Origin of the sequence: Chromobacterium sp. LK1, assembly GCF_001043555.1 — a bacterium.
GTDB classification, from domain to species: Bacteria; Pseudomonadota; Gammaproteobacteria; order Burkholderiales; family Chromobacteriaceae; genus Chromobacterium; species Chromobacterium aquaticum.
This window is the reverse complement of the sequence record NZ_LDUI01000001.1, coordinates 1-57,072: the sequence shown is the minus strand read 5'-3', so window position 1 is coordinate 57,072 and position 57,072 is coordinate 1. Positions and strand designations below refer to the sequence as shown.

Genomic DNA, 57,072 nt, shown 5'->3' with positions numbered 1-57,072 from the left:
CGCACAGCTCGGTCATGCGGGTCTTCACCGGGCGGCCGTTGTGGAAGCCCAGCTTGTACTTGGTGTCCACGCCGTAAGCCGAGGTGTCCTGAGAAATCACCAGGATTTCCTTGACCCCGGCCTTGGCCAGGCTCTCCGCCTCGCGCAGCACGTCGTGAATCGGCCGGCTTTCCAGATCGCCGCGCATCGACGGAATGATGCAGAAGGTGCAGCGATGGTTGCAGCCCTCGGAAATCTTCAGATACGCGTAATGCTTGGGCGTCAGCCGCACGCCGATATCCGGCACCAGGTCGACGAAGGGATCGTGCGGCTTGGGCAGGTGGGCATGCACCGCGCTCATCACCTCGTCGGTGGCGTGCGGGCCGGTCACGGCCAAGACCGACGGATGCGCGTCGCGCACCACATCGCCCTTGGCCCCCAGACAGCCGGTGACGATCACTTTGCCGTTCTCGTTCAAGGCTTCGCCGATCGCGTCCAGCGATTCGGCCACGGCGGAATCAATGAAGCCGCAGGTGTTGACCACCACCAGGTCGGCGCCGGCGTAGCTGCCGGAAATATCGTAGCCTTCGGCGCGAAGGCGGGTCAGGATCTGCTCCGAGTCGCTGGAGGCTTTGGGACAGCCCAGCGACACGAAGCCGATACTTGGAATCTTGTCTGCCATGATGATGGCCTTGCTGAAGAAAAACGCGAGAGTATACAACGATTTGACAGGCGATGCGCAGCGTTGCGAGGGGTTTGGGCCATGGGCTCGCCGATTCGTTTTCACTGGCTCCCGCGGTGGGCTGGATGCGGATCAGCGCAGCTCCTCTTTCAGACCTCACTTGATAGTAAAATCCGACGCCTCCATATAGGCCTGAGAACCTGTTCAAAGTCCCGCCAGCTAGAGCGAAACCAGGCGAAAACAGCTGAGAAAGCGGAATCTACTCGTGGTGCATGGACATTTCGAAGGTGTACTCACCGTGTCGCGCTCCACTACGCGCGGCAGACTTAGAACAGGCTCTGAGCCGTCAACCCCTCACACAATACCGCTATGAAAACTCTTGTCTCACGCATGGAATCCCTGATCTTCGCCAGCCGCTGGCTGCAAGCGCCCTTATACCTGGGCCTGATCGTCGCCCAGGGCGTCTATGTCTATAAATTCCTGGTGGAGCTGATCCATCTGGTCGCCGACGCCTCCAGCATGACGGAAACCCAGATCATGCTGATCGTGCTGGGCCTGATCGACGTGGTGATGATCGCCAATCTGCTGATCATGGTGGTGGTGGGCGGCTACGAGACCTTCGTCTCCAAGATCGACAGCCTGAATACACACGAGGACAGGCCGGAATGGTTGTCCCATGTCAACGCCGGCGTGCTGAAGACCAAGCTGTCGCTGGCGCTGATCAGCATTTCCTCCATCCATCTGCTGAAAACCTTCATCAGCGCGTCCAATCTGGGCAGCCCCGGCAATCCGCTCACCGAACAGGGCGTGATGTGGCAGGTGGTGATCCATTGCACCTTCCTGCTGTCCGCGCTGGTGATGGCCTGGACCGACAAGCTGATGCAAAGCAAGCACTGAGCGGCGGCCCGGCTCAGCGCATGCGCTCGGCGCAGTAGAAAGCGCCGGGCACCGGGCAGCCGGCCTCTTCCCGCAACATCATGTCCCGCCTTTCCTCCAGCCGCAGCCCATAGTCCGCCAAGCAGGCCTCCACCCAGTCCGGATCGTGCAGATAGCGTCCGCAGGGCTGCAGCCGATGACCATCAGGCAAGGGCTGCAGCGCGCGCTCGATGCTGAACAGCAGCAGGCCGCCCGGCTTGAGCGCGCGCGCCATCCTACCCAGAGCAAGGCGCAGATCGCCAAAATAGCTGAGCGTGTCCAGGCAGCAGATCAGATCACAGGGCGGCGGGGCCGCCATCAGGAATTCGATGATGTCGCCTTGGGTCAAGGCGTCGTACACGCCTTTGTCCGCGGCGCGCGCCAGCATCTCGCCGCTGAGATCCACCCCGAGCAAGCGCTGCGCGTACGGCCGCAACGCCGCGCCGGCCAGGCCGGTGCCGCAGCCCAGGTCTAACACCTCCAGCGCGGATGCCGGCAGCGCCAGCCGCCGCAGGCATTGCGCCAGCCATTGCGGCCCCTGGTAGCGCAAGTCGGCCAGGCTTGCGTCGAAGGTCGCGGCATTGGCATCGAAAGTCTGTTGGATGAAGGCTGGGCTGCACTGCGGCGGAGGCGGCGCGCCACCGCAGGCGGCCAGCAGATGCAAGGCCACCGCATCATCCGGCGCCTGCGCCAGCCAGCCATGCAACAGCGCCAACGCGGCGTCGTGCTGGCCCAGTTCGCAATAGGCCTCGATACGCGCGATCGGTCCATGCGCGGCGGGCTGGGCCACGATGCCCGCAGCATTGTGCCGCCGCGCCTCGGCATGGCGCTCCTGGCGCAGGCACAGTCCGGCCAGCAGAAAATGGGCATCGGCGCAGCCGGCATCCAGCGCCAGCGCCTGCCGGCAGCAATGCTCCGCCGCCGCGAGGTCTCCATCCTGCTCACTGGAGGCGGCAAGATTGGTCCAATACATCAACTGGCCGGCATCCAGCGCCACCGCGGCGGCAAAAGCCTGCCGCGCCCGGCCGGCGCGGCCCTGGCGCGCCAGCGCCATGCCCAGGTTGAAATGCCAGTCCGCATGCCCCGCCTCGGCGGCGATCGCCGCCTGCAGCCAGGTTTCAGCCTCCTCCGGCCGCTGCGTCTGCAATAACAGAAAGGCCAGCAAGGCCTGAGCCAGGGCGCAATCCGGCCAATCCCGCAGGCAGGCACGGTAGCGGCGTTCTGCTTCGGCCCAGTCGCCGTCAAGATGGCAGCGCTGCGCTTGTCGCAGGCTGAGGCTCAGTTCCGTGGCGGACATGGGAAAACAGGAAAGAAAAAAGATGGGATGGCGCCCGCAAAGGGCATCACGGCGTCGCGAACGGCGGCGCCGGGAATCAAACCGAAAAGAATCGGCATGGCGGGCTCCCGGACGGCGCATGGACGCGGAGCAAGCGCCGCGTCCGCTGGCCGCAGGCGTTTACGACTTGTCCTTGTCGTCTTCGCCGCCCGGCTTGTAGCCGGGGAAACCGAAACCACCGAACAACTGCTTGGTCTGTTCCTGCATCCGGTTCTGCATGTCCAGGAACATGCTGGTGCTCTGCTCCATGTAGTTGGCCATCATGTTCTGCACCGCCGGACCTTGGAACTTCATGAACTCGCCCCATAGATTGGAGTTCAACATGGCGTTGTCGCCGTAGATCGCGCGGGTCTGCTCCTGCATTTTCTGTTGCAGTTGGGCAAACAGTTGCAGATTGTTCTCCAGAAACGGTCCCATCATGCCCTGCATGGCCTGGCCGTAGGAGCGGATGAACTGAGTCAGCACTTCATAGCTGAACATCGGCATCCCACCGTTCTCTTCCTCCAGAATGATTTGCAGCAACACGCTGCGGGTGATGTCCTCCTGGCTCTTGGCGTCCACCACCTGGATATCAACATTATCCAGTACCAGTTGCTTCACATCCCCCAAGGTGATGTAGGAACTGGTGGCGGTATCGTACAGCCGGCGGTTCGGGTATTTTTTGATGACCCGCTTCTCAACACTCATGTAACGCTCCCGGTTTATTTTGTTACGGTGCCGTGTGCCCGCAATTTATCATAAATACAACACGCTAGAGTAAATCTTCAGTCAATGCTCCCAATTTTGCTGCATTGCATGATACATTTAGTCGTCATTGTGCAGTGCAAAATTTTTGATTAAGACTATCTCCTTAAGGTCTCACCCCACAGCGGAGGAATACCCCATGTCCATCAGCAATGAGCAACTGAACAAGCTGTCCCTCAACGGCCTGGAAACCGTTTTCCGTTTTTCGCAGATCACTCTGGACAGCGCCGAGCGCCTGGTCAAGCTGAATCTGGAAATCTCCAAGCAAACGCTGGAAGACAACGTCAAAGTCGCCAAGCAACTGAGCGGCGTGACCGACCCGCAGGAAGCCGTCACCCACCTGAACAAGCTGACCACCCAGAGCATAGACGCCGCGCTGGCCAACTCGCGCAATCTGTACGACATCGTGTCCGCCGCGCAGAGCGAGCTGACTAAGCTGGCCGAGGAAAACCTGGGCAGCTTCAACAAGTCGCTGATCGGCGCGATCGAGTCCGCCGCCAAGAACGCCCCGGCCGGCTCCGACGCCGCGCTGAACGCGGTGAAGAGCTCGGTGGCCGCCGCCGCCGCTGCGGTCAACACCTTCAGCAAGGCAGCCCAGCAAGTGGTTGAATTCACCGACAGCAGCGTCAAGGCCGCCACCAGCGCCACCGCCGACGCGGTGAAGACCGCCAGCAAACGCGCGCCCACTGCTTAACAGAGAAGTTTCCGGCTAAAGCACAACCCCGTCCCGCCGACGGGGTTTTTCTTTGCCGCGCGCCAGGATGGCATGTGAGCGGCGACAGGTTTACAATCTCCGCCTTAAGCACGTTTCAGGAAACCAATAGGTTCAGCGCATGAAAATCAGCAGCAATTTTGACGCCGGCAGCATCGAGATCGTCTCCGCCGACAACTACGAAGACATCCAACTGCGCATCCGTCGCGACAATGCGGCCGAGTTCGCCCAGTGGTTTTACTTCCGCGTGCAAGGCGCCGCTTATCAGCACTGCACCTTCAATTTCCTGAACGCCAGCGAAAGCGCTTACCCGGATGGCTGGATCGACTACCAGGCGGTGGCCTCCTACGACCGCATCAACTGGTTCCGCGTGCCCACCCATTACGAGAACGGCGTGATGACGATAGATCACGTGCCGCTGTCCGGCAGCATCTACTACGCCTATTTCGAGCCCTATTCCTACGACCAGCACCTGAATTTGATCGGCCAGGCGCAAGGCTCCGGCCTGTGCCAGGTCAGCGACCTGGGCTTTACCGTGCAGCAGCGCGACATCAATCTGCTGACCATAGGCCACGAGGTGGAATCCGATCTGAAGATCTGGATCATCGCCCGCCAGCACCCCGGCGAAACCATGGCCGAATGGTTCATCGAGGGCCTGCTCAACCGCCTGCTGGATCCGCAGGATCCCACCAGCCGCGCGCTGCTGGACCGTGCCACCTTCTACGTGGTGCCGAACATGAACCCGGACGGCTCGGTGCTGGGCAATCTGCGCACCAACGCCGCCGGCGCCAACCTGAACCGCGAATGGGCGGCCCCCAGCGCGGAAACCAGCCCGGAAGTGCTGGCGGTGCGCAACAAGATGCAGGAAACCGGCGTCGACCTGTTCCTGGACATCCATGGCGACGAGAACATTCCCTATGTGTTCCTGGCCGGCACCGAAGGCGTGCCGTCGTGGAACGAGCGCCTGGAAACCCTGGCCGACCAGTTCCGCCACCATCTGCTGCTGGCCAGCCCGGATTACCAGACCGAGCACGGCTACCCGCGCAACGCGCCGGGCAAGGCCAATATGACCATCGCCACCAACTGGGTGTGCGAGAACTTCGGCTGTCTCGCCTTCACGCTGGAAATGCCGTTCAAGGACAATGCCAATCTGCCGGACGACGACTTCGGCTGGAGCGGCCAGCGCAGCCTGCGCCTGGGCGAGGCGGCCTTGTCGCCCATCTATGCGATTGCACAGAACCTGCGCGCCTGAGAACCATCAGGCCGAAACCAAAAAAGCCACGGAAACCGTGGCTTTTTTCATTCCCGCCGCCGCTCAAACGTGATCGAGCAATTGCAGCGGATGGTCGATGGCGATATCGGCGCCCCACTCCGCCGGCCGGTCGCTATCGGCGATATAGCCCCAATTGGCCAACACCGTCTTCATGCCCACGCTGCGGCCGGCGGCGATATCCCGCTCGGCGTCGCCCACGTACAGGCAATGCTCGGGCGCGATGCCTATCCGCTCGGCGGCGAAACGCATCGGCCGCGGATCCGGCTTGGGCACGCCAACGGTGTCGCCGCTGACCGTCACCGCCGGGCAGGAGATGAAGGGCAGCGATGGCACCAATCTATCGGTGAAACGCATCGGCTTATTGGTGATGATGCCCCACAGCAGCCCCTTGTCCATCAAGCCCTGGATCAGGCCGTTGACGCCATCGAACAACACGGTCTCGTCGGCGAAGCTGTGCTCGTAATGGTCCAGGAAACGCAGGCGGTACTCCTCGAAACGCGGATGCTCGCGGTCGATGCCGAAGCCCAGGCTGACCAGCCCGCGCGCGCCGTGGCTGGCGATGGGCCGCACCGCCGCGTACGGCTGCGGCGGCAGGCCTTCCTCGGCCAGCAAGCGGTTGAGCGCGGCGCCCAGATCGCGCGCGGTGTCGGCCAGAGTGCCGTCCAGATCGAATAGAACTGCCTTGATCATGATTCGCTTCAAAGAGGTGGCACAGCGTCAGGCTGCCGACCACGAGCAGCCCGCCGGCCCGGTTCAACGTATGGTCTTGCCCAGGAACAGCTTGTAGGCCGGGTTCTGGGTTTCCTCGACATAGGGATAACCCAGATTGTCGAGGAAGCGCTGGAACTCCGCGTCGTCGCTGGCCGGCACCTGAATGCCCACCAGCACGCGGCCGTAATCGGCGCCGTGGTTGCGATAATGAAACAGGCTGATGTTCCAGTCCACGCTCATCGCCTCCAGGAAGCGCATCAAGGCGCCCGGCCGATCCGGAAACTCGAAGCGCAGCACCCGCTCGTCCTTGAGCTGCGGCGCGTGGCCGCCCACCAGGTGGCGGATGTGCAGCTTGGCCAATTCGTTGTCGGTCAGATCGATGCTGCCCAGATCATTGGCGTTCAGGCTGGCCAGAATGCTTTCCAGATCCGGCTTGCCGCTGATCTGCACGCCGACGAAAACATGGGCGGTGCCGGGATCGGCGAAGCGGTAATTGAACTCGGTAATGTTGCGGCCGCCTATCACGGTGCAGAAGCGCTTGAAGCTGCCGGGTTTTTCCGGGATGGTCACCGCGATCACGGCTTCCCGCCGCTCGCCCAGCTCGGAACGCTCGGACACGTGGCGCAGACGATCGAAATTCATATTGGCGCCACAGGAAATCGCCACCAGCGTCTGATCGGCGCAACCCTCGCGCTCGATATAAGCCTTGGCGCCGGCCACCGCCAAGGCGCCCGCCGGCTCCACGATGGAGCGGGTGTCTTCGAAAATGTCCTTGATCGCCGCGCAGATGGCGTCGGTGTCCACCAGGATGATCTCATCCAACAGCTCGCGGCAGATGCGGAAAGTCTCCTCGCCCACCAGCTTGACCGCCACGCCATCGGCGAACAAACCCACATCCTTCAACTCCACGCGCTCGCCCTTGGCGATGGATTGGCGCATCGCGTCGGAATCCACCGGCTGCACCCCTATCACCTTGACCTCGGGCTTGAGCCGCTTGATGAAGCTGGCGACGCCGGAGGCCAGGCCGCCGCCGCCGATGGCGACAAAGACCGCGTCCAGATCATCCGGATGCTGACGCAGGATTTCCATGCCTATGGTGCCTTGGCCGGCGATCACATCCGGATCGTCGAACGGCGGGATATAGGTCATGCCGTTTTGAGCGGCCAATTCAGTCGCGTGGTGGAAGGCTTCGTTGAAGGAATCGCCATGCAACACCACCTGGCCGCCGTATTGCTTGACCGCATCTATCTTGATCTGCGGCGTGGTCACCGGCATCACGATGGTGGCGGCACAACCCAGCTTGCTCGCGGACAAGGCCACGCCCTGGGCGTGGTTGCCGGCGCTGGCGGTGATCACGCCGCGCTCGCGCTGTTCCCGGCTGAGCTTGGCCATCTTGTTGTAAGCGCCGCGCAGCTTGAATGAAAACACCGGCTGCAAATCCTCGCGCTTGAGCAGAATCTTGTTGCGGTAGCGGCGCGACAGATTGGGCGCCAGCTCCAGCGGCGTTTCGATGGCGACGTCGTATACCCGCGACGTCAAGATGCGTTCCAGATAGTCTTGCTTCTCTTGCATGGCAAAGCCTTTGTCCCGATCATTATTGTGCTTGAACTGCCAGAGTAGCAGGAACTCCAAGTCTACGGGAAGCCTTGATAACATTGGATTGTTGCATTGCAGTATCGAGAAGCCGCCCGCAGAAAATCCCCACTTTGCGGCAACCGGTCGGCAATCCGCGTGTATAATCAACGGCTACTATTAGGCCCTCAACCCCCAGCGTTGCCCATAGGAACAATGAAAACATTCACCAGCATTCTCACGGCAGCGGCGATTGCGCTGCCGTCCGTCTCCTTCGCCTCCGCCGCCTTCCTGCCGCCCGCGCCCGAGATCGCCGGCAAGGCCTATTACCTGACCGATTTCAACAGCGGACAAGTGCTGGCCGAGCGCGACCCGGACTCCCGCGTGGAGCCGGCTTCGCTGACCAAGCTGATGACCGCCTACCTCACCTTCAAGGCGCTGAAGGAAAAACGGCTGACGCTGGAACAGACGCTGACGGTGTCGCAAAAAGGCTGGAAGACCGAAGGCTCGCGCATGTTCCTGGATCCTAAGGTGCCGGCCAAGGTCGACGACCTGATCAAGGGCATGATCGTGCAATCCGGCAACGACGCCTGCGTGACGCTGGCCGAAGCCATTGCCGGCAGCGAAGAAGTGTTCGCCCAGGTGATGACCCAGCAAGCGCAGAAACTGGGCATGAAGAATACCCAGTTCCGCAACGCCACCGGCCTGCCCAACCCCGAGCACTACACCACCGTGCATGATCTGGGCATCCTGGCCGGCGCGCTGATCCGCGACTTCCCGGAGTTCTACCCGATCTACTCGATCAAGTCCTTCACCTACAACAATATCAAGCAGCCCAACCGCAACCTGCTGCTCTACCGCGACCCCAACGTCGACGGCATGAAGACCGGCTACACCGATAGCGCCGGCTACAATATGATCACCACCAGCCACCGCGACGGCCGTCGCGTGATTTCGGTGGTGGTGGGCACCGCCAGTCCGGAAGCGCGCGCGGTGGAAAGCTCCAAGCTGCTCAACTACGGCTTGCAGTTTTACGATACGCCCAAACTGTATAGCGGAGCCAAGCCGGTATCCGAACTGCCGATCTACAAGGGTGCGACCAAGACCGTGTCCGTCGGCTTCGCCAGCGACGTCTACGCCACCGTGGCCAAGGGCCAGGCCGCCAAGCTCAAGGCCGACCTGACCACCATGCAGCCCTTGATCGCCCCGGTCAAAGCCGGCCAGGTGGTGGGCAAGCTGGTGGTGTCCCTGGACGGCAAGCCGCTGTTCGAGCGCCCGGTTGTGGCCTTGAAGGCGGTGGAAGAAGGCGGTTTCTTCAGCCGGCTGTGGGATAGCATCAAGCTGATGCTGGGCTGGAAATAAACGGCGTCCGCCGTTGATCGCGGCGCCGGGCATCGCCCGGACGCCGCGGCTGTATTATGATGTGGCGTTTTAGTAATAAAGACGACCGTAAAATGTATTGGCGCGGGCGGCCCGGTTTGCAGTACAACTGGCTGCTGCGCCTTTGCCCGTTTCGGGTTCGGCGTCTTTAGAACCTGTTTACGATCTGCTGCGCTTCGGCGATACAGCGTTGAAAACCGCTTCGAAATGCTCAGGTACCGTGTGTACACTCCGCTTTCTCAACTGTTTTCGCCTTGTCTCGCTCTTGCTCGCAAAATCGTAAACACGTTCTTAGCGGATTTGATTGAATATGTCTGAAAAACAGGAACTCATGGAATTCCCCTGTCGCTTCCCCATCAAGGTGATGGGCGAGCGTCACGAGGAATTCGTCGTCACCATCACCGAGGTCGTCCGCGTCAACGCGCCCGACCTGGCCGACCACGACGTGACGCTGCGCGAAAGCTCCAATGGCCGCTTCTACGCGCTGACCGTCACCGTCACCGCCACCTCGCGTCAACAGCTGGATAATATCTACCTGTCGCTGACCGGCCATCCGATGGTGAAAATGGTGCTCTAAGCACCAGGAGATTGCCGTGTCGCGCATCGTCAAACATCTGGGCCGGGTCGACTACGAGCCAACCTGGCGCGCCATGCAGGCGTTCACCGACGCCCGCAACGCCGACACCCCGGATGAACTGTGGGTGGTCGAGCACCCGCCCGTCTACACCCAGGGCCTAGCCGGCAAGCCGGAGCATCTGCTGCACGCCACCGCCATCCCGGTGGTGAAAACCGACCGCGGCGGCCAGATCACCTATCACGGCCCCGGCCAATTGGTGGTATACCTGCTGGTGGACTTCAAGCGCATGGGCATAGGCGTGCGCGAGTTGGTGCGCCGTATCGAACAAGCGGTGATAGACACGCTGGCGGAGCTGGGCATCCACGGCAATGGCGATGTGGACGCCCCCGGCGTTTACGTTGCCGGCGCCAAGATCGCCTCGCTGGGCCTGCGCATCAAGAACCACGCGGTCTACCACGGCCTCAGCTTCAATGTGGACATGGACCTGGCGCCTTTCGATTCCATCAATCCTTGCGGTTACGCCAACCTCAAGGTCACCGACCTGAAACAACTGGGAGTGGAGCTGAGCCTTGCCGCCGCCGCCGACACGCTGCTGCCGCATCTGGAGCGCCTCCTGAACTGCACCGAGGAACTGACATGAAGCCGGAAAACCAGGCTGGGGTCAAACACAAGGGCGCGGCCAAAACCGCGCGCATCCCCATCAAGATCGTCCCGCTGGACGAAAAGCTGAAAAAGCCGGAATGGATCCGCGCCAAGCTGCCCAACGGCCAGCGCTTCCACGAGATCAAACAGATCTTGCGCGAACAGAAGCTGCACACCGTCTGTGAAGAAGCCACCTGCCCGAATATCGGCGAGTGCTTCAGCAAAGGCACCGCCACCTTCATGATCATGGGCGACATCTGCACCCGCCGCTGCCCATTCTGCGACGTGGGCCACGGCCGCCCCAACCCGCTGGACGCGGACGAGCCGCGCCATCTGGCTGAAAGCGTCGCCGCGATGAAGCTGAAATACGTGGTGGTGACCTCGGTGGACCGCGACGATCTGCGCGACGGCGGTGCCCAGCATTTCGCCGACTGCATCAGCTCGGTGCGCGAAATGTCGCCCAACACCCAGATCGAAACCCTGGTGCCGGACTTCCGCGGCCGCCTGGACCTGGCCGTCGACATCCTGAGCCAGACGCCGCCGGATGTGATGAACCACAATCTGGAAACCGTGCCGCGGCTGTACAAGCAGGCGCGTCCGGGCTCGGATTACGCGCACTCGCTGCAACTACTGAAGGACTACAAGGCCAAGAACCCCAATGTCCGCACCAAGTCCGGCCTGATGGTGGGCCTGGGCGAAACCGACGAAGAGATTCTGGAAGTGATGCGTGATCTGCGCGCCCACAATGTGGACATGCTGACCATAGGCCAGTATCTGCAACCTTCCGACGGCCATCTGCCGGTGCTGCGCTATGTACACCCGGACGTGTTCAAGATGTTCGAGACCAAGGCCTATGAAATGGGCTTCGTCCACGCCGCGGTGGGCGCGATGGTCCGCTCCAGCTACCACGCCGACGTGCAGGCACACGAGGCCGGCGTGTAAACGCTTGTCCCGCTAGACCCAGGGAGCCCCAGGGCTCCCTTTTTCATTCCCTGTCTTTGGTACAGGCATGTAGCGGCAGTGGATCGGCTATACCATGGCATGCGCCCACTGGGGCGCCAGCACACGTTTCATCCCGCAAACCGCGCGGACGCAGCCACGCCCGCCTGCTGATGGAGCCGCGCCATGCCCACCCGTCCTCGCCTGCCGGCCCTGCTGCCACTGCTACTGCTGGCCGCCTGCGCCACCCCACCCAATAAGCCCTTCTCCGATTTCGACCAGGCTACCCGCAAGGTTCAACTCAGCACCGGCAATACCCTGGAGCGCATCCAGCACAACGCCCGCCTCAATGCGGTGCTCACTGCGCCCAACGCCCCGCTGAACCCGGACACATTCCGACTTCAAACCGGCAGCGGCGCTAGCTACGACCTGGCACCCGCACTGGGGCAGCTGCAGGCCACGCTGGACACGCTGGCACTGTACGCGCGCACCCTGAACGGCCTAGCCGGCGACCGGGAGGCCGAAGCCCGGGTCGATGCCGCCGCCCAGGATCTGGCCGACAGCATCCAGGATCTCAAGCGGCAAGGCGGCAACGAAGATGCCGCCAAAATACTCGCCACCGCCGCCGACGCGCTGGGCAGACAACTGACAGCCGCGCAACGCCAAGCCGCGCTGCGCAAGGTCATGGCGACAGCCCAGCCCGGGCTCGAACTGCTGGCCGACAACAGCCACCGCGCTCTGAGCATGCTGCCCGCCTATCTGACCGTGATCCGGGACAGCCTGCTGCGCCACGCCAACTTCAGCCGGCCGCCCTACGGCAGCTGGCAGCGCTATCAGTTCGACCTCGCCATCGCCAACAGGCTGCGCGAGCTCGAGCGGATAGAAGCCGCGCTGCAGGCCAGCGACCAGGCGATTCAGGGCTTCCCCGCCGCCAATCGCCAGTTGCTGCAAAACCTGGACGCGCCCGCCTCAAGTCTGCAGGCGCTACGCGCCTTCGCCGCCGAAGCGCGGCGGCTGCGCGATTTTTATCGCGAGCTGCCCGACAAATAATGAGCGAGCACCACTTCGAAATGCTCATGCACCACTGCAGCACATTCCGCTTTCTCGGCCACTTTCACCTTGTTTCGCCCTTGTTCTCAAGACCTTGAACGGGGCTCCAAGCATGGAGAACGAGCATGGACCAACACACAGCAGTCGAACTCGTCGGCGGACTGGCGTCGCGCATCAATAATCTGGCCGTCGCCAGCCTGGGCGCGGACAGCAGGACGCTGTTGGCGCAACAGGATGAACTGGCGAACCAGACCTTGGCGCTGATCGCCCGCGAACTGAACGCCGACACCGCCGACTTCCAAACCGCCATCGCAGCGCTGCAGGCGGCCATCGCCGCCGCCGACCAGGCCGCGCAGCAACTGCAACAGGTGGGCAGAGCCATAGGCCTGACCGCCAAGGCCATCTCCGCGGTCGCCAAGCTGCTGACCTGAGCTCCCTCATTTCGTCCAGCCATGAAAAATGCCGCCCCTGTTACCAGGGGCGGCATTCCAAACTGTTCGCAGCTTTACGTCTAGCCCGTAACGCTTAGAACTTGTGTACGACGTTCAGACCGAAGGCCTTAACCTTGTCGGTGTTCTGGCCGTTGCTGTTCAGGAACGCGCTGTCAGCCTTGATTTCGCCGTACTGAGCGCCAACCACGGTGCGCTTGGACAGGCTGTAGTCAACACCCAGCAGGTACTGCTTGTAGCCGGTGTTGTCTTGGGTAGCGCCGTCAACTTTGTAGTCTTTGCCCTGAGCGTAGGTGAACTTGGGCATGAAGGCGCCGATCTGGTAACCAGCGGTCAGCGCGTATTCTTGCGATTCGTACTTACGGCCATCGTTGATCACGACGTCGGAAGCACCCTTGTTCAGGAAGCTGTACGGGGTAACGGAGTAGTCACCCTTGTCATTGCGGTAGCCCAGCGCCACGAAGATATTGTTGGCGTTGTAGCCAGCTTCGATGCGGTGCTTGTTATTGGCCTTGCTGCCAGCGTCAACGGCAACGGCAATCGGGCTTTCGTGGATGAACTGGTACTTGCCGAAGAAGCCGCTGTTCTCGTAGGACAGGCCCAGGTTGTACATTTCACGGTCGGCGCCGTTGGTGTTGCCAACAGCTTGCTTGTTCTCTTTGGTGCCGTACAGGAAGGCAGCCTTGAAGCCAGAGAATTCCGGGGTGTCGAAACGCACGGCGTTCTTAACATAGCCGTCGTCGCGGGTGAAGGCGTTCAGTTGCAGCGCGTTGCTGCTGCTTTCCCACGGGTTAACCTGAGCCATGTCGGACTCGCCGTAGGTGGACAGGTGGCCCAGACGGAAAGTACCGAAGTTGGAGGACAGACCAACGAAGGATTCGCGGCTAGCGAAAGTGCCGCTGCTGTCGCCGGTGCGGCTTTGGCCGTCAATGCCGAAGCCGGTTTCAACTTGCCAGATGGCCTTCAGACCGTTGCCCAGGTCTTCATTGCCTTTGAAACCCAGGCGCGAGCCCAGATCATCGATATTGGTTTGCTTGGTAGCGTTGTTGCTGTCGACGTATTCAACGCCGCCTTTGATGGTGCCGAATACGGTTACATCGGCGAAAGCGGCTGCCGGCAGGGTGGCAACCATCAGGGCGATCAGACTTTTTTTCATGATTTGGCTATCCTTCTGTTTACTTAGGAAGTGAGCGAATACTAGTTCCTGTGTTTCACATTTGCAACTAGGCTTGCTAACTTGTGGTCATTAAACAACAGGTCGTGTCAAAAAAACAACAGATAACATCAGGCAATCAGACTGTAACGCAGCAGGAAAGTTGCAGCTCACAATTGTTAAAATCCATTAACTGCAAGCATTTGAGCAAAAAAAAAGCCCGCTCGCGGCGGGCAAAGATTGGATAGACTTGACTCGAATTCAGAGAATCGAAAAAGAATCTGGAATCAGTGAATTCTGAACACGATTGTAATCGATCACTTTGTAAATGTCCATTTACAATAGCCTTATATTGTAAATAGAGTGTGAATACATCCCAATATTTAAGAATATCTGCGGCCATAGCCCCGGCGGCACACAATACGGCAACATCGCCACGCCCAAAGCCGGGCACAAAAAAAGCCGCTACCGCGGCTGTTTCGACACACAACCCTCTTCAACACCGCAAAGGCAAACTCAGCAGCACACACAAGCCTCCTTGCGGACGATTGCTCAACACCAAGTTCCCGCCATGATCGCGCGCGATGGCGCGGGCAATCGCCAAGCCCAGGCCGCTGCCGCCGGTATGACGCGCGCGCGACCCTTCCAGCCGCACATAAGGCTCCATCACCCGTTCCAGATCGGCCTCGGCAATGCCCGGCCCATTGTCCTGGATCTTCACCTCGACGCATTCCGCCCGCTGCCGCAGGCTGACCTCGATCGCATCGCCGCCATAACGGCGCGCATTCTCCAGCAGATTGCCCAGACAGCGGCGCAGCGCGCTGACCTTGCCCATCACCGGCGGCGCCGGCTCGCTGTGTAGCTGAATATTGGAGCCCAGGGCCTCCATGTCTTCCACCACGCTCTCCAGCAAGGCGTTGAGATTGAGCTTCACCACGCCCTCGCTGCCGCAGCCGCCGCGCAGATAGGTCAATGAGTCATTGATCAGTTGGTCCATTTCCAACAAGTCGCGCTCGATCGCCTGTTTCTCCGCGGACTCTTCCAAGCCTTCCAGACGCAGGCGAATGCGGGTGATCGGCAAGCGCAGATCATGCGACACTCCCGCCAGCATCTGACTGCGGGTTTTCAGCAGACGCTGCAACTCGGTCTGCATGCGATTGAAGGTCCTGGCCGCCTCCGCCACTTCCTCGGAGCCGGTCTCCGGCAATGGTTTCTGGTTTAGATTGCTGGCCAAGCCTCGAGCCGCGCGCGAGAACAGGTCCAGCGGCCGGATCAATTGCCGTACCGCCCACGCCCCCAGCAACGCGGCGGTCAAGGCCACCAGCAGCATCCAGGCCAGGATGCGGGCCGGCTGATCCGCCAGGGAGATCGGCCGCGAAGCGTTGAAGGTCAAGATCGTGCCGTCACTCAACCTGGCTTGCACCGTGGCCAGATGCGTCTTGAATTCAGCCAGCGGCCCCAGCGCGCTCAATTCTTCGCTGACGATGGAGCCGGCGGCGCCGGCCTCGCGCGTGGGCGAGAAACTTTGCAGGCCGGCCCCGGCATGGTCCATCCAGGTGGCCCGCCCGCCTGCCGACGAGTCTTGCTGCTTGGACAGCACTTGCAGCGGATAGGGCTTGATCAGGTCGCGCCTGATCAATTGCTGAAACGAACGCCCATGCAGGCTCAGAGGCTGGTCCTGCGATTCCCAGAACCGGTCCATGCGCACCAGCAGCGTCGGCTGATTCAACGTGGAAATCACTTGTTCGCGATAATTGCTGGGACACTCGTCCAATAGATTGACGATGTCGGCGATATGCTGAGCGGTGTATTGCACCCGCAAGGAATTACTGAGCCGGTCGCGGTCACTGAGGATGAAGTAGATGCCCAAGGCGTTGGCCAACAGCAACCCGCCAACCAGGGTCAGCAGGATCTGGCCGTAAAGCGTGCGCGGCAACCACTTCATCGCAAGGCTTCCACCTCGCAGGCCAGCATATAGCCGCCGCTGCGTATGGTCTTCAACAAGGCCGGCTCGCGCGCGTCCTCGCCCAGGCGGCGGCGCACCCGGCCTATCATCACATCCACGGTGCGGTCGAAGGGCCCGGCCTCCTTGCCATTCATCGCTTCCATCAACTGATCGCGCGACATCACCGCGTTGGCGTGCTCCGCCAGGGCCTGCAGCAGCTTGAACTCGCCGCCGGACAGCGGCGTGACCACGCCGGCCTCGTCCAACAGGTGCTGGGCGCCCAGATCCAGCGTCCAGCCGGCGAAACGCAGCCGGCGCACGCTGGCGGCATTCGCCGGCTGATCCGATACCCGCCGCAGAATGCTCTTGATCCTGGCCAACAACTCGCGCGGGCTGAACGGCTTGGTCAGATAATCGTCGGCCCCCATTTCCAGACCGATGATGCGATCCAGCTCATCGCCACGCGCGGTCAGCATCAGTATGGGCATGCAAGAGCGCTCGCGCAGATTGCGGCACAGAGTCAGGCCATCCTCGCCCGGCAGCATCAGGTCCAGGATCAACATATTGTAGTTTTGCGCGGCGATCGCCTGTTGCATCGCCTGGCCGTCACCGACGGCATCCACGGCGAAACCTTGCTTGCCCAGATATTCGCACAGCAGTTCGCGCAGGTCCGGATCGTCATCCACCACCAGCAGTCTTGGTAAATCGACAGTCATAACAGCTCATCTCCATTGCGGCTTTATTATTAGGATACCGCGCCCACCCGCGGGAGCCATGGAGAAATCGTGGCGAAATAGCCTGGGTTTACACCGGGTTTACAAAAAACGGCCCGACGCAAGCGCGCCGGGCCGGCAAAAGGCGGCTAGACCGTCTTTCAATCGTTGGGGTTCTGATCCCGCGTCTTGTGCAGCGAGTACAGCACGCCGGCCAGCAACAGGCCCAACGTCGCCGCCAGGGACCAGGCGGTGGGAATCTTGAAGCTAACCCAGCCCACATCGTTGAAGAACACCAGCCCCACCTTGATGCCGATCAGCACAAGTACCAGCGACAAGGCGTACTTGAGGTAATGGAAGCGATGCACCATCGCCGCCAGCGCGAAGTACAGCGCGCGCAGGCCCAGAATCGCGAAGATGTTGGAGGTGTACACCAGGAACGGGTCCTGGGTAATGGCGAAAATAGCCGGAATGCTGTCCACCGCGAACACCAGATCGGCGCTCTCCACCATGATCAAGGCCAGCAGCAGCGGCGTCGCCCACCATCCACGCGCCAGGCCGTGCGCCTCGCCGCGCACCAGGAACTGCTTGCCGTGCAGGTCCGGGGTCAGCCGCAGATGGCCACGCAGCCATTGATACATGCGGTTTTCCTGGATAGGCGCGTGTTCGTCATCGGAAAACAGCATCTTGACCCCGGTGACGATGAGGAACAGGCCGAACAGCACCAGCACCCACTGGAACTCCGCCACCAGCGCCGCGCCCAGGCCTATCATCAGCGCCCGCATCACGATGACGCCGAGAATCCCCCAAAACAGCACGCGGTGCTGGTATAGCCGCGGCACCGCCAGGCTGGAGAAGATCAGGGACATCACGAAGACATTGTCCATGGACAGCGACTTCTCCACCACGTAGCCGGTCAGATACTGCATGCCGGCATCCGCGCCCTGATACCACCAGATCCAGCCGCCGAAGGCCAGGCCGACGCCGATGTAGAAAGCCGACAGCATCAGGCTTTCCTTGACCCCGATCTCTTTTTCTTCCTTGTGCAAAACGCCCAGGTCAAAAGCCAGCAGCGCCAGCACAATGGCCATGAACATCAGCCACACCCACAAAGGATAGCCGGCAAAACCGGCGCTCAACCATTCCATACGCATTCCTTTTGGCAACAGAAAGGCCCCGGGCCGAGCAAACCGCCCCGGGGCCTGAATTCAAACCATCCGCCGCCGCTATCGCGACGGCGAATCAAGACTTAACGACCGTGTTCCAGCGCGCCGATGCGCTCCTCGATGCTGGGATGGCTGGAGAACAGCGCCATCAGGCCACCGCGCCCGCCGGAGATGCCGGAAGCCGCCATATTCTGCGGCAGGTCGCCGGCGGCGACGCCGCCGAGGCGGCGCAAGGCGTTGACCATGGGACGCGCGCCGCCCAGCAAGGTAGCCGCGCCAGCGTCGGCGCGGAATTCGCGCTGACGCGAGAAGTACATCACGATGGCCGAGGCCAGGATGCCGAACACGATCTCACAGACGATGACGGTGACCATATAGCCTATGCCCGGGCCGCTGGACTGTTCGTCATTGCGGCGCAGAAAACTGTCCACCAGATAACCGACCACGCGCGCCAGGAAGAACACGAAGGTGTTGACCACGCCCTGAATCAGCGTCAGCGTCACCATATCGCCGTTCTGGATATGGGCGACTTCGTGCGCCAGCACCGCTTCCACTTCTTCTTCCGTCATCGAGGCCAGCAGGCCGGTGGACACCGCCACCAGCGAATTCGACTTGCTCGGGCCGGTGGCGAAGGCATTCGGCTCACCCTCGTACACCGCCACCTCCGGCATCGGCAGATTGGCGCGGCTGGCCAGCTTCTGCACGGTATACACCAACCAGCGCTCGGTCTCATTGCTCGGAGTTTCGATCACCCGCGCGCCGGTGCTCCACTTGGCCATGGTCTTGGACAACATCAGCGAGATGAAGGCGCCGCCGAAGCCCATCACCGCGGCAAAGCCCAGCAGCGTGCCCAGGTTCAGACCGTTGCCGGTCATGAAGCGGTTCAGCCCCAACAAGCTGGCCACAATGCTCAGCACCACCATCACGGCGATGTTGGTGGCGATTAATAGGATGACTCGTTTCATGGTGTTGGCCCTTGCGTTTAATTCGACGACATTCCGCGGAACGCCCGACACAGTGCATTCTAGACGCTGCATTCCACAGAAAAAATCAAATATAATCAGAAAATACATCAAGTTTTTTCGAACAATCATGTCCGAACAGATCAACTTCAAGCATCTGCATTACTTCTGGGCGGTTGCCCATGCCGGCGGCGTCACCCGGGCTGCTGAACAGCTGGGGGTCAGCACCCAGACCGTCAGCGGCCAGATTTCACGGCTGGAGCAGAGCCTGGAGCGAACCTTGTTCCGACAACAAGGACGCCAGCTGGTTCTGACCGAGGCCGGCCACGTGGCGCTGCGCTACGCCGACCAGATTTTCATGCTGGGGGAGGAACTACAGGAAACGCTGGAAGACGCCCAACTGGATAAAACCATCCGCCTGGCGGCCGGAATCTCGGACGTACTGCCCAAAACCATCGCGCTGCAACTACTGGAACCGGCGCTGAGGCTGGATGCCAAGGTCAGACTGCAATGCGGCGAAGGCGATTTCGACGAACTGCTGGCCGATCTGACCCGTCACCGGCTGGATGTGGTGCTGGCCGATCGGCCGCTGCCCGCCGGCGGCACCCAGGCGTTTCAGTCCTGGCTGCTGATGCGCAGCCCGGTGATGATAGCCGGCGCGGCCGCGCTGTGGCAGCGCTACGCCGCCGGCTTTCCCGACAGCCTCAATCAGGCTCCCATATTGCTGCCCAGCCGCCATCATGTGCTACGCAGCCAGTTGGACCAATGGTTCGAAGAACGCCGCATCAAGCCGGACATCGTCGCCGAGTTCGACGACGGCGCCTTGCTCGACGCCTTCGGCCTCCAGGGCTTCGGCCTGTTCCCCTCCACCGCCCATACCGGCGGCGACGCGCACATGCCGCAGGCGCTGGGCGAGATCGACGGCGTCTGGGAGCATTATTACGCCATTGCCAACCGCCGTCGGCTGCAGCATCCAGGCGTGCAGGCCATGCTGCAGGCCGCCATCGAGGCAGCCCCGCTCTGAGCCGTTCAAACGAGACAAGACCTTATGGCTGAGAAAGCGGCATGTACGAATGCTACATAAGCATTTCGAAGCCGCTTTCAACGCCCTTGCCTAAAATTCCGCCGATACGCAGCAGACATTGAACAGGCTCTAAAAGCAAAAACCCCGGACCAGTCCGGGGTTTGACGACGCGGCGCTGGATTACTCGCCCAGATAAGCGTTGCGCACCCGTTCGTCGTTCAGCAGATCCTTGGCCGGGCCGCTCATGGTGATGCGACCGCTTTCCATCACATAGCCACGTTGCGACACTTCCAGCGCCAGCTTGGCGTTCTGCTCCACCAGCAGCATGGTGACGCCCTCCTTGGCCACCATCTGGATGATCTCGAAGATCTTTTCCACGATGATGGGCGCCAGGCCCATGGACGGTTCATCCAGCAACAACAGCTTGGGCTTGGACAGCATCGCGCGGCCCATCGCCACCATCTGCTGCTCGCCGCCGGACAGGGTGCCGGCCAATTGCTTCTGTCGCTCCTTCAAGCGCGGAAACAGCTCGTACACCCGCTCGGCTTCGCTCAGGATCGCGGCCTTGTCGTCGCGATAATAAGCCCCCATCAGCAGATTCTCCTCCACCGTCAGCTTGGCGAAGATGCCACGGCCTTCCGGCACCATGGCCAAGCCATGACGCACGAAGTTGTGCGGCGCAATACTGGCGATATCCTTGCCATCGTACTGGATGCTGCCGCCGGATTTCTTCACCATGCCCACCAGGGTTTTCAGCGTGGTGGTCTTGCCGGCGCCGTTGGCGCCGATCAGGGTCACCAGCTCGCCCTGTTCGATGTGAAAATCGATGCCCTTGACCGCCTGAATGCCACCATAGGCCACTTGCAGGTTTTTGACTTCCAGAATGCTCATGCGTGTGCCGCTCCCAGGTAGGCCTCAATCACTTTCGGGTTTTTGCGCACTTCTTCCGGCACGCCCTCGGCAATCTTCTTGCCGTAGTCCAGCACCGCGATGCGGTCGCACAAGCCCATCATCAGCTTGACGTCGTGCTCGATCAGCAGCACGGTCACGCCGCCGTCCCGAATCTTGGACATCAGGGCTTTCAACTCTTCGGTTTCGCGCGGATTCATGCCGGCAGCCGGCTCGTCCAGCGCCAGCAGCTTGGGCTCGGTGGCCAGCGCGCGGGCGATTTCCAGACGGCGCTGATGGCCATAGGACAGGTTGCGGGCGCGCTCATGAGCGACATCGGCGATGCCGACATACTCCAGCAACTCCCACGCCTTGTCGGTGATGGACCTCTCCTCCGCCATGGTGCGGCGGTCGCGCAGCACCGCGCCCAGCGCGCCGGCCTTGGAACGGATGTGACGCCCCACCATCACGTTTTCCAGCGCCGTCATTTCGGCGAACAGACGAATGTTCTGGAAGGTGCGGGCGATGCCGGCGGCCACCACCACGTGCGGTTTCTGCTGGAACAGATTGTGGCCGTCGAACTCGAACGCGCCCTCGTCCGGCACATACAGGCCGGTCAGCACATTGAACAGCGTGGTCTTGCCCGCGCCATTGGGGCCGATCAGGCCGTAAATCTCGCCCTTGTTGATGGTCAGCGCCACATTGTTGAGCGCGTGCAGGCCGCCAAAGCGTTTATGGATGCCTTCTATCTTCAGCAAAACTTCAGCCATGGCTCAACCTTTCTGCCCAGCGGTTTCTCTATCGTCACGGAACTCGGCTTTGCGACGCTTGGACGGCCACATGCCTTCGGGCCGCACCAGCATCATCACCACCATCGCCAGGCCGAACAGCAGCATGCGGGCGTTTTCCGGATCGATCAGCATTTTGCCGAAGGTTTTCATCTGCAACGGGCCGATCACGTCGCGCAGGATTTCCGGCGCGATGGTCAGCACCACCGCTCCCAGGATCACCCCCGGGATATGACCCATGCCACCCAGCACGATCATCGCCAGAATCATGATGGATTCCAGCAGGCTGAACGATTCCGGCGACACGAAGCCCTGGAACGAGGCGAACAGGCCGCCGGCCACGCCGCCGGACAAGGCGCCCAGCGCAAAGGCCAGCAGCTTGATATTGCGGATATTGATGCCCATCGCCGCGGCGGCGATGTCGTCCTCGCGCAGGGCCACCCAGGCGCGGCCGATGCGCGAATGCTGCAAGCGCCAGGCCATGATCACCACGCCCACGGTCAGCACCAGGAACAGGTAGTAGTAAAGGTAGACGCTGTGGAAGCTGAGGCCGAACAACTCCATGGTATCGCCCAAGGACACGCCGCCCACCTTGATCGGGTCGATCAGGTTGATGCCCTGCGGACCGTTGGTGATGTTGACCGGGGTGTTCAGGTTGTTCATGAAGATGCGCACGATCTCCCCGAAGCCCAGCGTCACGATGGCCAGGTAGTCGCCCTTGAGCCGCAACACCGGCGTGCCCAGCAAAATGCCGCAGAAAGCGGCCAGCACCGCGCCCAGCGGAATACTGATGTAGAACGGCAGATGCAAGCCAAAGTGCGGAGAACCCAGCAAGGCGAAAGCGTAAGCGCCCACCGCGTAGAAGGCGATGAAGCCCAGATCCAGCAAGCCGGCAAAGCCCACCACGATGTTGAGGCCCAGCGCCAGCATCACGTAGAGCAAGGCGAAGTCGACGATGCGGACCCAGGAATTGCCCAGCACGCCGCCCACCAGGAAGGGCAGCACCGCCAGCGCCACCGCGGACAGCACGAACAGGCCGACTTTCTTGCCGGTGTCCATCTTATTGATATTGAGTGCCATGGTCATGATATGTCTGCTCCGGGATCAGGCACGATCGGCCATCTTTTCGCCCAGCAAGCCGGACGGACGGAAAATCAGCACCAGGATCAGCACCATGAAGGCGATGATGTCCTGATAGTTGGAGCCGAGGAAGCCACCGGTCAATGTGCCGATATAGCCGGCGCCCAGGCTTTCGATGATGCCCAGCAGCAAGCCGCCGGCCACCGCGCCGCCCAGATTGCCGATGCCGCCGAGCACCGCCGCGGTAAAGGCCTTCAGACCAATCATGAAGCCCATGTAGTAATGGGCCTGCTCATAATTGGTGGCGACCATCACGCCAGCCACCGCGCCCAGGCCGGAACCGATGACGAAGGTGGCGGAGATGATGGTGTTGACGTTGACGCCCATCAGGCCGGCCACCGCCGGGTTCTGGCTGGTGGCGCGCATCGCGCGGCCCAGTTTGGTGCGTTCCACCATCAGCAACAGACCGGCCATGATCACCAGGCACAGCACGATGATGGTGATCTGCAGCTTGGTGATGCTGGCGCCGAAGAAGGACACCACGTCGTGGTCAAGGATTTGCGGAAACGGAATATAGTTGCGTCCCCAGATCAGGATGGCCACCTGTTGCAGCACGATGGACAGGCCGATCGCGGTGATCAGCGGAGCCAGCCTTTGCTTGCCGCGCAGCGGGCGGTAGGCGATGCGCTCGACGGTGAAGCCGAGCAGCATGCAGGCGACAATCGCCACCAGCAGACCGATCAACACCAGGGCCGGGCCGGGCAAGCCGGTGCCGGACAAGGCGTTGATGACGGAGATGGTGACCATGGCGCCGAACATCACCACTTCGCCGTGGGCGAAGTTGATGAGCCCCATGATCCCGTACACCATGGTGTAGCCCAATGCGATGAGTGCATAAATGCTACCCAGAACGAGACCGTTCAGGATTTGTTGCAGAAAAATGTCCACGTTGGGAGATCTCCTTTGTATTGACGACCGACAGCTTGCGGGGCTTCCCCTCTTATGGCTGCTGCCTGTTCTTAGTGCCCGGACGAGCCTTGATTATTTGGATTCTGTCAGACAGGCGAACGGATTATGGAGGCGTATTCAAGCGACTGTCAATCTTAAAGATTGGTTAAAACGGCACAAAATCAAGCTCATTTAACACAAACACAAGCATTTGATTTTATTGTGTTTTTTATGAAAATACGCGATCGACACCCAAAGAACTTTTGAATTTCTTTGGATAAAGAAAAACCCTCAGTCAGTAAGCCGTTTTTCAGATTTTGATCATGCCCCGACGCAAACCATGTTCACTTTCGAAAAGACAATAATCAAATAATTCGAATTGCAACATTCAAGCGCGCCCGCGATTCGAATGAATACAATCTCCTAAATTTAAAACATGCGCAAGGCAAAATAGGCAATGCCGACACGCTTGCGCATCAAGCAAGAACGAGGCCATCCAAAAGCGCCCATCCGACATTTCAACTCTAGCCCTTTTATGGCTGAAACATAGTCGATCCGCTTGCTCTTGGCTGTAACAGTCTGCACGCCCCTTCCGCAAAAGCAGAGCCGGCAGCACCCACATCGCTGCCATCAAGCGCGCCTTCACTTCACTTGATCGTTTCAAGCAACAATCTAGTACGATTTAGATGGTTTATCATGATAACGCGCAGCCGCTATAGTGAGGCCTCGATACCCCCTCCCGGCCTGCTGCAGGCGCGGGCTTCATGGAGAATGACACGATGTTCCGCCCAACCCTGATCGCCGGCGCGCTAGCGCTGAGCGCCGCCGCCAGTCACGCCGCAGAACCGCTGCAACTATCCATCTACAATGCCGACGGCAATAGCTTCAATGTCAGTTCGGTGCTGGTCAGCGGCGCCAAAGACGCCATCCTGATCGATACCGGTTTCACCCGCGCCGACGCCTATCGCATCGCCGCCAAGGTGCTGGACAGCGGCAAGCAGTTGAAAGCCATCTATATCAGCCAGGCCGATCCCGACTACTATTTCGGCGCAGCCGAACTGAAGAAAATCTTCCCGCGCGCGGCCGTGCTCAGCAACAGCCCCACCCTGGCCAAGATCAAGGCCAATATCCAGGGCAAGCAGGCCTATTGGGGTCCCAAGATGGGCGACAACGCGCCAACCACCGCGCTGCTCCCAGAAGAGCTGAAAGGAGATCGCCTGGAACTGGAAGGCCAGGCGCTGGAAATCAAGGGAGCGCGCGGCGTGCTGGCGCACCGCGGCTATGTGTGGATTCCATCCATCCGCGCGATTGTCGGCAATGTCGGCGTCACCGGCGCCAGCATGCATGTCTGGACCGCGGACACCCAAAGCAAGGCGGAACGCCAGGCCTGGATCAAGCAACTGGATGAAATAGAAGCGCTGAAACCGGCCACCGTGGTGCCCGGCCACATGCAGGCCGGCGACAAGACCGACCTGAGTGCCGTACGCTTCACCCGCCTGTATCTGCAACGCTTCGAAGCCAATCTGGCCACCTCGGCCAATAGCGGCGAACTGATAGCGGCGATGAAACGGGAATTTCCGCAGGCGGGCGAGGACATGTCGCTGGACATCGGCGCCAAGGTCAACAAGGGCGAAATGAAATGGTAAGCGTCGCCCCGCTCCGGCTGCACTATTTTTACGACCCGCTGTGCGGCTGGTGCTATGGCGCCTCGCCGCTGCTGCTGGCCGCGGCGGGCTTGCCGGAAATCGAACTGCTGCTGCACGGCGGCGGCATGCTCAGCGCGCCGCACAACCGCCGCGTGAACATGGAATGGCGCGGCTATGTGATGCCGCATGATCGCCGCATCGCCGCTATCAGCGGCCAGCCCTTCGGCGACGCCTATTATGAAGGCCTGCTGCGCAGCGAAGCGTGGCTGGACTCCACCCCACCCATCGCCGCCATCCTGGCCGCGCCCGAACTGGACATTGCGCCACAGCGCATGCTGGCCGCCGTGCAAGCAGGCCACTACCTGCACGGCCTGGAAATCGCCGACCCCGCCGTGCTCGCCGGCATCGCCGCAGAGCTGGGCGCTGATGCCGGGCGCTTCGCCGATGCCTATGCCGCCGCGCTGGAACGCAGCGCCACCCATATTGCGCACAGCCGTCAACTGATGAACCAGCTGGAACTGCGCGGCTTCCCTTCCGCCGTGCTGGAACGAGACGGTCGCTTCGAGCAGTTGGATCTGGGCGCCTACCTGGGCCGGCCGGAAGCGTTCCGCCAGTCTTTACAGCAAAACGGCGCCGCCCGCGCCGAAACCGGCCAAGCGCCGCAGTGCGGGCTGGACGGCTGCTAAACGCTGACAAGCAGCCCGAAACACGGCGGCCCTCATCGAGGGCCGCCGTTTGCTTTTCCCCGCCGCGCGGCCATTGATGACAAACGGATTAACGGACGCTACAGTATTCGGTCAAACCAGAACAAATCGATTGTCTACACACCATTATGACTTGCCGAAATAGAGGGAATCTTTAGCGATGAAAATCATGGGATGCGTGCTCTACCTCAGCCTGCTCGCCACTGCGGCCCACGCCGCCGCCGGCGAAACAGACCCTTATCTATGGCTGGAAAACATCCAGGGCAAGCAGGCGCTAAGCTGGGTTGGAGAACAGAACGCGCGCACGCGCGCCGATCTGGGCCGGCAGGCCGACTACCCGGCGCTACGCCGGGACTTGCTGTCCATACTCGACTCCAATGACCGCATACCCGGCATCGAGAAGATAGGCGTGCTCTACTACAACTTCTGGCGCGACAAGGACCACCCGCGCGGACTGTGGCGGCGCACCACGCTGGATGAATATCGCAAGGCCGCGCCGCAGTGGGAAACCGTGCTGGATCTGGACCAACTGGCCAGGAAGGAACAGGAGAACTGGGTATGGCAAGGCGCGGACTGCCTGCGCCCCAGCCAGGAACGCTGCCTGCTGCGCTTGAGCCGCGGCGGCGGCGATGCCGCGGTGGTGCGCGAGTTCGACCCCGCGGCCAAGGCCTTCGTCAAGGATGGCTTCCAGCTGCCGGAAGCCAAGAGCGAACTCAGTTGGCAGGACCGCGACACCCTGTACGTGATGAGCGACTTCGGCCCCGGCTCCCTCACCGACTCCGGCTATCCGCGCATCGTCAAGACCTGGCGCCGCGGCCAGCCGCTGGCCCAGGCGCAGACCGTGTTCGAAGGCCAGCGCACCGATGTCTCGGTGCATGCCGCGCGGATAGAAACCCAGGGCCGCCGCTACGATGTGATCACGCGCGCGCCCACCTTCTTCAGTACCGAGGCGCGGCTGCTGGTGGACGGGGAGTGGCGCAAGCTGGACAAGCCCGACCATGTCGGCATCGACTTTTTCGGCGACTGGCTGCTGCTGACGCCCAAGCTGGACTGGAAAATCGGCGATAAAACCTGGCGCGGCGGCTCGCTGCTGGCGATAGACAGCCGCGCCTATCTGGCCGGAGCACGCGACTTCAGCCCCCTGTTCGAACCTAGCGACACCGTATCGCTGGCGAACCAGACCGCAACCCGCGACAGCCTGCTGCTGACCACGCTGGACAATGTCAGCAGCCGGCTGCGGGAGTGGAAAGTCATTGACGGACACTGGCAGTCGCGGCCGGTGGCCACGCCGGCCTTCGGCAGCCTCTCGGTCAGCGCCGTCGATCCCGACCACGACAATCGGTACTTCTACAGCTTCACCGACTTTCTGACGCCGCCAACGCTGGCCTTGGCCGAGGCCGGCAGCGATCAGCGCCAGGTGCTGAAACAGCAGCCCGGCTTTTTCGACGCCAGCCCTTACCGCGTCCAGCAATGGTTCGCCACCTCGCGCGACGGCACCCGGGTGCCCTACTTCCTGATCAGCCGCAAAGACCTCAAGCTGGACCGCACCAACCCGACGCTGCTGTATGGCTACGGCGGTTTCGAAGTCTCGCTGACCCCGCGCTACAACGGCGCGCTGGGCAAGGCCTGGCTGGAACGCGGCGGCGTCTACGCGCTGGCCAATATCCGCGGCGGCGGCGAATACGGCCCGGCCTGGCATGAGGCGGCGCGCAAGCAGCGGCGGCAGAACGCCTACGACGACTTCGCCGCCATCGCCGAGGACCTTGCCAAGCGCGGCGTGGCCGATGCTCGCCACCTCGGCATCAAGGGCGGCAGCAACGGCGGCCTGCTGATGGGCGTGATGCTGACCCAGCGCCCGGAACTGTTCAATGCCGTGGTTTGCCAGGTGCCGCTGCTGGACATGCGCCGCTTCAATCAACTGCTGGCCGGCGCCAGCTGGATGGACGAATACGGCAACCCCGACCAGCCTGAAGACTGGGCCTATATCCGCCGCTATTCGCCCTACCACAATCTGAAGCCGGACACGCGCTACCCGGCCACCTTGTTCATGACTTCGACGCTAGACGACCGCGTGCACCCCGGCCATGCCCGCAAAATGCACGCGGCCATGCAGGCGATGGGCGCCGACGTGCGCTACTTCGAACGCACCGAGGGCGGGCACGGAGCCGCGGCCAACCATCAGCAGGAAGCCGATATCGCGGCGATGGAATACGCCTTTCTGCTACAGCAGTTGCGCTAAAAACCCGTTTACGTTCCGCTGCGCGTCGTGGGACGCTGAACGCGCTCTTTAAAACGGCGCCAGCCAAGAAAAACCGCCTGCGGCCGAAACGGCGGCAGGCGGTTTGCGTTTGTAGCGTCGACGCGTCAATCGTCGCCGGATTCGGCCCAGCTCGGATTGCGCTTGGCGATGAAGGCGCCCACGCCTTCCAATTGCTCGGCGCCGCCCATCAATTGACGCACCGCGGCGCGCTCGCGCTCCAGGTGCTGCGCCAAGGTCAGATTGGAGCTGTCCTCGATCAGCCTGCGCGCGGCGGCCACCGCGCCCGGAGCCTGGTTCGCCACCTTGTTGGCCAGGCTGATCGCCACGATCTTGGCGAAACCCTGGTCCACGATTTCTTCGATCAAGCCTATGCTCAGCGCCTTTTCCGCGGCCACCACCTCGCCGCCGAGAATGATGCGCTTGGCCCAGGACACGCCCACCTTGTCCGCCAGCGTCTTGGTGCCGCCCGCGGCCGGAATGATGCCCACCTTGGTTTCCGGCAGCCCGAGCTTGGCGCCGCGTTCGGCCACCATGTAATCACAGGCCAGCGCCAACTCCAGGCCACCGCCCAAGGCATAGCCGTTGATGGCGGCCACGGTGACGCCACGGTATTGCCGCAAGGCATGCAAAGCGCCGGCGAAGGCATCGAACACCTTGTCGGCCTCGGCCGCGTCGCCGGAAGCGAATTGTTTCAAGTCGGCACCGGCGGAAAAGAAGGTCTCTCCGGCGCCGGTCAGCACCAGCGAGCGCACTGCGGGGTCCGCATCCAGCGAGCGCACGGTGCTTGCCAGTTCATTCAGGCTCTCCGTGGTCAGCAGATTCGCCGGCGCATTCTTCAGCGTCACGATCGCAGACTGGCCCAGCCGCTCCAGTGTCAGATACTTGGCCATATTTTCCTCACTCTATCCCCATGGATTGCATCGCTGATGCATATGTTTTAGCCAGGCCGGCTGCCTGGATCCTTATGTGGAACCCATTGCGCATAGGTCCAAAGCCAAAGCAGCATTTTCTTTGCAAACTGACCTTTTGACCAGTAGTCAGTCAACAAGACCATCATTTTTTTTATAACTTTCTTTAAGACAATGCCAAGTAAAATTTTGTCAAAGTCCATAAATGCCAAAAGCAAATAACAGGCGCTTCAGCGCGGCCCGAATCGCCACTCTGTTACCATAGAGCTTTCTGCGACAGGTTGCGGCATGATTGAAACGAGCGGATGGGTATTGTTTCTGGCGGGCTTGCTGGGCGGCGGCCACTGCATGGGCATGTGCGGCGGCATCGTCGCCGCGCTGACGCTGAACCTGCCGCCCGACGCCAGCCGCTGGCGCATCATGCTGGCCTACAATCTGGGCCGCATCGGCAGCTACGCGCTGATCGGCGCGCTATTGGGCGGTCTCGCCGCCACCGGCCTCGCATTGCTGGACATCCGCGGTCTGCAGCTTGGACTGGCGCTGCTGGCCAATCTGATGTTGGTGGCCATGGGCCTCTACCTCGCCGGTCTGTCAGGCGCCGTCAACCTGATAGAACGTCTGGGCGTACCGATCTGGCGGCGCTTGCAGCCGCTGCTGGGCCGTCTGCTGCCGGTGCGCTCGGCGCAGGCCGCCTTGCTGGCCGGCATGCTGTGGGGCTGGCTGCCCTGTGGCCTGGTCTACAGCGCCTCGCTGTCGGCGCTGGCCAGCGGCAGCGCGCATGGCGGCGCGCTGACCATGCTGGCCTTCGGCCTTGGCACCCTGCCCAATCTGCTGCTGATGGGCGCCTTCGCCGACAGCTTGCGCCGCTGGATGCAACAACGACCAGTCCGCCTGACGGCGGGACTGGTCGTTGCGGGCATAGGCGCCTGGCAGTTGCTGTGCGCGCTTATTTGAACGACTTCAGAATGGTGTCCACATTGTAGCGGAATAGCGCCAGGTAGCTGGGCGCCGGACCGGACGGGCCGGACAGCGCATCGGCGTACAGCTTGCCGCCGATTTTCACCTTGGCCTCGCGCGACAGCTGCTCCAACAGGCGCTTGTCGGTCATGTTCTCCATGAAGATCGCCGCCACCTTTTCCTGACGCACTTGGCGCACCAGCCGCGCCACGCCCTTGGCCGATGCCTCGGACTCGGTGCTGACGCCCTGAATCGCCAGCACTTGCAGCTGGTAGCGCTCACCCAAATAACCGAAAGCGTCGTGCGAGGTCAGCATCTTGCGCTTGGCCGCGGGCACGGCGGCGAAGGCCTTGGCCGCCCAATCGTCCACAGCCTTGACCTTGGCCGCGTAGTCGGCGGCGCGGCGCGCGTATTCCTGCCTGCCGGCCGGGTCGGCCTGGCTCAGGCCGGCCTCGATGTTACGGATGTAAGTCAGCACGCGCTTGGGATCGTGCCAGGCATGCGGATCGATGGCGCCATGATCGTGGCCCGCATGACCATGCTCGTGATCGTGCCCCTCTTCTTCCTCGGCTTCACGGACCTTGATGCCCTTGCCGGCTTCCACTTGCACGCCCTTGAAATGAGCGGCCTTGCTCAGTCTCACCATCCAACCTTCCAGCCCCAGGCCATTGGTGACCAGCACCTTGGCCGCGGCCACTTTCTTGACATCGGCCGGCGACGGCTGGAACACGTGAGCATCTTGATCCGGTCCCACCAGCGAGGACACTTCGACGCGATCGCCGCCGATTTCCCGCGTCATGTCGGCCACGATGCTGAAGCTGGCCACCACCGGCAGCTTGGCCCAGGCGGATAAAGGCAGCCCCAGCAGCAGCAGGGCCATGATTGATTTCTTCATCGACGACTTCCTTATCTAAGGGTTCAGGATTCCAGATGCCGGGCGCGGATATAGCGCGGCAAGGCCCCGCCCACCGGCGCCAGCAGCAGCGACAGCAGATAAACCAGCCCGGCCAGCAAGATGATGGCCGGCCCGGAAGGCAGTTCGAAGTGATAGGACAGCAAGAGGCCGCCCAGGCCGGACAGGAAGGCGATGGCCACCGATAGCCCCAGCAGGGCCTCGATGCGCTCGGTCCATAGCCGGGCAGTGATCGCCGGCAGCATCATCAAGCCCACCGCCATCAGCGTGCCCAAGGCCTGGAAGCCGGCCACCAGATTCAAGACCACCAGCATCAGGAACAGCATGTGCCACAAGCCGCCGCGCGCGCCCACCGCGCGCAGGTAGACCGGGTCCAGGCTTTCCAGCAATAGCGGGCGATAGATCAGCGCCAGCGTGGCCAGGGTGAACGAGGCCACGCCGGCCACCAGGTACAGCGCGGCGTCGTCCACCGCCAGCACCGAGCCGAACAGGATATGCATCAAGTCCACATTGCTGCCGCCGCGCGACACCAGCAGCACGCCGATGGACAAGGACAGCAAATAGAAGGCGGCGAAGCTGGCGTCCTCCTTGATGCTGGTGAAACGCGTGGCCAGGCCGGCCAGCAAGGCCACCAGCACGCCGGCGAAGAAGCCGCCTATGCTCATCGCCGGCAGGCTGAGGCCGGCCATCATGAAGCCGACCGCGGCGCCGGGCAGCACCGCGTGGCTCATCGCGTCGCCCATCAGGCTCATGCGCCGCATCACCAGGAACAGGCCGATGGGCCCGCTGCCCAGGGCCAGGGCCAGGCAGCCCACCAGTGCCCGGCGCATGAAGGCGAATTCGGCGAACGGAGCCACCAGCAAATCATATAAGTGCAACATCAGGCAGGCGCTCCATCCACTTCGCAGACCGCAGCCTGGGATTGCCAATGCGCGGCGATGTCCACCGCGCGCTTCAGATTGGCGTCGCACAGCACCGTGGCGGTATCGCCCCAGGCCACCACTTCGCGCGCCAGCAGCAAGGTATGCGGAAAATAGGCGCGCACCTGCTCGTAATCGTGCAATACCGCCACCACGGTGCGTCCCTCTTCCCGCCAGTGGCGAACAAGCTCCAACAGATCGTAGGTGGTTTTGGCGTCCACCGCGTTGAACGGCTCGTCCAGCAGGATCAGTTGCGCGTCCTGCACCAGGATGCGGGCGAACAATACTCGCTGGAACTGTCCGCTGGACAGCGCCGAGATTGTCCGCAAGGCGAAATCGGCCAAGCCCACCTGCTCCAAGGCTTGCAAGGCCTGGTCGCGACCGCGGCGGCTGACGCCGCCGAACACACCGGTGTCATGCCACAGCCCGGTACACACCAGATCCAGCACGCTGACCGGCAAGGAGCGGTCGATTTCCGACTGCTGTGGCAGATAGGCGATATCGCGACGCCGGAAGCCGCCCAGCTGCACGCAGCCGGCATCCGGTTTCAACGCGCCTATCATGGTTTTGAGCAAGGTGCTCTTGCCGGCGCCGTTGGGGCCGAAAATCGCGGTGGCGTCGCCGGCGGCGAAACTGCCGCTGACATGGTGCACCGCCGGGTGGCGCTGGTAGGAAACGGTCAGGTTTTGCAGGCTGATGCTCATGCCGCCTCCTGCAAGGCCCAGGCCACCAGCAGCCACAAGGCCGCCAGCGCGACGCTGACCAGCGCCAGCCGCTGCCAGGCCGACATCGCCAGCAGGCTGAACGGCGCCTTGAAATTGGCCGGCGTCAGATGTTGATGCGCATGGCCATGGCTATGCTTGGGCGTCATTCGAAGCACTCCCGCAGCTTGGCCTCGACCACGGCGGCGTCGAAATCCTCGGCGATCAGCTCGAAGCGGCTATCGCGCCGCCAGGACACCTGGGCCGCGCCCCACTGCCCTGCCGCCCAGTTCAGCCACACCCAGCTGTCCAGCACCTTGAACACGCCCTTGGCGCGCACCAGGCCCGGCACCAACGCCGGCAGGCCGTCGAAGAAGCGAGTCAGCCGTTCGCCGTCGAAAGCCTGTTCCGGCGCGAAGGTCCAACCCATCGCGCGCCATTGCGCGGCGGCATCCTCCGGCACCGCCGGCCGATAGCGCGGCTTGGGGACGGCGGCGGCATTCAGCCAGGCCGGATCCAGCTCGCCGTTGCGCACCTCGCTGATCAGCGACTTGGGCGGGAACAAGGCCGCCGCCTGCAGGCGGAAAGCCTGCATCGTCGGCACGTCGGCGGTATCTATTTTATTGGCCACCAGCACATCGGCGATCGAAATCTGATCCCGGTACAGCGGCTGGCGATGGTAGTCGGACTGGATGAACTGGCGCGGATCCACCAGGGTCACCACCGCGCCCACTTCCAAGGCATCGCCCAAGGGCTTGGCGCGCAGTTCGTCGATGACGCCGGCCGCGTGCGCCAGGCCGCTGGCCTCTATCAGCAAGCGGTCCGGGCGCTCGCGGCGCAGCAGGGTCGCCACGGTGGCGGTCATTTGCGGCCCGGCCACGCAGCACAGGCAGCCGCCGGCGATTTCCGCCACCGCCAGGTCGTCCTGGCTCAGCGCCGCGCCGTCGATGCCGACTTCGCCGAATTCGTTGACGATGATCGCCCATTTCTCGTGCTCGGGACGATGCTCGATCAAATGGCGCAATGCCGTGGTCTTGCCCACCCCGAGAAAGCCGGTGAACAAGTTGACTATGGTTTTTTTCATGGGTAAGGGTGTTCGGTAGATTCAAGCGCTGCAGGCCTGGCAGCGGCCGGCCAGCACCAGATTTTGCGGACACAAAGAAAAAGCCACCGCCTGCGCCGCCTGGCGCAACGCGCTCAAGGCCGGCGTGGCGTCGATTTCCTGGACTTGACCGCACTCGCCGCACACCAGGATCAGTCCTTCGTGCTGGCACTCGAAATGGTTGCAGACGATGAAGCCGTTCAAGGCGTCCACCTTGTGCAGCAGACCGTGCTCCACCAGGAAGTCCAGCGCCCGGTACACGGTGGGCGGCGCGGCCGCGCCGCGCTCTTGCTGCAGATCCGCCAGTATCTGGTAAGCCTTGACTACTCCGCGGTAGCGCAGCACCAATTCCAGCACTTGGCGGCGCAAGGCGGTGAGCTTGCTGCCGCGCTGTTCGCAATGCCGCTCCGCGGCGGCCAGATAGGCGAGATGGTCCATGCCGGGCGCTCGTCTCAATGAATCAAAATACAATGTTACTGTATAACATCTCACCTTCACAAGGATTAATCATTCATCGGTTTATCATGCAGAACCATCGTGATAGCTTTGTGCTCCGGAATGTCCATGATAGTCTTATGGCCTATCACCCATCGCTCATATAAGGAAATGACATGAAAAAGCTGTTGATGCTCGCCGTTGCCGCCACACTCGCCGGTCAGGCCTTTGCCGCCGACCCGATCGCCCAGCGCAAGGACGTCTTCAAGCAATACAAGCCGGTGGTAGGTGGCATGGGCAAGATGGTGAAGGGCGAAACGCCCTATAACAAGGATGAATTCGCCAAGCTGGCCGGCGAACTGGAAGCCCTGTCCCAGAAGCCGTGGCAGTATTTCCCGGCCGGCAGCGGCACGGGCAAGACCGATGCCAAACCGGAAATCTGGAGCAAGCCCGCCGACTGGCAGAAAGCCGTGGACAACCACAAAGCGGCTACCGCCAAGCTGAAGCAAGTGGCGGCTGGCGGTGACCTGGCGGCGATCAAGGTACAGTTCGGCGCCACCCAGAAAACCTGTAAAGCCTGCCACGACGCCTTCCGCAAGGATTAAGCGCGGCCTTTCCAGCCCGCCATCCGGCGGGCTGTTCACCTTCAGGTGACGCCAGCCACCCCCGCCCGTATAGACCGTGAAATGAAAAAACTGCTGACCGTATTGCTGCTGGGCGCCATCGCGACGCCGCTCGCCCTGGCCGACACCCCGGCCGAAACCCGCACCAAATCCTTCAAGAAGATACTGCTGAGCTTCGAGCCCATGGGCATGGTGGTGCGCGGACGCGATCCCTACCAGAAGGATGCCTTCATCCGCCAGGCCGACACGCTGAAGCAGCTCGCCGCCGAGCCGTTCAATCACTTCCCCGCCAACAGCATCAGCGGCAAGAGCCGCGCCAAACCGGAGATCTGGAGCCAGCCGGCCAAGTTCCAGGCCGACAAGGACGCCTTCCTGAAAGCGGTGTCCGAGCTGAACCTGGCGGCGCACCGCGGCGATCTCGCCGTCATCAAGAAAAACTACGGCGCAGTGGCGCAGAGCTGCAAATCCTGTCACGACGCCTTCCGCGGCCCGGAAAAATAATTGGTGGCATGAAAAAAGGGCGGATACCCGCCCTTTGCTCCACAACCATGCGCCTGACGCTTACAAGCGCGTCAACAACACGTAGATGCCGCCGCTGGACACCAGCAAGGCCACCAGCGCGATGATGGCGGGCACGAATTCCAGCCGCGGCACCTCGCCGGCAATCGGCTTGCGCCCGGTAATCATCGCCTGGACCAGATTGTTCTTCTTGAACACCCGGTAGGCAACGATGGCCAGCAGATGCAGGCCGACCAGGCCCAGGATCACATTGAAAAAGTTCTTGTGAAACCAGGTCGCCGTCTCGGCCATATCGCTGCTCAACAATTTGGCCAGTGGGCCGTCGTACAGATAACTGTCGACATCAGCGGCGAACAAACCGCTGCTCACCTGGGCCAGCAAGGCCAGCAGCATCGCCAGCACCATCAGGCCGCCCAGCGGATTATGACCCGGCTGCTCATTCTCGCTCAGTTCGCCGCGCAAATAGCGCAGAATGCTGCGCGGCCCCTTGATGAAATTGCTGAAACGCGCGGTCTGGCTGCCGATCACGCCCCAAATCAGCCGGAACAGCAGCAGGCTGGCAAGGCCGGCCCCACACCAAATATGGTATTGCAACCAATCGCCGCCCTGCTCGCCGCTATACCACATGCCGGCAAACAAGATCACCAGCGCCCAGTGAAACAAGCGGGTGGGAACATCCCACACTTTTACCATTTGCGTCATTGCGCCCTCACTCCCCTTCACACCTTAAAATCCTGAATACCCTGCGTTCAAGCCACCCCGGCATCCCGCATCGCAGCATGACAAGCCCTTGCACCGCGCAGCGCCCATGACACCAATGGGGTTTTATTCCGATTTTACCGAGAAAAAGCGCTCAATAACCATCGATTTTCGGTTAATATCATTGACTGGACTCGCTCGGCGGGTCCGGCTACGCCGCCCGCAACGGGCGGCCTAACTTTTTGCGGCGACGCCTTGCACGCGTCATTGGCCGCGCGTCACGATTTTGTTGGAGACCCGATAAATGAACCATGCCCCCCTGATTCAGGATCTGCAGGCCCGCGGCCTGATTGCGCAAACCACGGATGCCGTTGCGCTGGAAGAACTTCTGAGCAAGGAGCAGGTGACCCTTTATTGCGGCTTCGACCCCACCGCCGACAGCCTGCACCTGGGCCACCTGGTGCCGGTGCTGATGCTGCGACGCTTCCAGCTGGCCGGCCACCGCCCGGTGGCGCTGGTGGGCGGCGCCACCGGCATGATAGGCGACCCCAGCTTCAAGGCCGCCGAGCGCAAGCTGAACACCCCGGACGTGATCCAGGGCTGGGTGGAGAAGATCCGCGGCCAGGTGGCGCCCTTCCTCAGCTTCGAAGGCGACAACGCCGCGTTGATGGCCAATAACTACGACTGGTTCGGCCAGATGAACACGCTGGACTTCCTGCGCGACATCGGCAAGCACTTCTCGGTCAACGCGATGATCAAGAAGGAATCGGTGCAGCAGCGCATCAACCGCGACGACCAGGGCATTTCCTTCACCGAATTCGCCTACAGCCTGCTGCAAGGCTACGACTTCGCCGAGCTCAACCGCCGCTTCGGCTGCAAGCTGCAGATCGGCGGCTCCGACCAGTGGGGCAATATCACCGCCGGCATCGACCTTACCCGCCGCCTGCAGCAACAGCAGGTCTTCGGCCTGACCGTGCCGCTGGTGACCAAGTCCGACGGCACCAAGTTCGGCAAGACCGAATCCGGCGCCATCTGGCTGGACGCGAGCAAAACCTCGCCTTACGCCTTCTACCAGTTCTGGCTGGGCACGGCGGATGCCGATGTCTACAAATTCCTGCGCTACTTCACCTTCCTGTCGCTGGAAGAGATCGCCGCGATCGAAGCCGCAGACCAGGCCCGCGACGGCAAGCCGGAAGCCCAGCGCATCCTCGGCGAGCAAATGACGGCGATGGTGCATGGCCAGAGCGCACTGGAAGCGGCGCAGCGCATCACGCAAAGCCTTTTCAACAACGATCTGAGCAGCCTGACCGCCGACGACTTCGCGCAACTGGCCCAGGACGGACTGCCCTGCGTCCAGCTGGAACGCGGCGCCGACAGCCTGATCGACGCGCTGGCCGCCGGCGGCCTGGCCAAGTCCAAGAGCGAGGCGCGCACCTTCATCCAGAGCGGCGCGGTCAGCGTCAACGGCGACAAGGCCGACAGCCTTGAGCATCAGTTCGGTGACGCAGAACGCCTGTTTGGCCGCTACACCCTGCTCAAGCGCGGCAAGAAGAACTACGCGCTGCTGGAATGGCGCTGAGCGCGGTGAATGCCTAAGACAAAGCGGCCTTCACGGCCGCTTTTTTATTAGCCGCGCCTCACTTTTCCACCTCGAAGGCCTCACCGGTAGCGAAGAAGGCACCGCCGGCGATGTAATGCAGACTACGCTTGGCCTCATCATCGAAATGCCAACGCCCATCTCCAAACACTTCCTCATCGGCTTCCGCCGCCACAACTTCCCCGATGAACAGATCATAGCGCTGCTGATTATGCGGCTCGCTGATCACCTTGCACTCCAGATAGGCGATGCAGCCATCCACGCGCGGCGCAGCCACTTTTTGCGCCAGGCGCCGGCTCAGCCCGCTGTAGGCGAACTTGTCCACCAGCCGGCCATCGGCGCCGCCGGCGCGCAGCACCGCCGCGGCTTGGGCGCGGCACGGAATATTCAGCACGAATTCGCCGGAGGCTTCGATCAACTCACGGGTATGGGTGGCCTTGTCGATGACGACCAACACTTTGGGAGGGTCGAAATCCAGCGGCATCGCCCACGCCGCCGCCATCACATTGCTACGCTCCCCCGCCGCGCTGGACACCAGCACCGTGGGGCCATGGTTCAATAAACGGTAGGACTTGCTCAGCTCAACGGCGCGTAAACGGGACATGGATGGACTCGGCTTAAATCACGATGGCCATTCTAGCGAGAGGTCACAGCCGGCGTCTGCAAAAAAAAGCCCGGCTCAAGCCGGGCATATGGATTGCTAATTTCAACAAAGGAGAAGTCATCGAGATGACTATCCAGATATAGGATGCTTTATATTGCGTTGCAAGAAGCCTTGCATCTCCAATCAAAACAGGAACATAGGCCCGCCACCCAAGGTATTGCTGCTCCCTTCCAGGCCAATATAGACATTGCGTCCGTAAAAGAACGGCAAGCCCCAATCAAAGTAATTACTGAGGCCGCCACCGGCAGGCGCGCCCAAGCCCGGCAAGGCGGAATACCCCTGCGACAACAGCGTGCCGCCATTACCCAGGCCAAAGGACACCACGCTGCTATTGCTATTGCTGGCATTGCTCAGCGTAGCGCTGAGCGCCAGCGTGCCGGCCGGGCAGAACCAGGTGCCACCTCCCACCGTGCAGGTATTGATCGTCGCATCCGGAAAGAACAGGCCGTTGGAACCACTGTCCAGAAAGCTGCCGTAACTGGACGATTTATAACTGGTCGCTATCACCGCCTGCCCATTGCCGTCCAGCGTGGTGGGAAAGGCTTTGGCCGTGCCCAAGGCATTATTGCTCTGCGTATCCACGCCGAAGTACAAGGTACCGGTGGCGCTGGGCGCGCCGCTGACGGCCACGGCGGGCAGTTGCAGCATCACGCCGTTATTGTCGCCGCTAAAGCCGATCACGGGGTTGGATACTTGCAGCGAAGCCGCCACCGTCGCCGGCTGACAAGTCAGCGCCGTCGGGCAGGCGTAATAGAAACCATTATTGCTGATGCTGCTGCAAGCGCTGCCGCAATCCTGCCGCCATAAGCCGACGCCGAGAACGCCATTGGCGCCCAGGACAGACTGGCTGCCGATATTGGTCCCGGTATTGCTGCAGGCGGTGGGAATCGTGCTGTAGGCGGAATCACCCACGATCTGAATAGGCAGCGAAGACGCCGTCTTGGACGCCATCTTGACATCGGCGTAGCGCACGCTTCCCCAGGTAAAACCGCTGGCGAACTGCATGCATTCAAGCACTTGCCGGCTGTTTGTCGCCACGCCAGGCAGGCTGGACAAGGTAGCGCCGTTCACGGCGCTGGCCAGCAAGCGCAGCCCACTGGAGCCGGTATCCACCAGCACCCGGTCTATGGTCTGGCATTGGCCGCCGCCTGGAGCGCACACCGTGACCGACACATAAGGCATATTTATTTGATAGACATTGGCCACCGGCCCGCGGTCTATCGTCATCGTCACCGAGTTGGCGGTCGAGCCACCATTATTCGGCGGCGCAATCCCGCCACCACCGCCTCCGCCCCCCCCTCCGCATGCAGTCAACACCACCGCGCACGCCAGCGCGAGCCACAACATCCCCTGTCTCATCTCGCTCTCCCGTCGGATTATTTGAGTTGTTCGATATCTAGCCCGGCCGGCAGCAGTGCCGGCACATAGGCCAAGCCGTGGAAAGCGCGCGCGCGGCCGGCCGAGATCACGACCAGGCCCGGCCGGTGGCCATCCAGCCGATTCAGGCCGGCCCGGTTGGACTGCTGTGAGGAAACATAGGCGGGAAAATAATCGCCGAGCAACTGCCGCATATCGGGCAACGACGCGCCCTGCCAAGCGACGGCGAACACAATGCCGTCCACCCCGGCGAATTCGCGAATGCGGCGGCCAGCCGGATCCTGGCTTTGCGCCACGGAATAAGCGGCTTGCGGCACGGCTCTCAGCGCCAGCGGCTGCGGCGAATTGCCGGCCACCGCGCCTGGTGGCAGCGCCTGCCCCAGCGTGGCCAGGGCTGCAGCGGGCAGCAAGCCCAGGCCGAGCAGCAGCGCGCCGCCCACGATACGAGAAATCTCCATGGATGAGCCCCCAAATCAGGATGGAAAGACAGCCGCAGCCCGGATGCTTGGCCCGAGCTTGCTAGGTGCGCGCGGTGCCGGCACCGCTTTAAAAATATAGCACGCCAGCATGAAACAGCCGCCCCATCACAGCGGAGAGATCGAAATCGACAATAAAAAAGGGGGGCCAAAGCCCCCCAGCGTCCTCAAAATTCAACCAACTGCCCGCCGGTCAAATCCGAATGGCCTGTCAGTACGCCAACGAGTCGTCATGCCGGGTCGTCACCAGCTTGCCCGCGCCCAGCGACAACATCAACAGAGCAACGCGCTCATGCACGATCACGGTATGGGTATTGCCGGAAAACTGCATATAGCGCCGCAAATCCTCACGCACTTTGCGCGAGCCGGTGACATCGATGATGATGTCTATGCGCGTGCCCTGCTCCGCCAGCTCAATGAAATTATCGGTAACCGAGATGCCACGCTGCCGGGCCAACTGGATGCCAGGCGACTCCAGATTCAAGTCCGCCACGCCAACCATCTCGACAAACGGCGCATCCAGCAACTGCCGCAACAGCGGCGTGCCGGTTTCGCCCGCGCCTATCATTCCCACTTTGATCTGTTCCATGCGGCCCACCCGAATTATGCCTATCAAATAAACGTCACACTGTAACAGCTTTGCCGGCCACGACTATTTGAGCCAAATCAAGCAGAGCCCAACAGTCCGCGCCGCCATCAAATGAAACAGGCCCGGACTATGCCGGGCCTGTAACGGTAAGATCACACGTGTTCAATGCAGATTCTGCTGCGACAGGAAACGTAGATAGCCAACGCCCTCCAGCCAGAAGCCGCCATCGGCCAGCGGCGTCGCCTCCTCCAGATCCGCCACCGTCAGCACCAATTCCTGGCCATCCAGATTGGCCTCCAGCACCACATCGTCGTCGTCGGAAAACTCTTCGGAAGCGGTATGAAAGTCCGGCTTCACGAACTGGTTGTTGACCTGAATATAGTCGGACTCATTCAGCAAACGCAGGATGTTCATGGCGACCTCCTAATGATGCGGTGGGAGACAAGGTCCAACAGACAGTGAGCACGGCGCCGGATCCGCCACGGTGACGCGCACTGTCAAGCACGCCGCCCTAGTTCTCGCCGCCCTCCGTTCAACGGCGGCTACAGCCAGCCGCGCTCGGCAAATGATTCCGCATGCCGACCGGTGACGACGAAGTGATCCAGCAATCTTATATCGACCAGCAGCAGCGCCGCTTTGAGCGTCTTGGTTAGAGAATGATCGGCCGCGGATGGTTCGCAGACGCCGGAAGGATGATTGTGGGCAATGATCACCGCCGCCGCGTTATTGGCCAGAGCCCGCCGCACCAGCTCGCGCGGATAGACCCGGGTTTCGGTCAGGGTGCCTCGAAACAACTCTTCTACCGCAATGACTCTATTCTGCGCCGTCAGGAACACGGCGACGAAGACTTCCACATCCTTGCCCGCGATCGCCAGACGCAGGAAATCCCGCACCTGTCGCGGATTGTGCAACACATCCGTCAAACTCATGTTCTCGGCCAGCGCGCGCTGCGCCAGCTCCTTGCTGGCCATCAGCTGTGCGTACTTGGCGGCTCCCAGGCCGCGCCGCGCCTGGAACTCCTCGAGACTGGCATTCAACAAGCCGGACAAGGAACCAAAATCCAACATCAGCTGCCTGGCCATCTCCACCGCGCTTTGCCCCCGCATCCCGGTACGCAGAAAGATGGCGAGCAATTCGGAGTCGGACAGCGCCGCCGCTCCTCGAGCCAACAGCTTTTCACGGGGACGCTCGGCTTCCGGCCAATTGGCGATAGACATCGGCACGCTCCTCTTCTGGCTATAGCACTGTTTTCAGGATCAGACCAAACGTGATGCGGCATCTGCCACCATATCATCGAAGCCAGATGCCGGCCAGCGCGCCCAGTCCGCGGAAATCCGCTAAAATTGCTCATTTACCGCCTGTTTCGACAAGCCCATGACAAGCAAGAAAATCCTGCTAGGCATCACCGGCGGCGTCGCCGCCTACAAGTCGGCCGAACTGACCCGACTGCTGGTCAAAGCCGGCCACAGCGTGGAAGTGGTGATGACGGAGTCGGCCACCCGCTTCGTGACCCCGGCCACTTTTCAAGCGCTGTCCGGCCACGCGGTGTACACCGACTTGTGGGACGAGCGCCCCAGCAATGCGATGGCTCATATCGATCTGTCACGCCGCGCCGATGTGTTCCTGATCGCTCCCGCCACCGCCAATACGCTGTTCAAGCTGGCTCGCGGCGCCTGTGACGATTTGCTGTCGACCCTGGCTGCGGCCCGCGCCTGCCCGCTGATCGTGGCGCCGGCGATGAACCGGCAGATGTGGGACAATCCGCCCAACCAGCGCAACATTGCCCAGCTGCGCGCCGACGGCATCAGCGTGTTCGGCCCGGCCAGCGGCGCCCAGGCCTGCGGAGAAACCGGTGAGGGCCGCATGCTGGAGCCGGTGGAGATCGCCGAATTGCTGGAAGGTTTTTTCCGCGACAAACTCCTGTCCGGAAAAAAAGTGTTGCTCACCGCCGGCCCCAGCTACGAAGCGATCGACACCGTGCGCGGCATCACCAATATCAGCTCCGGCAAGATGGGCTATGCGCTGGCGCGCGCCTGCCGCGATGCCGGCGCCGAAGTCACGCTGATCTCTGGCCCCACAGGCATGGCCGCGCCGCTGGGCATGCGCCGCATCGACGCCGCCAGCGCCCGGCAAATGCATGACGCGGTGATGACCGAGGTGGGCCGCAGCGATATTTTCATTTCCGTCGCCGCGGTCGCAGACTACCGGGTCAAGAATCCCTCCGCCCACAAGATCAAGAAAGGCGACACGCCGCCCAGCCTGGAGCTGGAGGAAAACCCGGACATCCTCGCCACAGTCGCCGGCCTGCCCGCGGCCCCGTTCTGCGTCGGCTTCGCCGCCGAAAGCCAGAATCTGCTGGAATTCGCCGAAGCCAAACGCCTGCGCAAGAAGCTGCCACTGCTGGTCGCCAACCTAGCGCAACAAGCCATGGGCGCCGACGACAATCAAGTGGTGCTGCTGGACCACGCCGGCGCCCATCCGCTGCCGGCGATGCCGAAACCGGAAGTAGCCCAAGCCATCGTTGAACACTTGGCCCAGCTGTTGCGTCACAAGCCATAAACGCAGACCGATCAACCTCCCCCAGTCGGGCAGCCACGCGCCCCCGGCCAGATTTAAGGACATGCAATGAAAAAACCCGTTATCGACGTCAAGATCCTGGATCCGCGTCTGAAGCAAAATCTGCCCAACTACGCCACGCCAGGCTCCGCCGGCCTGGACTTGCGCGCGGCCATTGAGCAGGACATCACCATCGCCCCCGGCGAAACCCAACTGATCCCCACCGGCATGGCCATCCATATCGCCAACCCCAATCTCGCCGCCATGCTGCTGCCGCGCTCCGGCCTCGGCCACAAGCATGGCATCGTGCTGGGCAATCTGGTGGGGCTGATCGATTCCGACTACCAGGGCCAATTGTTCGTGTCGGTGTGGAACCGCGGCCACGAACCGTTCCGCCTGACACCGCTGGAGCGCATCGCGCAAATGATCATCGTTCCCATCGTTCAGGTCGGCTTCAATATCGTCGACGATTTCGAAAGCTCCGAACGCGGCGACGGCGGCTTCGGCAGCACCGGCCGCAACTGAGGCCGCGCGCCGCGCGATTGCCTATACTGGCTCCATGGCGGCGCGAACCCGCGCGCTCCGCGCCCGCAGCCTTGTCCGCCGCACAGCGCCGTCACCAACCGCTCGCAAAGGATGCGCCGGCATGAAGCAGAGTCCCAACGAGGATGACAGCAAGCGGATACTCGACAATCTGGTCGAGCTGACCTCCCAGCGCGAACAGGACATGCTGGAAAGCAGCCTGCTGTCCACCCTGGTCGAGGTGATGCGCGTGGACAAGGTCGAGCTGTTCGCCTGCCGCTGGGTCAACGGCGTACCCTACATCCGCCGGCGCCTGAGCGCCGCAGCCCTAGACGGCAAAGCCCAGATTGCCGAAACCGCCCACGACAGCTGGCTGCCGCCGCCCATCTTTCTCTACGACCTGCTGAACGCGCTGGACAAGGACGACGGCATCTTCCGCATCCCGCACGGCCTGTGCCTGCCGCTGCGCTGCATGGGCAGCATCATTTCCCTGCTGATTATCCACGCCGGCTCCGAGCAAAAGGTCAACAAGGCCATGCTCAAGGCCATGGCCAGGATTCACGAGAACTTCCTGCGCCTGCTGTTCGAAGCGGACCGGGACATGCTCACCGCCTTGAACAACCGCCGTAAATTCGATCTGCGCCTGTTCAATCTGATGGCGACGCAGCTGCAGACACCCGAGGAGCAGACGCACTGCACTCTGGCCTTGCTTGACGTGGATCACTTCAAGCAGGTCAACGATCAATACGGCCACATGGTTGGCGACGAGGTGCTGTTGCTGCTGGCGCAGTTGATGCAGCAATCCTTCCGCGAAGACGACAGCCTGTTCCGCTACGGCGGCGAGGAGTTCGCCATCATCTTCCAGGGGCTGGCGCCCGAACAGGCCGCGGTGGCGCTGGAGCGCTTCCGTGTCCGCGTCGAGCAATACCCATTCCCGCAAGTGGGCAGCCTCACCGTCAGCCTGGGCTATACCCGCATCCTGCCGCAACTGCTGCCGGGGCAATTGGTGGAACAAGCTGATCGGGCGCTGTATTACGCCAAGTCCCATGGCCGCAATCAGGTACACGGCTACGAGGAGTTGATTGCGGGCGGCCTACTCGACAATACCCAGCGCTTCGGCGAAATCGATCTGTTCTAGCATTTCACGGACGCAAAAAAGCCGGCTCTGACGAGCCGGCTTTTGCTTGCTGAACGCTAAGCGCTTACGACAGCAGGTGGTTGCTCAATTCGCGCATGCCGGCCGACAGCATCGCCAGATCCAGCGCGCTGAACGACTGCAGTTCGGCGAACATCTGCGCGCAGACCTCCACCTCGTGGTGGCGCTTCTCCATCCACTGCTGGGCAAAGGCTTCCGCTCCGGCCGCGTCCTGCAAGGCCTGCCCCGCCAGATTGCGGTGCACGCGATACAGGTCGTCGCGCAGCGCGGAACGCGCCAGCGACTGCCAGCGGTTGTCGCGCGGCAAGCTGGTGATCGCGTCGCGCAGCCAATCCAGCTGCATCGCATGGCCCAACTGGTAGTAGTTCTTGGCCAGTAGTTCCAGCGGCAGCTTGCTGCCTTCGCTGATTTCGATGATGTCGGTCAGCGGCACCGCGAACTCCAGGCGCGCCAACACCTGCGCCAGCGCCTGCGGCATGCCCGGCTGCGTCAGCTTCTCTTCCAGCGCGGCGACCGCCGGGTAGCTGCCGGAGGCGATCAGCTGCGGCAGCTTCGCCAACAGCGCCTGCACCTTGGCCGCGTATTGCTCGATCACCGCGTTCACCGAGGTGAACGGACGCTTGCTGCGCAATACCCAACGCGTCACGCGCTCCACCAGCGTGCGCACCAGCACCATCATTTCCACTTGATGATCGGCCGGCACCTTGTTGTCCAACGCTTCGATCTCGCTCCACAGACGCTCGGCATCGAACACGCGGCTGGCGATCCACCAAGCGCGGGCGATATCGCCGGCGGAGAACGGAGACTCTTCCTGCATGCGGAACACAAAGGTGGTGCCCATGCGGTTGATGATCTGGTTGGCCAACTGGTTGGCAATGATCTCGCGCTTCAGCTGATGCTGCTGCATCTGCGCGCCGAAGCGCTGCTGCAGCGGTTTCGGGAAGTAATTGGTCAGGATGGGCAGGAAGTCCGCGTCATCCGGCACATCGGTGGCCAGAATCGCCTGATCCAGCGAAATCTTGCTATAGGACAGCAGTACCGCGATTTCCGGCACGGTCAGACCCTGGCGCGCCAGACGGCGCTCATTGATCTGGGTTTCGGACGGCAGGTACTCGATTTCGCGGTTCAGTTCGCCGGTCTTCTCCATGTGCGCGATCATGCGCGCATGGGTGGTCAGCATCGCGGGCGCTTCCTGACGCTTGATCGCCAGAATCTGGGTTTGCTGGATGTTGTTGCGCAACACCAGCTGCGCCACCTCGTCGGTCATCTCCGCCAGCAACTGGTTGCGCTGCTTCAAGGTCATGTCGCCGGCCTGCATCACGCCGCCCAGCAGAATCTTGATGTTGACCTCATGGTCGGAGCAATCCACGCCGGCGGAGTTGTCGATGGCGTCGGTGGCGATGCGGCCGCCGTTCAACGCAAACTCAACGCGTCCCAGCTGGGTGCATGTCAGGTTGCCGCCCTCGGCCACCACCCGGGCTTGCAAATCGCGACCATCGACACGCACCGGGTCGTTGGCACGATCACGCGCGTCGGCGTGGCTCTGGGTCGACGCCTTGATATAGGTGCCGATGCCGCCGTTGTACAGCAGGTCGATCTTGGCCTTGAGGATCACATGGATCAGCTCGTTCGGCGCCATGCTGTCCTTGTCGGTTTCCAGCCAGGCCTTCACTTCCGGCGACAGCGGGATGGACTTGGCGGAGCGCTCGAAAATACCGCCGCCCTTGGAGATCAGATCGCGGTTGTAATCAGTCCAGCTAGAACGCGGCAGCTTGAACAGGCGCGCGCGCTCGGCATAACTCTTGGCCGCGTCCGGCGTCGGATCCAGGAAGATGTGCAGATGGTTGAACGCCGCTTTCAGGCAGATGTGCTCGGACAGCAGCATGCCGTTGCCGAACACGTCGCCGGCCATGTCGCCAATGCCAATCACCGTAAAGTCCTGCTCCTGGGTATTGATGCCCAGGTGACGGAAATGACGCTTCACCGATTCCCAAGCGCCGCGGGCGGTAATGCCCATGCCCTTGTGGTCGTAACCTGCCGAGCCACCGGAGGCGAAAGCGTCGCCCAGCCAGAAGCCGTAATCGGCGGAAATACCGTTGGCGATGTCGGAGAAAGTAGCCGTGCCCTTGTCGGCGGCCACCACCAGGTACGGATCATCCGTATCCAGGCGGCGCACATCGACCGGCGGCACGATCTGACCGTTGACCAGATTGTCGGTCACATCCAGCAAGGCGGAGATGAAGATCTTGTAGCAAGCCACGCCTTCGGCCAGGAAGGCCTCGCGCTCGCTCGGCGCCGGCAACTGCTTGCCGACAAAACCGCCCTTGGAACCCATGGGCACGATCACCGAGTTCTTCACCATCTGCGCCTTCACCAGGCCCAGCACTTCGGTGCGGAAGTCTTCCATGCGATCGGACCAGCGCAGGCCGCCGCGCGCCACCTTGGAGCCGCGCAGATGCACGCCCTCCACGCGCGGGCTATAGACCCAGATCTCAAACATCGGGCGCGGCTGCGGCAGGAAGGGAATCAGGTTGGATTCCAGCTTGAACGAGATATAGGACTTGAACTCGCCGTCGGCACCCTTCTGCCAGAAGTTGGTGCGGCGAGTGGCCAGGATCACCGACAGGAAGCCGTTCAGGATGCGGTCTTCATCCAGGTTGGCCACGCCGTCCAGTTGCTCGCGCAACTTGGCCAGCAGGGCATCGGCGCGAGCGTCGTCGGCATGGGCCGGATCCAGGCGCACGGCAAACAGTTCGACCAGCAGGCGAGTGATGGCCGGGTAGTTAGCCACGCACTGCTCGATGTAAGCCTGGCTGAAGGTCAGACCGCCCTGGCGCAGATACTTGGCCAAGGCGCGCACCAGCGAAATTTCACGCCAATCCAGTCCGGCCACCAGCGCCAGACGGTTGAAACCGTCGTTCTCGCAACGCTTGGCGAATACCTGGGTCAGCAGCTCCTGGAAGTCCTGCTGCACTTCCTCACGAGCAATCTGCTCGTCGGCGGAACCAACATCCAGGCCGAAATCGCTGATCCACACTTGGCGGCCATCCGCGCGCTGCACGCAGTACGGATGTTCGTCGCGGACCTTGACGCCCATATTCTCAAGGATGGGCAGACTGGCGGACAGGCCCAACGCCTCGCCCTCGCGGAACAGCTTCAGATTGAAAACCGCCGCGCCGCGGTGGAACGGGCGATACAGCTTCATCGCCAGCGGCGAATCGGCATTCACCGATTCCACATGCTGGATGTCCAGCACCGCGTTGCGCACCGCGAACTCTTCGCGATAAGCCACCGGGAACGCGCCCTTGTAGCGGTTGAACAGCGCATTGCCCTGCTCCTCGCCATGGGTTTCCACCAGCAGCTGGTGCAACTCCTCCACCCAGCCGCGCACCAGGCGGGCGATTTCCGCTTCGATGTCGGACTCATGGAACTCCGGCAGCTTGGCGGCATTGGTGCGGATGATGTAATGCACGCGCGCCAGCGAGCTGTCGCTGATCTGCACGCTGAACTCGGCGCTGGTGCCGTTGAAGGCGTTCATCAGCACTTTTTCGATCTTCAGGCGCACCTCGGTATTGAAACTGTCGCGCGGCACATAGACCAGGCAGCTGACATAGCGGTGATAGCGGTCCTTGCGCACGAACAGGCGCACGCGCGGACGTTCCTGCAGGCTGACGATGCCTTCGGCGATCGGCCCCAGCACCTCGGACGGAATTTCAAACAACTCATCGCGCGGATAGCTTTCCAGCACGAAGCCCAGCGTCTTGGATTTATAGCTGTCGTCCACGTAGTCGCAGTTGTTGACCACGGTCGCAACTTTCTGGCGCAGGATGGGCACGTCCTTCGGCGAATCCTGGTAGGCGCTGGCGGTATACAGGCCCAGGAAGCGACGCTCGCCTATCACCTCGCCCTTGTCGTTGAAACGCTTGATGCCGACGAAATCGATATAGGCCGGACGATGGATGATGGAGCGAGTCTGCGATTTGTTCAGAATGATCAATTGCGGCAGATGCGCGAGCTCGCGCAATTCCTGCGGCAGCTGTTCGAAGCTGGCGGAGTACTCTTTATCGCCCTGGTCTTGCAGGATGCCCAGGCCGGACTGCTTGACGATGCGCAGGCTGTCCTTGCCGTCGCGGCGCACCAGATCGTAATCGCAATAGCCCATGAACAGGAAATTGCGCTTGGACATCCAGGCCAGGAAGTCCACCGCCTCTTTGGCTTCCGCCGCGCGCTTGCCCTTGACCACGGACAGATCCTTGCTGATCTCGGCCAGCACTTCGCGCATCTTGGGTTCGTCGCTTACCACTAGGCGGATATCGGCGATCACGCGGTTCAAATCCGTTTCCAGCTGCTTCAAGGCCACCGGATCGGTCACGCGGTCGATCTGCACATGGATGAAGGACTCCAGGGGCAGACTGCGGTCTTCAGTGCGCTTCACCGCCTGGATCACGCCGCTCTTGTCGCGGCCGACCGACAGCACCGGATGCACCAGCAGGTGCAGGTTCAGATTGTGTCGCGACAGCAGCATGGTGATGGAGTCGATCAGGAACGGCATATCGTCGTTGACCACTTCAATCACGGTATGGGTGCTTTGCCAGCCATCACGCTCGAAATCGGGGTTGTAGATGCGCGCCTTGTGTTGGCCGGCGCTGCGCTTGGCGCCGAACGCATAATGCGCCGACGCCGCACCGAACAAGTCCAGCGACGAAAACTGCCGGAGGTCGGCATGCTCGGCTTCCTCGAAGTAAATCGGGAAGAAGGGTTCGAGCTGGTGTTTCTCCTTTTCGGAAAGCTTGGTCTCTGCTACGGCCTGAATATCGGCGATCAGGCTCGCGAGTTCGGTCTTATTGGTAAGCGACATGTTGCTTCTCTTGTTGTGTGCACGGAGTGTGTCGAGGCATTGTAGATACCCCCATCATGCTGGGATTTCCTTAATGCGACGTGGACGTACAGTTTCGTGGAAAAGCTGTGCGCGGCCGACCGATGCCAAAACGATAAATGGCGGCAAACACCACTTTTTTGCTTACAGCAATGCGACGGCAGCTTACAAGTTCCTTTCCTGGCGCCACATTGTACACAAGTCAGAAAACAAAATATAAATCATTGATTTACAAGCAATTTCACACCACCCCTCAATATCAGGTAGAATGCAACCACCTGCTCACACCGATTGCCAGACAATGGCCCCATCTTGCGCACGGCGGATAACCGTTGCAAGCTGCGGCCAACTACTGGCAAAAGTAGAAAAAACTACAATGGTTCCGGCTTGGGCGAGACATCGTGAGCAGCCTCGTTTCAAGCGCCGGGTTTACAAGCTTGGGTTTGCGTCCGATTCATATCCAGACCAACCGCCCGATAGAGAAGTAGAAATTCACTCCATGAAAAAAGTCCTGATCGCCTCCGCAGCGGCAGCTCTGCTGTCCGGTTTTTCCGTCCAAGCAGAGACTCTGCGTTTTGGGGTTGACCTCAACTACCCGCCGTTCTCCAAACAAGGCGCCGATGGCAAACCGCAAGGTTTCGACATCGATATGGCCAATGCCCTTTGCGCCGCCATGAAAGTCAGCTGTCAAATCGTTCCGCAAGACTGGGACGGCTTGATCCCCGCCCTCAACGCCAACAAGTTCGACGCCATCCTGTCCTCGATGCAGATCACCGAGGAGCGCAAGAAAGCCGTCGATTTCAGCCGCAAGTACTACAACATCGCCAGCCGCATCGTCGCCAAGTCCGGCACCGCGGTCGACCAGAACAGCTTCAAGGGCAAGAAGATAGGCGTGCTGCGCGCGTCCACCCAGGAAAAGTTCGCCAAGGACTACTGGGGCAAGTCCGGCGCCACCATCGTGCCGTACGCCAAATCTCCAGAATCCTTCCTGGACCTGAAGTCCGGCCGCGTTGACGCCGTGTTCGTCGATGGCGCTGTAGGCGACCAGGAATTCCTGAAAACCGCGAACGGCAAGGGCTACGCCTTTGTCGGTCCGAACTACGCCGACGTCAAATACTTCGGCCTGGGCGCGGGTATCGCCGTCAAGAAAGGCAATAAGGCATTGGCCGAGCGCCTGAACAAGGCCATAGACCAAGTGCGCAAGGACGGCAGCTACAAGAAGGTGCAGGACAAGTACTTTAGCTTCGACGTCTACGGCGGTTAATCCCCCAACAGCGATCGCAACCGTCCCGGCTGACCGCCATTCGGCGCCGGGCGGCTTACTGCCGCCCGCTCCGCGCGCAAGCCGGGATTTTTTTGCTCTGCAGCCCCAAGGCCGGCAGGGCAAGGACCAGCCTTGCGCGCAAGGTTGACGAACGAGGCAGTATCACTATGTTTTTGCAAGGTTACCTTCCCAGCATCCTGCAAGGAGCGGTGCTCACATTGCAGCTGGCCGGCTCAGCACTGGCCGTGTCCATCGTGCTGGGCCTGATTGGCGCATTGTTCAAATCCGCTCACTCCAAGCCGCTGGTCTGGCTGGCGGAACTCTACTCCACCGTGGTCCGCGGCGTGCCGGACCTGGTCTGGATGTTTCTGCTGTTCTTCGGCGTCCAGATGATGATCAACGATTTTTGCGGCTATATGGGCTGGACTAGCCCCAATATCGATCCCTTCATCGCCGGCGTGCTGACCCTGGGCTTCATCTTCGGCGCGTATATGACGGAAACCTTCCGCGGCGCGATGATGGCAGTGCCCAAAGGGCAGATGGAAGCCGGCATGGCCTACGGCATGACGCCGCTGCGCGTGTTCTTCCGCATTACCGTTCCTCAAATGATCCGCTTCGCGCTGCCCAGCTTTTCCAATAACTGGCTGGTGCTGGTCAAATCCACCGCCCTGGTGTCCGTGATCGGCCTGAACGACGTGATGTACCGCGCCGACGCGGCCAAATCGACAACGCAGGAGCCCTTCACCGTCTATATGATCGTCGGCCTGCTATTCCTGCTGATCACTGGGGTATCCAATCTGGTACTTGGACAATTGGAAAAACGCTACTCGCTGGGCGTCAAGGAGAGCGAACTGTGATCGACTTCCAACTGGTTCTGGAAAAGCTGCCCGCCTTCTTCGGCGGCGGCGACGGCCACGCCGTCATGAGCACCCGCGACGGCCTGCTGCTGACGCTGGAACTGCTGTTCATCTCCCTGCTGCTAGGCATGGCGATGGCGGTACCCATGGCGCTGATGCGGGTGTCCAAGAACCGCCTGGCCTCTGGCTTCGTCCGCGTCTATAGCTACATCTTCCGCGGCACGCCGCTCTTGGTGCAGCTTTTCATCATCTACTACGGCCTGGCCCAGTTCAACTGGGTTCGCGACAGTTGGGCCTGGAACTACCTGCAAGACGCGTACTTCTGCGCCATCCTCGCCTTTACCCTGAACACCGCGGCCTATACCACCGAAATCATCGCCGGTCAGATCCGCAACACCCATTGGGGCGAGATCGAAGCAGCCCAGTCCATGGGCATGAGCAAATGGCTGATGATGCGCCGCATCGTGCTGCCCTCCGCGCTGCGCCGCGCGCTGCCGGCCTATAGCAATGAAGTCATCATGATGCTGCAAAGCACCGCAATCGCGGGCCTGGTGACGCTGGCCGACATCACCGGCGTGGCGCGCCGCATCTATGCCGACAGCTATATGGCTTTCGAGCCCTTCCTCACCGCAGCCGCCATTTACCTGGCGCTCACCTTCCTGCTGGTCTGGCTGATGAAGCAGGCGGAAAAACGCTGGCTGGCCTATCTGGCCCCACGCAAGCATTAATGCGGATAGCAATACAGGAATACCATCATGCACACCCCCACCGATAAAAACCTGAAGCTGCAAGTCAGCGATCTGCATAAGAGCTACGGCGCGCACGAAGTGCTGAAAGGCGTGTCGCTAACCGCGCACGCCGGCGACGTGATCAGCATCATCGGCTCCTCCGGCTCAGGCAAAAGCACCTTCCTGCGCTGTATCAACATGCTGGAACAACCCAATAGCGGCCGCATCCTGGCCGCTGGCGAAGAACTCAAGCTGATCACCGACCGCAAGAACGGCGCGCTCAAGGCCGCCGACGCCCAGCAGTTGGCGCGCATCCGCACCAAACTGGCCATGGTATTCCAGCATTTCAATCTGTGGGCACACATGACAGTGCTGGAAAACATCATCGAGGCTCCGATTCACGTGCTGGGACTGAGCCGCGACGAAGCTTGCGCCCGCGCCCGCAAATACCTGGACAAGGTTGGCCTGCGCGGCGTGGAGGACAAATATCCGGCCCATATGTCCGGAGGTCAGCAACAGCGCGTCGCCATCGCCCGCGCGCTGGCCATGGAGCCAGAAGTCATGCTGTTCGACGAGCCCACCTCGGCGCTGGACCCGGAACTGGTCGGCGAAGTGCTGCGCGTGATGAAGGACCTTGCCGGCGAAGGCCGCACCATGGTGGTGGTCACCCATGAAATGGGCTTTGCGCGCGAAGTATCCAACCACGTCATCTTCCTGCACCAGGGGCGGATCGAGGAACAAGGCCATCCCAAGGAAGTGCTGGTCCGTCCGCAGAGCGAGCGATTGGTACAATTCCTCTCCGGCAGCCTGAAATAAATCGTACAATAGGAAAATGTCGCACACCATGCCGGGCCGCCCGGCATGGTGTGTTTTTATAATATCCATTCTTCTTCCGCGAAAACCCATGGGTCAGCATCCGTCCCACCCCGTCAAGCCAATGCGCTACGGCTTCCTGCTCTTGCCCCATGCCTCGATGGCTGACTACGCCATGGCTTCCGAGGTCCTGCTGCACGCCAACTGGCTAGCGGAAAAGAAACTCTACGAAACCCTGCTGCTTTCCCTTGACGGACAAGCGGTGCCGCTCTCCAACGGCACCCGGCTCGCCGTGGACCTGCCATTGGATGGCGCGCCCAAGCTGGACTGCCTGCTGGTGCTCGCCGATGACATCAATCCCGACTTCAGTCTGGACACGCTGAGCAAAGGGCTGGCCTCCTGCAACCCGGACAAAATAAGCTTGGGAGGCATAGGCTGCGGCAGCTACTGGCTGGCCCGCACCGGCTACTTCAACGGTCTGCGCGCCACGATACACTGGCGCGAGATCAGTCGCTTCACCGAAGAATTCCCCGACATCATTACCTCGTCCAATCTATTCGAAATCGACGGCAAACGTCTTAGTTGCGCTGGCGGCGCGGCCACTTTCGACTTCATGCTGACCCAAGTGGGCAGCCAGCATGGACACGAGTTCGTCGCTCAGCTGTCGGAACTGTTCAGCATGGAACGCATCCGCCCCGGCAACGAGCGTCAGCGCATTCCGCTCGCCACCCGCATCGGCGGCAGCCAGCCCAAGTTGACGGAAGCGGTCAGCCTGATGGAAGCCAATATCGAGGAGCCGCTGAGCACCGACGATATCGCCTACTACGTCGGCGTCTCCCGACGCCAACTGGAACGACTGTTCAAGCAATATCTGAGCACGGTGCCGTCGAAGTACTATCTGGAACTGCGCCTGAATCGAGCGCGCCAGCTATTGCAGCAAACCAGCAAATCCATCGTCCAGATCGGCCTTGCCTGCGGCTTCTCCAGCGGCCCGCACTTCTCCAGCACCTACCGCAACCATTTCGGCATCACACCGCGCGAAGAACGCTCGCATCGCACCCAAACCGCCGTCCCGGAAGTCAGACCCTAAGAGCCCGCTTACGATCTGCTGCCTGTCAGAACGCGCCCGCACCGCAACCGTCCGGCGAAGGCATCACCGGACGCGCCGGCTCCCCTTGGCGTGATAGCGGCAGCTCTATGCGGAAGCAGGCGCCGCTGGCTGGAATGTTCTCCGCCGAGATCAAACCACCATACTGCTCCACTATCGTCTGGCAAATGGACAAACCCAACCCCATGCCATTCGGCTTGGTGGAAAAGAATGGATGGAACAGCACCTCCAGCGAACTCGGCGTAATGCCGCGCCCTGTATCGCGGACCTCCAGAATCGCCTTTTTGCCCTCGCGCCGGGTATGCACGATCACATGGCGCTTCATCACCGGCTCATCACGCAAGGCATCCATCGCATTCGATAACAAATTCAACACCACCTGCTCGAGCTGGATGCTATCCGCGAACACCGCCACCGGATATCCCGACAACAGCTGCACCACCTCGATGCCACGCTCCTTCAAATCGTACTCAGCCAAGAACATGCAATTGCCAACCACCTGATTCAAATCGATCAGCCGCGTCTCGATCGCGCGCTTGCTGACCAGGGCTCGCAAGCGCTTGATGATCTCCCCTGCCCGCTCCGCCTGCGCTACCGCCAACCGTAAAGCCGCATTCACTTGCGCGGGAGCATCCTCCACCCCCTCCAGCAATTGGATGCTGGCCTGGCAATAATTGGCAATCGCCGTCAATGGCTGATTCAACTCATGCGCGATACCGGAAGCCATCTCGCCCATGGTATGTAGCCTGGCGACATGCGACAGCTTTTCCAGATGCTCCTTGACCTTGCTTTCACTAGCCTCCAGCGCCGCCACCGTCCGCAAGCGCAGCGGCCCCAGGTCGCGCAATGCGCATACCACCCCTATCAGGCTGCCATCGCGGGAAAACAACGGCGAAACCCCGCCCTCCACCGAGCGGATCTGCCCGCGAGCCGACGTCAGCTGCATCCGTTCCGCCAGCACTACCGGCTGCGCGGTGCGAAAGCATTCGCGAATCGGATCCTCGGCAAACTCGGCAGCCAACTCCGCCTGCAAATGGAACACCTCGTGGCAGACCCGCCCCACCACCTCGCCGGCATCCATTCCCATCAACTCCAGCGCCATCGGATTGGCCAACTCAATCGCGTGATCCTGCCGCAAAATGATCACCCCATCATGAATCGCGCTCAAGGTGACCGAGGCTCGCTCGCTCTGCAGAAAAATCGCTTCGTCCGATTGCAGGCGCTCCTGCCGCAAAGCCATGCGCTGCAGATGAAGCAGGCCGGCGAACACAAAGAACGCCAGCAATAACGACTGCTGCCACAGCAAAGGCAGGATAGCCAGATCCGTTACCCTCAGATCCCGGGCCACCCCCAGCACGAAAGGCTGTGCTTCGCTCGCTAGCGGCAGCCTGGCTTCCAGGCGCCGCAATACCGGCCACCAATCACGCTCGGACGATGTATGCAGACGCTGGAACAGCGGTGGACCACCCGAGGCCTCCCCTCCTTGATACAAGGCCAGGTCCAGCCCAGGCAACAGACGCTCCAAGGCCGGAGCCTGCAATAAACGATCACAGAACACGACCAGCCCCACCACCCCAATCAAACGACCCTGCGTCCTGGCTTCCTGCTCGAACAACGGCTGCAATAACAAATATGCGCGGCCACCGCCCTCATGCAATTCGAAGGCACCACTGGATACCCGCCGCCCCGACTCCAGCGCACGGAGCAAGGCAGGCCTGAAATAATCATCCCCCAGGATGTCGTAGCCGAACATCGGGCCGGCCTCGGGACGGTCCGGCTCCAACATAGAAATCACCAGTGACTGCGGGCGCACCGCCGCAGGCCGCCACTCTCGGCGTCCAGCCACATCAAAGTCGCGGATATAGAAGGTTTCGCCAAACTTGCCGCTCATCTGATGTAGAAAAGCCTGCCGTTCCGACATGGACACACTCTGGAAAAACACAAAGGAATGGAGTTGCGGGTAATGCGGCAGCAACTCACGGGCAAAGGTGCCCAAGGCGGCTGCCTCAAACGGCCGGCTAGCCACCATCAGCGCATCCACGGACGCCAGCACCGATTCGTTCTGATCCAACTTGCGCGCCACTAGCGCATGCGCGCGTTGCGCCACCGACTCGAACTCATCCCTCAAGCGCTGCAACTCGCCGATACCCCACAGCACCGCCACCAGCAAAGCGCTGAGCACCCATGCCAGTACGAACAAGTGCACCCCGTCCCGCCTGAACTTTCTCAAAATCTCCGCCTTGATTCCCAGTCTTGATGCTGGAATTCTATTCATTACCAATAGTTTTTGCTGAGCAATTAGACGCAATTCCGGCCATAAATACAGGGAATGGCATGCAATAACTTGAAAATCAAAGGGAAAGTCGATAAAAGCTTGAACCGATGTGACCGATACGCGCCGACGTATCACCCGACACCCCGAACGCAACAAAGCCTCCCCGAGGGGAGGCTTCCGTGTCAGCGTTTCCACCGCG

At 61.5% G+C, this 57,072-nt stretch carries 55 protein-coding genes (1 of these 55 only partly in view); 25 read left to right on the top strand and 30 right to left on the bottom strand.

What is annotated here, in order from left to right:
* Positions 1-661 carry the 5' end (the start) of a 30S ribosomal protein S12 methylthiotransferase RimO gene (gene rimO, locus VI26_RS00270; protein WP_048407902.1) on the bottom strand. 665 nt of this gene lie to the left of the window's left edge, so only the first 661 of its 1,326 coding nucleotides appear in the window; the start codon lies at positions 659-661; its stop codon lies beyond the left edge, outside the window.
* A 390-nt stretch (positions 662-1,051) separates the two neighbouring features.
* Here rimO and VI26_RS00265 point away from each other — a divergent pair, with 390 nt between their 5' ends.
* On the top strand, positions 1,052-1,558 hold the full coding sequence (locus VI26_RS00265; RefSeq protein ID WP_231580931.1) for a TIGR00645 family protein: 507 nt from the start codon (positions 1,052-1,054) through the stop codon (positions 1,556-1,558).
* A 13-nt stretch (positions 1,559-1,571) separates the two neighbouring features.
* On the opposite strand, the gene VI26_RS00260 is transcribed toward VI26_RS00265, so the two are convergent.
* Both VI26_RS00260 and phaR read right to left on the bottom strand, forming a co-directional pair.
* Complete coding sequence (locus VI26_RS00260) at positions 1,572-2,873, bottom strand: tetratricopeptide repeat protein (protein WP_053074147.1); 1,302 nt, start codon at positions 2,871-2,873, stop codon at positions 1,572-1,574.
* 159 nt (positions 2,874-3,032) lie between these two features.
* Positions 3,033-3,599, bottom strand: coding sequence for a polyhydroxyalkanoate synthesis repressor PhaR (gene phaR, locus VI26_RS00255; protein WP_048407744.1), 567 nt, complete (start codon positions 3,597-3,599; stop codon positions 3,033-3,035).
* Positions 3,600-3,795: 196 nt separating this feature from the next.
* Between phaR and VI26_RS00250 the strand changes: the two genes are divergently transcribed.
* Together VI26_RS00250 and VI26_RS00245 are read left to right on the top strand one after the other, a co-directional pair.
* A complete protein-coding gene (locus VI26_RS00250; RefSeq protein ID WP_048407743.1) occupies positions 3,796-4,350 on the top strand; it encodes a phasin family protein in 555 nt (184 codons plus the stop codon).
* Positions 4,351-4,489: 139 nt separating this feature from the next.
* Positions 4,490-5,620 (top strand): M14-type cytosolic carboxypeptidase, encoded by a 1,131-nt coding sequence (locus tag VI26_RS00245; RefSeq protein WP_048407742.1) that lies wholly within the window; start codon positions 4,490-4,492, stop codon positions 5,618-5,620.
* A 63-nt stretch (positions 5,621-5,683) separates the two neighbouring features.
* Here VI26_RS00245 and VI26_RS00240 read toward each other — a convergent pair whose 3' ends face one another.
* Entirely contained in the window at positions 5,684-6,331 is a 648-nt protein-coding gene (locus tag VI26_RS00240; protein WP_048407741.1) for an HAD family hydrolase, read from the bottom strand.
* A gap of 63 nt (positions 6,332-6,394) precedes the next feature.
* Positions 6,395-7,924 carry a threonine ammonia-lyase, biosynthetic gene (gene ilvA / locus VI26_RS00235; RefSeq protein WP_048407900.1) on the bottom strand — a complete coding sequence of 510 codons (1,530 nt, stop codon included), beginning with the start codon at positions 7,922-7,924 and terminating at the stop codon, positions 6,395-6,397.
* Positions 7,925-8,140: 216 nt separating this feature from the next.
* On the opposite strand from ilvA, the gene VI26_RS00230 reads away from it, so the two are divergent.
* The 6 genes from VI26_RS00230 to VI26_RS00205 all read left to right on the top strand — a co-directional run bounded on the left by VI26_RS00230 (position 8,141) and on the right by VI26_RS00205 (position 12,943).
* Complete coding sequence (locus VI26_RS00230; protein ID WP_048407740.1) at positions 8,141-9,286, top strand: D-alanyl-D-alanine carboxypeptidase family protein; 1,146 nt, start codon at positions 8,141-8,143, stop codon at positions 9,284-9,286.
* Between the two features lie 328 nt (positions 9,287-9,614).
* The gene (locus tag VI26_RS00225; RefSeq protein WP_048407739.1) at positions 9,615-9,881 is read left to right on the top strand and encodes a YbeD family protein; all 267 of its coding nucleotides are present in this window, start codon (positions 9,615-9,617) and stop codon (positions 9,879-9,881) included.
* 16 nt (positions 9,882-9,897) lie between these two features.
* Positions 9,898-10,521: a lipoyl(octanoyl) transferase LipB gene (gene lipB, locus VI26_RS00220; protein ID WP_048407738.1), complete on the top strand. Its 624-nt coding sequence runs from the start codon at positions 9,898-9,900 to the stop codon at positions 10,519-10,521.
* On the top strand, positions 10,518-11,465 hold the full coding sequence (gene lipA, locus VI26_RS00215; RefSeq protein ID WP_048407737.1) for a lipoyl synthase: 948 nt from the start codon (positions 10,518-10,520) through the stop codon (positions 11,463-11,465). The genes lipB and lipA overlap by 4 nt, the downstream gene beginning before the upstream one ends.
* Positions 11,466-11,648: 183 nt before the next feature.
* Positions 11,649-12,512 (top strand): hypothetical protein, encoded by an 864-nt coding sequence (locus VI26_RS00210; RefSeq protein WP_048407736.1) that lies wholly within the window; start codon positions 11,649-11,651, stop codon positions 12,510-12,512.
* A 125-nt stretch (positions 12,513-12,637) separates the two neighbouring features.
* Positions 12,638-12,943, top strand: coding sequence for a hypothetical protein (locus VI26_RS00205; protein ID WP_048407735.1), 306 nt, complete (start codon positions 12,638-12,640; stop codon positions 12,941-12,943).
* A gap of 94 nt (positions 12,944-13,037) precedes the next feature.
* On the opposite strand, the gene VI26_RS00200 is transcribed toward VI26_RS00205, so the two are convergent.
* From VI26_RS00200 to htpX, 5 genes are all read right to left on the bottom strand, one after another.
* Positions 13,038-14,117, bottom strand: a complete 1,080-nt coding sequence (locus VI26_RS00200) for a porin (protein WP_048407734.1) — start codon at positions 14,115-14,117, stop codon at positions 13,038-13,040.
* Between the two features lie 493 nt (positions 14,118-14,610).
* On the bottom strand, positions 14,611-16,059 hold the full coding sequence (locus VI26_RS00195) for an ATP-binding protein (protein ID WP_048407733.1): 1,449 nt from the start codon (positions 16,057-16,059) through the stop codon (positions 14,611-14,613).
* The gene (locus tag VI26_RS00190) at positions 16,056-16,775 is read right to left on the bottom strand and encodes a response regulator (protein ID WP_048407732.1); all 720 of its coding nucleotides are present in this window, start codon (positions 16,773-16,775) and stop codon (positions 16,056-16,058) included. Before VI26_RS00190 ends, VI26_RS00195 begins: the two co-directional genes overlap by 4 nt.
* A gap of 158 nt (positions 16,776-16,933) precedes the next feature.
* On the bottom strand, positions 16,934-17,920 hold the full coding sequence (locus VI26_RS00185; protein ID WP_048407731.1) for a TerC family protein: 987 nt from the start codon (positions 17,918-17,920) through the stop codon (positions 16,934-16,936).
* A gap of 101 nt (positions 17,921-18,021) precedes the next feature.
* Positions 18,022-18,903 (bottom strand): protease HtpX, encoded by an 882-nt coding sequence (gene htpX / locus VI26_RS00180; protein ID WP_048407730.1) that lies wholly within the window; start codon positions 18,901-18,903, stop codon positions 18,022-18,024.
* Positions 18,904-19,030: 127 nt separating this feature from the next.
* Here htpX and VI26_RS00175 point away from each other — a divergent pair, with 127 nt between their 5' ends.
* A complete protein-coding gene (locus tag VI26_RS00175) occupies positions 19,031-19,924 on the top strand; it encodes a LysR family transcriptional regulator (RefSeq protein ID WP_048407729.1) in 894 nt (297 codons plus the stop codon).
* A gap of 180 nt (positions 19,925-20,104) precedes the next feature.
* Here the strand turns inward: VI26_RS00175 and VI26_RS00170 are convergent, their stop codons facing one another.
* Genes VI26_RS00170 through VI26_RS00155 form a run of 4 tightly spaced genes read right to left on the bottom strand, consistent with a single transcriptional unit; the run spans position 20,105 to position 23,628 of the window.
* On the bottom strand, positions 20,105-20,815 hold the full coding sequence (locus VI26_RS00170; protein WP_048407728.1) for an ABC transporter ATP-binding protein: 711 nt from the start codon (positions 20,813-20,815) through the stop codon (positions 20,105-20,107).
* The gene (locus VI26_RS00165) at positions 20,812-21,582 is read right to left on the bottom strand and encodes an ABC transporter ATP-binding protein (RefSeq protein ID WP_048407727.1); all 771 of its coding nucleotides are present in this window, start codon (positions 21,580-21,582) and stop codon (positions 20,812-20,814) included. The genes VI26_RS00170 and VI26_RS00165 overlap by 4 nt, the downstream gene beginning before the upstream one ends.
* A 3-nt stretch (positions 21,583-21,585) precedes the next feature.
* Positions 21,586-22,686 (bottom strand): ABC transporter ATP-binding protein, encoded by a 1,101-nt coding sequence (locus tag VI26_RS00160; RefSeq protein WP_048407726.1) that lies wholly within the window; start codon positions 22,684-22,686, stop codon positions 21,586-21,588.
* 18 nt (positions 22,687-22,704) lie between these two features.
* Positions 22,705-23,628, bottom strand: coding sequence for a branched-chain amino acid ABC transporter permease (locus tag VI26_RS00155; protein ID WP_048407725.1), 924 nt, complete (start codon positions 23,626-23,628; stop codon positions 22,705-22,707).
* Between the two features lie 779 nt (positions 23,629-24,407).
* Here VI26_RS00155 and VI26_RS00150 point away from each other — a divergent pair.
* The 3 genes from VI26_RS00150 to VI26_RS00140 all read left to right on the top strand — a co-directional run bounded on the left by VI26_RS00150 (position 24,408) and on the right by VI26_RS00140 (position 28,217).
* A complete protein-coding gene (locus VI26_RS00150; protein ID WP_048407724.1) occupies positions 24,408-25,274 on the top strand; it encodes an MBL fold metallo-hydrolase in 867 nt (288 codons plus the stop codon).
* The gene (locus VI26_RS00145) at positions 25,268-25,960 is read left to right on the top strand and encodes a DsbA family protein (RefSeq protein WP_048407723.1); all 693 of its coding nucleotides are present in this window, start codon (positions 25,268-25,270) and stop codon (positions 25,958-25,960) included. Before VI26_RS00150 ends, VI26_RS00145 begins: the two co-directional genes overlap by 7 nt.
* 178 nt (positions 25,961-26,138) lie before the next feature.
* Positions 26,139-28,217, top strand: coding sequence for a prolyl oligopeptidase family protein (locus VI26_RS00140; RefSeq protein WP_048407722.1), 2,079 nt, complete (start codon positions 26,139-26,141; stop codon positions 28,215-28,217).
* A gap of 125 nt (positions 28,218-28,342) precedes the next feature.
* Here VI26_RS00140 and VI26_RS00135 read toward each other — a convergent pair whose 3' ends face one another.
* Positions 28,343-29,128: an enoyl-CoA hydratase gene (locus VI26_RS00135; protein ID WP_048407721.1), complete on the bottom strand. Its 786-nt coding sequence runs from the start codon at positions 29,126-29,128 to the stop codon at positions 28,343-28,345.
* A gap of 306 nt (positions 29,129-29,434) precedes the next feature.
* Between VI26_RS00135 and VI26_RS00130 the strand changes: the two genes are divergently transcribed.
* Positions 29,435-30,100: a sulfite exporter TauE/SafE family protein gene (locus tag VI26_RS00130; protein ID WP_048407720.1), complete on the top strand. Its 666-nt coding sequence runs from the start codon at positions 29,435-29,437 to the stop codon at positions 30,098-30,100.
* Here the strand turns inward: VI26_RS00130 and VI26_RS00125 are convergent.
* The 6 genes from VI26_RS00125 to VI26_RS00105 are packed head-to-tail and all read right to left on the bottom strand — an operon-like array spanning position 30,093 to position 34,177.
* Entirely contained in the window at positions 30,093-30,998 is a 906-nt protein-coding gene (locus VI26_RS00125; protein ID WP_048407719.1) for a metal ABC transporter solute-binding protein, Zn/Mn family, read from the bottom strand. The genes VI26_RS00130 and VI26_RS00125 overlap by 8 nt on opposite strands.
* A gap of 23 nt (positions 30,999-31,021) precedes the next feature.
* Positions 31,022-31,894 (bottom strand): metal ABC transporter permease, encoded by an 873-nt coding sequence (locus VI26_RS00120; protein ID WP_197081335.1) that lies wholly within the window; start codon positions 31,892-31,894, stop codon positions 31,022-31,024.
* A gap of 2 nt (positions 31,895-31,896) precedes the next feature.
* Positions 31,897-32,640, bottom strand: coding sequence for a metal ABC transporter ATP-binding protein (locus tag VI26_RS00115; protein WP_048407717.1), 744 nt, complete (start codon positions 32,638-32,640; stop codon positions 31,897-31,899).
* Positions 32,637-32,807 (bottom strand): hypothetical protein, encoded by a 171-nt coding sequence (locus tag VI26_RS24140; RefSeq protein ID WP_156183680.1) that lies wholly within the window; start codon positions 32,805-32,807, stop codon positions 32,637-32,639. The genes VI26_RS00115 and VI26_RS24140 overlap by 4 nt, the downstream gene beginning before the upstream one ends.
* The gene (locus tag VI26_RS00110) at positions 32,804-33,721 is read right to left on the bottom strand and encodes a GTP-binding protein (protein ID WP_048407716.1); all 918 of its coding nucleotides are present in this window, start codon (positions 33,719-33,721) and stop codon (positions 32,804-32,806) included. Before VI26_RS00110 ends, VI26_RS24140 begins: the two co-directional genes overlap by 4 nt.
* 21 nt (positions 33,722-33,742) lie before the next feature.
* Entirely contained in the window at positions 33,743-34,177 is a 435-nt protein-coding gene (locus VI26_RS00105) for a transcriptional repressor (protein ID WP_048407715.1), read from the bottom strand.
* Between the two features lie 173 nt (positions 34,178-34,350).
* On the opposite strand from VI26_RS00105, the gene VI26_RS00100 reads away from it, so the two are divergent.
* Positions 34,351-34,779: a cytochrome c gene (locus VI26_RS00100; protein WP_048407714.1), complete on the top strand. Its 429-nt coding sequence runs from the start codon at positions 34,351-34,353 to the stop codon at positions 34,777-34,779.
* Between the two features lie 81 nt (positions 34,780-34,860).
* On the top strand, positions 34,861-35,298 hold the full coding sequence (locus tag VI26_RS00095; RefSeq protein ID WP_053074146.1) for a cytochrome c: 438 nt from the start codon (positions 34,861-34,863) through the stop codon (positions 35,296-35,298).
* A 60-nt stretch (positions 35,299-35,358) separates the two neighbouring features.
* Here VI26_RS00095 and VI26_RS00090 read toward each other — a convergent pair whose 3' ends face one another.
* Positions 35,359-36,018, bottom strand: a complete 660-nt coding sequence (locus VI26_RS00090) for a cytochrome b/b6 domain-containing protein (protein WP_048407713.1) — start codon at positions 36,016-36,018, stop codon at positions 35,359-35,361.
* Positions 36,019-36,319: 301 nt separating this feature from the next.
* On the opposite strand from VI26_RS00090, the gene tyrS reads away from it, so the two are divergent.
* Positions 36,320-37,594, top strand: a complete 1,275-nt coding sequence (tyrS, locus tag VI26_RS00085) for a tyrosine--tRNA ligase (RefSeq protein ID WP_048407712.1) — start codon at positions 36,320-36,322, stop codon at positions 37,592-37,594.
* Between the two features lie 58 nt (positions 37,595-37,652).
* Here tyrS and VI26_RS00080 read toward each other — a convergent pair whose 3' ends face one another.
* From VI26_RS00080 to radC, 6 genes are all read right to left on the bottom strand, one after another.
* On the bottom strand, positions 37,653-38,216 hold the full coding sequence (locus tag VI26_RS00080; protein ID WP_048407711.1) for a flavin reductase family protein: 564 nt from the start codon (positions 38,214-38,216) through the stop codon (positions 37,653-37,655).
* A 183-nt stretch (positions 38,217-38,399) separates the two neighbouring features.
* Positions 38,400-39,623, bottom strand: a complete 1,224-nt coding sequence (locus tag VI26_RS00075; RefSeq protein WP_197081324.1) for a DUF3443 domain-containing protein — start codon at positions 39,621-39,623, stop codon at positions 38,400-38,402.
* Between the two features lie 29 nt (positions 39,624-39,652).
* Entirely contained in the window at positions 39,653-40,111 is a 459-nt protein-coding gene (locus tag VI26_RS00070) for a DUF2844 domain-containing protein (RefSeq protein ID WP_048407709.1), read from the bottom strand.
* 229 nt (positions 40,112-40,340) lie between these two features.
* Positions 40,341-40,718, bottom strand: a complete 378-nt coding sequence (locus tag VI26_RS00065) for an oxidoreductase (protein WP_048407708.1) — start codon at positions 40,716-40,718, stop codon at positions 40,341-40,343.
* Between the two features lie 162 nt (positions 40,719-40,880).
* A complete protein-coding gene (locus VI26_RS00060) occupies positions 40,881-41,132 on the bottom strand; it encodes a hypothetical protein (protein ID WP_019101157.1) in 252 nt (83 codons plus the stop codon).
* Between the two features lie 128 nt (positions 41,133-41,260).
* A complete protein-coding gene (gene radC / locus VI26_RS00055) occupies positions 41,261-41,935 on the bottom strand; it encodes a DNA repair protein RadC (protein WP_048407707.1) in 675 nt (224 codons plus the stop codon).
* A 157-nt stretch (positions 41,936-42,092) separates the two neighbouring features.
* Between radC and coaBC the strand changes: the two genes are divergently transcribed.
* From coaBC to VI26_RS00040, 3 genes are all read left to right on the top strand, one after another.
* Positions 42,093-43,277, top strand: coding sequence for a bifunctional phosphopantothenoylcysteine decarboxylase/phosphopantothenate--cysteine ligase CoaBC (gene coaBC / locus VI26_RS00050; RefSeq protein ID WP_048407706.1), 1,185 nt, complete (start codon positions 42,093-42,095; stop codon positions 43,275-43,277).
* A gap of 66 nt (positions 43,278-43,343) precedes the next feature.
* Positions 43,344-43,799 (top strand): dUTP diphosphatase, encoded by a 456-nt coding sequence (gene dut / locus VI26_RS00045; protein ID WP_019101154.1) that lies wholly within the window; start codon positions 43,344-43,346, stop codon positions 43,797-43,799.
* A 121-nt stretch (positions 43,800-43,920) separates the two neighbouring features.
* Complete coding sequence (locus VI26_RS00040; RefSeq protein WP_048407705.1) at positions 43,921-44,934, top strand: GGDEF domain-containing protein; 1,014 nt, start codon at positions 43,921-43,923, stop codon at positions 44,932-44,934.
* A 64-nt stretch (positions 44,935-44,998) separates the two neighbouring features.
* On the opposite strand, the gene VI26_RS00035 is transcribed toward VI26_RS00040, so the two are convergent.
* Positions 44,999-49,810 (bottom strand): NAD-glutamate dehydrogenase, encoded by a 4,812-nt coding sequence (locus VI26_RS00035; RefSeq protein WP_048407704.1) that lies wholly within the window; start codon positions 49,808-49,810, stop codon positions 44,999-45,001.
* Between the two features lie 517 nt (positions 49,811-50,327).
* Between VI26_RS00035 and VI26_RS00030 the strand changes: the two genes are divergently transcribed.
* From VI26_RS00030 to VI26_RS00010, 5 genes are all read left to right on the top strand, one after another.
* Positions 50,328-51,092, top strand: coding sequence for an ABC transporter substrate-binding protein (locus VI26_RS00030; protein WP_048407703.1), 765 nt, complete (start codon positions 50,328-50,330; stop codon positions 51,090-51,092).
* Positions 51,093-51,259: 167 nt separating this feature from the next.
* Positions 51,260-51,949 carry an ABC transporter permease gene (locus tag VI26_RS00025; RefSeq protein WP_048407702.1) on the top strand — a complete coding sequence of 230 codons (690 nt, stop codon included), beginning with the start codon at positions 51,260-51,262 and terminating at the stop codon, positions 51,947-51,949.
* The gene (locus VI26_RS00020; protein ID WP_082150787.1) at positions 51,946-52,677 is read left to right on the top strand and encodes an ABC transporter permease; all 732 of its coding nucleotides are present in this window, start codon (positions 51,946-51,948) and stop codon (positions 52,675-52,677) included. The genes VI26_RS00025 and VI26_RS00020 overlap by 4 nt, the downstream gene beginning before the upstream one ends.
* 27 nt (positions 52,678-52,704) lie before the next feature.
* Positions 52,705-53,493 (top strand): ABC transporter ATP-binding protein, encoded by a 789-nt coding sequence (locus VI26_RS00015; protein WP_048407701.1) that lies wholly within the window; start codon positions 52,705-52,707, stop codon positions 53,491-53,493.
* 88 nt (positions 53,494-53,581) lie between these two features.
* Complete coding sequence (locus tag VI26_RS00010; protein ID WP_048407700.1) at positions 53,582-54,580, top strand: GlxA family transcriptional regulator; 999 nt, start codon at positions 53,582-53,584, stop codon at positions 54,578-54,580.
* A 25-nt stretch (positions 54,581-54,605) separates the two neighbouring features.
* Here VI26_RS00010 and VI26_RS00005 read toward each other — a convergent pair.
* Positions 54,606-57,072: ATP-binding protein (locus tag VI26_RS00005; protein ID WP_231580930.1), on the bottom strand; the 2,467-nt coding region annotated here is incomplete at its 5' end.

Coding starts and splice junctions, on each gene's coding strand:
- VI26_RS00265 (WP_231580931.1), top strand. CDS start 1,052: ATGGAATCCCTGATCTTCGCCAGCCGCTGGCTGCAAGCGCCCTTATAC.
- VI26_RS00260 (WP_053074147.1), bottom strand. CDS start 2,873: ATGTCCGCCACGGAACTGAGCCTCAGCCTGCGACAAGCGCAGCGCTGC.
- phaR (WP_048407744.1), bottom strand. CDS start 3,599: ATGAGTGTTGAGAAGCGGGTCATCAAAAAATACCCGAACCGCCGGCTG.
- VI26_RS00250 (WP_048407743.1), top strand. CDS start 3,796: ATGTCCATCAGCAATGAGCAACTGAACAAGCTGTCCCTCAACGGCCTG.
- VI26_RS00245 (WP_048407742.1), top strand. CDS start 4,490: ATGAAAATCAGCAGCAATTTTGACGCCGGCAGCATCGAGATCGTCTCC.
- VI26_RS00240 (WP_048407741.1), bottom strand. CDS start 6,331: ATGATCAAGGCAGTTCTATTCGATCTGGACGGCACTCTGGCCGACACC.
- ilvA (WP_048407900.1), bottom strand. CDS start 7,924: ATGCAAGAGAAGCAAGACTATCTGGAACGCATCTTGACGTCGCGGGTA.
- VI26_RS00230 (WP_048407740.1), top strand. CDS start 8,141: ATGAAAACATTCACCAGCATTCTCACGGCAGCGGCGATTGCGCTGCCG.
- VI26_RS00225 (WP_048407739.1), top strand. CDS start 9,615: ATGTCTGAAAAACAGGAACTCATGGAATTCCCCTGTCGCTTCCCCATC.
- lipA (WP_048407737.1), top strand. CDS start 10,518: ATGAAGCCGGAAAACCAGGCTGGGGTCAAACACAAGGGCGCGGCCAAA.
- VI26_RS00210 (WP_048407736.1), top strand. CDS start 11,649: ATGCCCACCCGTCCTCGCCTGCCGGCCCTGCTGCCACTGCTACTGCTG.
- VI26_RS00205 (WP_048407735.1), top strand. CDS start 12,638: ATGGACCAACACACAGCAGTCGAACTCGTCGGCGGACTGGCGTCGCGC.
- VI26_RS00200 (WP_048407734.1), bottom strand. CDS start 14,117: ATGAAAAAAAGTCTGATCGCCCTGATGGTTGCCACCCTGCCGGCAGCC.
- VI26_RS00195 (WP_048407733.1), bottom strand. CDS start 16,059: ATGAAGTGGTTGCCGCGCACGCTTTACGGCCAGATCCTGCTGACCCTG.
- VI26_RS00190 (WP_048407732.1), bottom strand. CDS start 16,775: ATGACTGTCGATTTACCAAGACTGCTGGTGGTGGATGACGATCCGGAC.
- VI26_RS00185 (WP_048407731.1), bottom strand. CDS start 17,920: ATGGAATGGTTGAGCGCCGGTTTTGCCGGCTATCCTTTGTGGGTGTGG.
- htpX (WP_048407730.1), bottom strand. CDS start 18,903: ATGAAACGAGTCATCCTATTAATCGCCACCAACATCGCCGTGATGGTG.
- VI26_RS00175 (WP_048407729.1), top strand. CDS start 19,031: ATGTCCGAACAGATCAACTTCAAGCATCTGCATTACTTCTGGGCGGTT.
- VI26_RS00170 (WP_048407728.1), bottom strand. CDS start 20,815: ATGAGCATTCTGGAAGTCAAAAACCTGCAAGTGGCCTATGGTGGCATT.
- VI26_RS00165 (WP_048407727.1), bottom strand. CDS start 21,582: ATGGCTGAAGTTTTGCTGAAGATAGAAGGCATCCATAAACGCTTTGGC.
- VI26_RS00160 (WP_048407726.1), bottom strand. CDS start 22,686: ATGACCATGGCACTCAATATCAATAAGATGGACACCGGCAAGAAAGTC.
- VI26_RS00150 (WP_048407724.1), top strand. CDS start 24,408: ATGTTCCGCCCAACCCTGATCGCCGGCGCGCTAGCGCTGAGCGCCGCC.
- VI26_RS00145 (WP_048407723.1), top strand. CDS start 25,268: ATGGTAAGCGTCGCCCCGCTCCGGCTGCACTATTTTTACGACCCGCTG.
- VI26_RS00140 (WP_048407722.1), top strand. CDS start 26,139: ATGAAAATCATGGGATGCGTGCTCTACCTCAGCCTGCTCGCCACTGCG.
- VI26_RS00135 (WP_048407721.1), bottom strand. CDS start 29,128: ATGGCCAAGTATCTGACACTGGAGCGGCTGGGCCAGTCTGCGATCGTG.
- VI26_RS00130 (WP_048407720.1), top strand. CDS start 29,435: ATGATTGAAACGAGCGGATGGGTATTGTTTCTGGCGGGCTTGCTGGGC.
- VI26_RS00125 (WP_048407719.1), bottom strand. CDS start 30,998: ATGAAGAAATCAATCATGGCCCTGCTGCTGCTGGGGCTGCCTTTATCC.
- VI26_RS00115 (WP_048407717.1), bottom strand. CDS start 32,640: ATGAGCATCAGCCTGCAAAACCTGACCGTTTCCTACCAGCGCCACCCG.
- VI26_RS24140 (WP_156183680.1), bottom strand. CDS start 32,807: ATGACGCCCAAGCATAGCCATGGCCATGCGCATCAACATCTGACGCCG.
- VI26_RS00110 (WP_048407716.1), bottom strand. CDS start 33,721: ATGAAAAAAACCATAGTCAACTTGTTCACCGGCTTTCTCGGGGTGGGC.
- VI26_RS00105 (WP_048407715.1), bottom strand. CDS start 34,177: ATGGACCATCTCGCCTATCTGGCCGCCGCGGAGCGGCATTGCGAACAG.
- VI26_RS00100 (WP_048407714.1), top strand. CDS start 34,351: ATGAAAAAGCTGTTGATGCTCGCCGTTGCCGCCACACTCGCCGGTCAG.
- VI26_RS00095 (WP_053074146.1), top strand. CDS start 34,861: ATGAAAAAACTGCTGACCGTATTGCTGCTGGGCGCCATCGCGACGCCG.
- VI26_RS00090 (WP_048407713.1), bottom strand. CDS start 36,018: ATGACGCAAATGGTAAAAGTGTGGGATGTTCCCACCCGCTTGTTTCAC.
- tyrS (WP_048407712.1), top strand. CDS start 36,320: ATGAACCATGCCCCCCTGATTCAGGATCTGCAGGCCCGCGGCCTGATT.
- VI26_RS00080 (WP_048407711.1), bottom strand. CDS start 38,216: ATGTCCCGTTTACGCGCCGTTGAGCTGAGCAAGTCCTACCGTTTATTG.
- VI26_RS00075 (WP_197081324.1), bottom strand. CDS start 39,623: ATGTTGTGGCTCGCGCTGGCGTGCGCGGTGGTGTTGACTGCATGCGGA.
- VI26_RS00070 (WP_048407709.1), bottom strand. CDS start 40,111: ATGGAGATTTCTCGTATCGTGGGCGGCGCGCTGCTGCTCGGCCTGGGC.
- VI26_RS00065 (WP_048407708.1), bottom strand. CDS start 40,718: ATGGAACAGATCAAAGTGGGAATGATAGGCGCGGGCGAAACCGGCACG.
- VI26_RS00060 (WP_019101157.1), bottom strand. CDS start 41,132: ATGAACATCCTGCGTTTGCTGAATGAGTCCGACTATATTCAGGTCAAC.
- radC (WP_048407707.1), bottom strand. CDS start 41,935: ATGTCTATCGCCAATTGGCCGGAAGCCGAGCGTCCCCGTGAAAAGCTG.
- coaBC (WP_048407706.1), top strand. CDS start 42,093: ATGACAAGCAAGAAAATCCTGCTAGGCATCACCGGCGGCGTCGCCGCC.
- dut (WP_019101154.1), top strand. CDS start 43,344: ATGAAAAAACCCGTTATCGACGTCAAGATCCTGGATCCGCGTCTGAAG.
- VI26_RS00040 (WP_048407705.1), top strand. CDS start 43,921: ATGAAGCAGAGTCCCAACGAGGATGACAGCAAGCGGATACTCGACAAT.
- VI26_RS00035 (WP_048407704.1), bottom strand. CDS start 49,810: ATGTCGCTTACCAATAAGACCGAACTCGCGAGCCTGATCGCCGATATT.
- VI26_RS00030 (WP_048407703.1), top strand. CDS start 50,328: ATGAAAAAAGTCCTGATCGCCTCCGCAGCGGCAGCTCTGCTGTCCGGT.
- VI26_RS00025 (WP_048407702.1), top strand. CDS start 51,260: ATGTTTTTGCAAGGTTACCTTCCCAGCATCCTGCAAGGAGCGGTGCTC.
- VI26_RS00015 (WP_048407701.1), top strand. CDS start 52,705: ATGCACACCCCCACCGATAAAAACCTGAAGCTGCAAGTCAGCGATCTG.
- VI26_RS00010 (WP_048407700.1), top strand. CDS start 53,582: ATGGGTCAGCATCCGTCCCACCCCGTCAAGCCAATGCGCTACGGCTTC.